Source organism: Mucilaginibacter sp. CAU 1740 (assembly GCF_039839285.1).
Taxonomy (GTDB): Bacteria; Bacteroidota; Bacteroidia; order Sphingobacteriales; family Sphingobacteriaceae; genus Mucilaginibacter.
This window is the reverse complement of the sequence record NZ_JBDOQS010000011.1, coordinates 1-57,671: the sequence shown is the minus strand read 5'-3', so window position 1 is coordinate 57,671 and position 57,671 is coordinate 1. Positions and strand designations below refer to the sequence as shown.

Here is a 57,671-nt window from a genome sequence, read left to right as displayed (position 1 = left end):
GTAAACCAACGTGTATTTACTGTTTGCCGTGAAAATAAAGGGGTGAGCGTGGTTAATATTAATACAGGTAAAGTAACCGCTACCCTACCGATAGGTGCAGGTGTCGATGCCGTTGTTTATGATGCCGAAACCAAACTGATCTTCTGCTCGTGCGGTGATGGCGTTACTACCATTATCAAACAAAAATCGGCCGATGAGTACGAAGTTATCCAATCGCTAAAAACTGCCGAGCGCGCCAAAACGATGGCTTTGGATGCTAAAACGCATAAAATTTACCTGAGCGTAGCACAATTTGAACCCGGGACACGTAAAACAATTCCAAATACTTTTAAAGTTTTGGTTTATAAACCAAATTAAATCGTATATAAAATCTACATGAAATGTTCGTGAAGATTCTGTGTATTCCTATTGTTACTAATTAAAATTTACAAAAAAATGAAGTTTTGTAGACGTTATTGGTATATTTAGCGTTTTAACCCTATATGATAAAAAAGACTGATTTTGTTTATTCCCAGGAGTCTGAACCTCATCGTATTCGTACAAAGAAGATTTTAAAGGAGTTTCCGCAACTGCGTAAGCTTATTGGTAAAAACCCAAAAACCATATGGGCCATTATAGGGCTTGTATCTTTCCAGGTAGTTTTAGCCTGGTTTGTACGCGACCAATCATGGTGGATAGTTTTCGGAGCGGCCTATCTTTTAGGTGCTTTTGCCGATCATGCTTTGTTTGTAATGATTCACGAATGCACCCACCAGCTACTGTTTAAAAACCGCAACGCCAACCGCTGGGCATCTATGTTTGCCAACTTACCGCAAATTTTGCCGAGCGCTATCTCGTTCGAAAAATACCACATTAAACACCACGCGTTTCAGGGTGTACATGAGTTGGATGCCGATTTGCCTAACAAATGGGAAGCAAAACTGATCAGCAATTCATTTTTTGGTAAAGCTTTGTGGTTACTGTTTTTCCCGGTATTCCAATTGTTCCGTTTATCACGTTTACGTGAGATTCATCCATTTGATAAATGGATTTTAACCAATTGGTTATTGCAAGCGGCATTCACTACAGCCATAGCTTACTTTATGGGCTGGCATGCGGTAGCATTCTTATTATTAAGCTTCTCGTTTTCGGTTGGCTTACACCCGCTTGGCGCACGTTGGATCCAGGAGCATTACCTTACCGTTACCGAAGAGCAGGAAACTTACAGCTACTACGGTAACTTTAACGTGGTAGCCTTCAACGTAGGCTTCCACAATGAGCACCATGATTTTCCTTCTATCCCATGGAATAAACTCCCCGAGATCAGGAAAACAGCGCCGGATTATTACGATACACTACACTATCATACCTCATGGACCAAACTGTTTTTCCAGTTTTTGTTTGATAGAGAGATCTCGCTGTTTAACCGTATAGTTCGCAGAGACCGCGGTAAAGTAGCATTAACCGATGTATCCAAACCAGATATTGACCTGGTAAAAGCAGAAGGTTCAAAACCTCAGCTTCAGGAAGTAGAAAAATAATATAAAAGAGGGCCTTGCAAAAAGGCCCTTTTTTGTTGATACAGACTTTCTTTGATATCCCCTATGTGATGGGTAGATACTGCCTGTCCCAAACCCGGGAAAGCAATCGCATACCCTATAGGCCTGTGATACTTCCGTGCAATAGCATCGTGCAATAAAAAGTTTAAAAAACGTTGTCATCCTGAGCGATAGCGAAGGATCTTCTTCAACAAGCATAGCCGCTATACAGGGCGAAGAAGATGCTTCGTACCTCAGCATGACAAAATAGGCGAATGTCATAATTCATTAAAAAAAAATCGCCTCGCGATGGCGTCTTTTTATTTTATACAGCTTGCATCCAAGCAAATAATTTACGTATTTTGCTAATAAAATTAGCAAAATGAATAACCTGAGCGTATCCGATCAATTGATAGTTCTTAGTCGCTATATAGGTCAACAAGTATTGATCAGCAGCAATTTAAATGACAAGATAAGCATTGGTACACTCACGGGAATAAAATCAGATGCTATAGCGGTTTCGATTGATGAAATAAACCGTTGGGTACCCTTGAACGATAGTTTCAAGCTTTGCGAGATCAGGTTACTGCTGAAACCATTAAGTAACCTACCCCATGATATCAAAACTATAGCCAACGGCTTACCTGTCCGCACTTTGATCACCCCTTATTATCAACAATTAGGTTACGATACACCTGTATATATAGCGCCAAACCATCCTGACAACGGCAGATACCTTAATGAACTTGACCTTGCCGATTATCGCACTGTCGCCGAAATTTACCAACAGAATACATTACTCTATGCTTTTAATTCAGCTTAATGGCAGTACTGGTATGAATATTGTTAACCAGTTAACGTTTTGTTATACAATTTTCATATTGAACAACAAAACCTAATAATTAATAACATCTTCATACTAAAAAACTTTATTTGCGTTATTATTCGCAATAGTTAAGATGAGCCGATCAAAAAAATTAAATATACTCGTTCCACTTGTTTCCCTACTTTTTATGGGGGCTTTTGCCAAACACCGTTTGCTTGATAAGCAGGACGTTGTTGGCACACTGAGCAGCAAGGAGATGGACGAAACATCGGGCATAGCCGCCTCGAGCATCAACCCGGATACTTATTACGTACATAATGATAGTGGTGACACCAGTCGCTTTTTTGCCATAACACCTGAAGGTAAGTTAAAAACCACCGTCTATTTTAAGGGCGATGCTAATCACCCGCTTGGTGTACAGGATTGTGAGGATATTGATGTTGGCCCTGGTCCGCAAAAAGGTAAAAGCTATGTTTATCTTGGTGATATAGGCGATAATGCAAGTAACCGCAAGTATATAACGGTTTATCGCTTTTTAGAAAACAAAGCATGGGCAACAGGTACGGAAGCAAATACCACCTCACCCACTGTAGCTGTGAACTTTAAATATCCTGATGGCCCTAAAGACGCTGAAGCCATGATGATAGATCCAATTGAGAAGCAATTACTCATTGTGAGCAAACGGGGCGACACGGTAGCCATGTATTCATCGCCATTAACTTATAAGGCTAACGATACTGTAACGCTTACCAAACGCGGTACACTGTTCTTCCCCGGCTTCAGGCCATTTAAATGGATCACGGCGGGAGATATTTCAAAGGATGGACAAAAAGTATTATTAAAAAGCTACGATAAAGTTTACTACTGGCACCGCCAAAACAACGAACCAATATGGGAAACCATGAGCCGTAAATTCCGCGAGCTGCCATATAAAGGTGAAAAACAGGGCGAGGCTATTGGTTTTACACCAGATGGCAAAGGATATTACACTACCAGCGAAGGTGTGTTTGCGCCGATTTATTATTATAAATCGCCGGAATAGTTTTCCAGAATGTAGAGACGTATTACATGCATCCTAAAGCTGGTGCACGCGTGTCGCGTGTACCTTCACCCTTCAAGATTTATAAAACCAAAACGGAACACGCGACACGCGTGCACCAGCACTTGATCTTTACAGAAGATTGGTATGATGCATCTCTACAATAAAAAAGCCATTCAGCATTAAAAACTGAATGGCTTTCTTATTAATAATCAAGGCCTATTTCTCCAACTTAACCAGCAATACGCCGTGCGGTGCTACCTTAGCGGTAAAAGTTTTGCCTGTACTTACAATAAACTTCTGCTGCCAAACGTCGCGGTATTTAGTGAAACCTTTTAAAACTTCACCTGCTTTGTCAAGATCAATAGTTTGGTATTTATCAGATACATTGAAAATGCCAATGGCTTTGCTGCCATCTTTCAGTTCTTTAACCCAGATCTGGTAACCGTCTTTCTTAACCTGTGGCATAGCACCTTTGCCCAAGGCATCCTGGTCAATTGCCAGTACCTCATCATTGGTTAACAAGCTTAATGTAAACCTATCCAAATGCCCCATATCGCAACCTATTAGCAACGGTGCTGATAGCAGGCTCCATAAGCTGATGTGTGTGTATTGCTCATCAAAGCTAAGGCGGGTATTGTGCAGGCTTGGCCCCCAGCCTACTTTGCCTACCACCAACATATCCGGATCATTAAAATGTCCCGGACCTGCATATGGCGAAGCAGCATCTTGCCTGAAGCCGATCTCGCTCATGCTTCTCCAGGTATCTTCAATATCACCGGTTGTGCGCCAGCTGTTACCACCTGTTTCGGCACCCCATTTCCATACATCACCCCAACCATATTGGCAAAAGCTATACATGATATCGCGGTTAACTTTATTAAGCGAGGCGCGCATAACTTCATAAGGTTTTTTCAACTCGGCCAAATCAGGTTTTGCAGGAGCAACTTCCGAGTAAGAGCACCAGTCGTATTTCAGGTAGTCGAAACCCCAATCGGCATAAGTTTTAGCGTCCTGGTCTTCGTGCTGCCAGCTTCCTAAAAATCCGCCGCAAGTACGTGGGCCAGGCGATGAGTAGATACCCGTATGCAGGCCCAAACCATGTACATAATCGGTAAGGCGTTTCATATCCGGGAATTTACTGTTGGTTACTATCGAGCCATCAGCAGCGCGGTTTTCGGCTTCCCAGCCATCGTCGATATTCACAAAATTCCAACCATAAGCGCTCAGTCTATCGGATATGGCTTTTGCCGAGATCTTTACTTTTTCTTCGTTAACACTCAATCCCCAGGCATTCCAGCTATTCCAGCCTAAGGCTGGGGTTAAGCCAATTTTATCGCCAATACTGATGGTAAACTCTTTTGATTTTGTGCCGAGGCTATTGGTTACTGTTAAGTTAACTTTATAATCACCAGCCTGGCTAACCGAACCGGTTATAATACCAGTAGCTGCATCCAGTTTTAAACCATCCGGCAAACCCGTAGCCTTGTAAGCAAGCGGCTTTTTGCCAGTGGCAGGGATCAGGTACAAGAAAGGGTTACCCTGCCTTGCACCATACACATCCGGACCATTTATTTTTGGTTTTGCTGATGGATAAGGCGTTAAGATATAAGGCGTAGTTTCGGTTTTAACAATATCCTTACCCGATTTTTCGTCATGAAAAGTATAGGCAATAGTGTATGATTTTTTAGCAAGCCTTGCTATCACAAACGAATAGGTAAATGGCTTGCCTGAAGTGAAACTTGCAGGGTTAGTTTTTTCGTAGATCACCGCACCGCTTTCAGGATCGGTAACCTTGAAGGCCAACTGTCCCTGGTATTGATACTTATTGGTAGTTTGCAGTTTGATGGCTTTGGCCAGGCTGTTATTTTCTTCAAAGCTGAAATCGCCGTCGGTATTAACATGCACGTTGTCCATCACATCGGCCATCGCCAACGTGAATTTTTCGCCATAGATGCCACCATCGCCACCTGTATCAAACACGCGGATAGCCAGCACGTTTTCTTTGTCCCATAAAATTGCCGGATCATTGGCCGCAATAGTATAGCTACGTGGACCATAGTGGCCATCTTTTATCGAGCCGCCCGTCCCGCCATATTTGGCTACAAGTTTACCATTCAGATAAACCTCATCATTATCATCAACACTGGCCAGATTTAGGCGCACACTGTCCTTCAAAAACGATTTTTCTTTAAGTGATGAAGGGATCACCACATGGATGCGGTACCAACCGAAACCATCATAACTTGGGTGTCCCTGACGCTCCCAGTTATGGTTTACATCAATATCCTGCCAGTTTTTATCATTAAAAGTTGGCGATGCCCATTGCGTTGAGTCACCCACTGAAAACTTCCAGCCTTTGTTAAGCTCAACTTCCTGTGCCGACACAGCAAGGCAGCCGCCAGCCAGCAAAAGCATGGTAAAGATCTTTTTTATCATTTATTGTGGTTTAAAAATTAATTTGATAGGTACAATGACCTGGTTAGTATCTGCATTTTAAAGGTACAATGATTTTGAAAAATAAGAAATGTATTGATAACATTTATTTTAGCAAATACTGGTACAATTTTATCCGGCACCTGCTAAAACTGTCGTAAAAAACCAGCCAAACTCACACTACCGTAATAATCTGTTTACAAAGCGTTTAATCTGCACCGCCAAGCACAGTATTTGTTTGCATAGGTAGCATAGGCAGCTACGCTAAACTTAATACACAGTTTACGTTTTAGTTTAATGCCCATTTTACATTTACTACCAGAAAAACAACACTATGAAAAAAGCTTTGTTAACATTAGCGCTTGTAACAACATGTATTGTAGCTTGCTTTGCAGCCATCACCAACTTTGCCGGCAAATGGGAAGGCAAACTGGAAACTGAAACCGGCGATGTTTACCCGCTGTTGTACAACTTCCAGGTTGATGGTGATAAACTTTCCGGCACAGCCAAAACGCCAAAAGGCGACATGCCTATTGAAGATGGTAAAATAACCGGCAACGATTTTAAATTTACCGTAAGTATCGAAGATATCCACATTGCCCACACTGGCAAGTTTTATGGCGATTCGGTTGGTGTTGATATTGAAGCTAACGGAACTAAAGCGCACACAACGCTGAAAAGAGCACAATAAGAACCATGATTTCCCTGATTAAGGATTAGCCGATGTAAATAAATATCAAGTAATCCCTTAATCTTATAAGTCAAGGTTCCTGATTAGCTGATGTAAATAAATATCAGGTAAGCCTTTCGTCCTATAAATCAAGGTTCTTATATTTATAACAACCAAAATCCACATTTCATGAAAAAGAAAATTTTTACTACTACCCTATTGGTAAGCTGCTTTATGATAGCCCTTGCCGCCATAGCCGATTTAAATGGTAAATGGGCCGGCAAGCTAACGATGAGCGATGGCCAGGAATACCCTTTGCTATATAACTTTAAAGTTGACGGCGATAAACTAACCGGCACAGCTTTAACCCCCGAAGGTGATGTTGACATTAAAGAAGGCAAAACCAATGGTACCGATTTTTCATTCACTGTATCAACCAGCGGTATAGTGATCCCTCACACCGGTAAATTCATGGGCGATTCGGTTAGTGTTGAGCTGGATATCAATGGCTCAAAATCGAGTTCGGTTTTGAAAAGGCCTAAGCAATAAATGTAATTAATTCATTTGTCATGCTGAGGCACGAAGCATCTTCTTCGCCTTGCATATTCACTGTGCAGGTTGCAGAAGATTCTTCGCTATCGCTCAGAATGACATGAGAAAAGATAAAAAAACCTTACCCAACCGGTAAGGTTTTTTATTTTTAATAAACTTAAAGGCAATAAAATTGTATATAGTTTAAATCATAGCAAATTGGTATCTGCTTAAACTATATCAACAATGAAAAAAGAATTCCTGATCATCGCAGCATTCATCGCAATTACGGCTTTCAGCTTTATTTCTATGGCCGATATTAACGGCAAATGGACAGGTGCGTTAAAGCTGGCGGGCGACGGTGATTTTCCGTTAAGCTATACTTTTAAAGTAGATAGCGGCAAGCTTACCGGCACTGCACACGCGCCGCAAGGCGATGTAGCTATTACCGATGGCATGATCAATGGTGATAATTTTTCATTCAGCATCCCGGTTCCTGGCGGCACCTCGCCGCATACCGGTAAGGTTTACCAGGATTCGTTAAGTATAAACCTGGTTTATAAAGGGCAGCATATGCATGCAACGCTTAAACGAGGCAATTAATAACTTCATTTATCATCTTTAGCTGTTTATTTCAATTTAAAAATTGCTTCATAAACGCACAGGCTTTACCTTTGCGCCATGCTGCAACGTATTACAGCCTATTTACTCATCTTTTCGCTGGTCACAGCAAACTTTTCGCGTTTTTTTGTTTACGCAGGGTTTGAAATGAACAGGAATTACATTGCCACCAAGCTTTGCGAAAACAGGGACAAGCCCTGGATGCATTGCGATGGTAAATGTTACTTCATGAAAAAGATAAAACAGGCAGAGGACAAGCAGGCCAGCGACGAAAGGCAGTCGCAAAAGAGCCTCTTTCAGGAGGTTTATGTCATCAGTTCAACTGATGTTAAATTCCACTCCAGCCTGTTGCAGGTTATTTCAACCCCTTACCTAAAAACCGTACCGGCAGATCGCCCGGCTACGATATTCCGCCCTCCGCAGTTAGGATAATCATTTCATTTTTTTATTGGTTTTTGATTGAATGGTGTAATAACTATGCCTGTTGCTTTGCACGCGCATAATTTACTCACCCGGTCTACGCTTCGCTGGACCACCCTCTCTCCTGCTACGCAGCACAGAGGGTTGGGAAAACGTTTATTTCGGTAACGATATAAAACAATCTACTATTCCCCTCTTTACGCGCAGCGTAGAGAGGGGTGACGAGCGCAGCGATGTCGGGTGAGTAGACTCATCGCCCTTCAATCAAATCCCCACACCCTACTCTACCCATTTTTACACCGGGAGGCAACTCCCGTAATACTATATAATGAAACGATATTTAATCCTACTTATAACTTTTATACTGCTCAAAACCCAGGCCCTCGGCCAAACTACTATACAAGGTACTGTTACTGATGCCATTACCCACGAGGCGATATCAGGTGCATCCATCTGCAAATCAGATGCAACCAATGGACAAAAATTAGCCATGACCAATGCTAAAGGCCACTTCAGCATTAAGGTTGATGGCGTAGCGCTGATCAAATTTGCCATGGTTGGTTATAACGTGCAGATCATCGATGTATCTACCATAAAAAACCAAAAACTTGATATCGCGCTGGAACCCTCAACTGTCGATCTGCAACCTGTGGTGGTAACTGCCAGTCGCGAGGGGCAGGCGCGTCAGGATGCGCCTATTGCCATCAGCAAAATAAACTCTACTCAAATTAAAGATACCAAGGCTACCGCGCTATACCAGTTATTAAACAAAGTAGCAGGTATGTATATGGTTAATTTGGGTAACGAGCAGCATACCATGGCTATCCGTCAGCCTATTACTTACAATGCTTTGTATTTATATATGGAAGATGGTTTGCCTATCCGCCCTACGGGGATCTTTAACCACAACTCGTTGTATGAGATCAACATGTCGGGCGTTAAGGATATTGAGGTGGTAAAAGGCCCTGCCTCGTCACTTTACGGCAGTAACTCTATAGGCGGCGCAGTTAACTTTATTACCCAGGGACCGCCTACAGGCTACGCAGGCAATGTATCGGTACAGGGTGATAACTACCACTACCGTCGTGTTGATGCCGATGGTGGTTTTACCCAAGGCAAATTCGGTTTATATGTTGGTGGATACCTGGCGCATCAAGGTGAAGGCTGGCAGGATTATTCGGCCTTTGATAAGTATTCGGGCAATTTCAAAACCACTTATGATTTTAGCGCGAAAACCAAGTTGACTACCGCTGCCGCCTACAACTACCTGAACACCCAAACCCCAGGCAGTTTGGATAGCGCTCATTTTTATGATCGCAGCTACGGCGCCAACCAACGTTTTACCTATCGCAAGGTAAAATCCTTCCGTGCCAGTACAAGGTTAGATCATCAGTGGGATGATAAGAACAGCACTTTTGTAACCTTATTTTACCGTCAAAACTCTACCGCACAGTTGCCGAGTTATTTTATTTCGGATGTACGGGACAACAATGGCGTATACCAAAGCAGCAACGGACAAGTGAATGATCAGCGCTTCCACAGTTTCGGCTTATTGGCGCAACACCGGGTTGACTTTGATTTTCTGCATTCCAGATTGATAGGTGGTGTTTATGTTGATGACAGCCCGAGTTCGTATTACGCGCAATATCTTGATGTTACCAAAGATGTAGCAAATAACTACTACACCGGCTTCACCAATACAGGCAGATACATTGATGATTACAAGATCAAGTTATTTAACACAGCAGCTTACGTTCAGTACGAGGTTAAACCTACTGAAGCCCTTCGGATTACCGGTGGTTTGCGTTATGATAGGGTTCATTATGATTTTACTAACGGCATCCCCGCAGGGCAAACCAAATACAAACAACAAGAAACCAACAATTTTAACATTGTTGCCCCTAAGCTGGGCCTAACTTACAATTTTGGTGCTAACAAGGGTATATATGCCAACTACAGCGTAGGTTTCCAACCTCCTGAAACCGGCGACCTGTACAGTTCCCGCCAATTAACCCCGCTTAAACAGGCTACTTTTGATAACTACGAAGCGGGCGGCTGGTTCGCGGCGTTTAACAAAATGTTGTATTTTGAGTTGAGCGTATTTGATATGGAAGGCCATAACGAGATCATCAGCCAGCTATTGCCGGACAATACTACTCAAAACCAAAATGCGGGTGCAACCCGTCATCGTGGTATTGAATACGCTTTAACAATTGCTCCGATTAAGGATCTAACCTTCAGGTTTAGCGGAACTAACGCCCGTCATACCTATGTTGAATACAGCGAGGTGCGTACTAACTACAGCACCGGTGCCAACACAGTTATCAGCTATAACGGCAACCGCATGAACAACGCACCAGCCTGGATAGCCAACTCCGAGCTTACCTATAAGCCACACTATCTGCCTGGCTTCAGGATAGCTACCGAGTGGCAGCACATTAACCACTACTTTACCGATGCGGCAAATACCAAAACCTACAGCGGTTATGATATTTATAACTTAAGGTTAGGTTACGACGTTAAAAGCGGTGCCTTAAAACGGGCGGGGATCTGGTTCAATGTACTTAACTTAACCAATAAGCTGTATGCAACTACGGTAACAAGTAACCAATACGGCGACACTTACAATGCAGCGCCACCACGTACTTATACTTTGGGCATCAGTTATTCAATTTCAAAATATTGATCATGGCATCAGCAGCAATAAAAAGCAAATTTTATAAATGGCACCGGGTACTGGGGTTAATATCCCTCGTCCCGGTAATATTCTGGACATTGAGCGGGTTATCACACCCGTTCATGTCTAACTGGTTCAGGCCATCAATAGCGCAGGAGGTTTTCAAACCTCTTGCGCAAAACCAAATGAAGCCGGCATTATCCCTGCAACAGGTGTTGGATAAAAACAACGTTAAAGCCATCCGCAACTTCGCGTTGATAAATTTTAAAGGGAATACTTTTTACCAGGTTTTAAGTCAGGATAGTGTTTACAATTACTATTCGGCCAATGATGGGATCTTACTGAAAGATGGCGACCGGCTTTACGCCACCTACCTCGCCCGCTATTTCACCCAAGACTCAACATCGAACATCAAAAAGATCGATTACCAAACCTCATTTGATGGAGTATATCAACCCATCAACCGTTTGCTACCTGTTTGGAAGATCAGCTTTGAAAGGCCCGACGGTATGGATGTGTACGTTGAGACTGGCCAAAGCCGCATGGGCACGTTCAATAATAATACCCGTAAAGCTTTTTTGTGGACGTTTGAACAGTTCCATACATGGCAGTTCCTGGCCGATATTGGTGGCGATACCTTCCGCAATGTGGTGTTACTTGTTATTATGATCGCGATGCTTTTTTCCCTGTTAAGCGGCATAATTGTTTATGGTTTATTCTGGAAAAAATTCAAATCCATCCGCCAAAATCAAAAAAACAAGGGAGTTGATGATAAGCGCTTTGTTCACCGTTTCCATAGGCAATTGGGGCTTATTGTTTCATTTGTGATGTTCACCTTTGTTATTAGCGGAGCGTTTCATCTTGCGGTCAAACTGCACAATACCGAACCGACCAAAGCCGATTATGGTATTGTAATAAACCGCAACGATCTTAGCATCTCCAATTTGCAATTGCCCCTGGCTGACAGCCTGATCGGCTATACCGGTTTAATTTCTTTTGCTGATAGCAGCTTTTACCAGGTAACGGACACCAAAAAGCAGATGCGTTATTTCAATACTTTAAGCGGAAAAGAATTGGCTAACGGAGATGAAGAGTATGCCCGCTGTTTGAGCACCTACTATCATAGCAGCAAAAAAAACATACAAAAGGTTTACGGCCGAATCAATGTAAAACCCATTAAGCAGTTTACTGAAGAGTACGGTTTCATTAACAAACGCCTGCCTGTGCAACAGGTAAGCTATCCCGGTAACGAAAACTGGTACATTGAAACCACCACTTCAAAACTGGCCACAAAAGTTGCAGGTATAGACCGTATAGAGGGCTTTTCTTTTATATTTTTACATAAGTATTTTGGCATGACCTGGGCGGGAAAAAACATCCGCGATATAGTGAGTATGCTGGCCGCCCTGGGCGTGCTGGTAGTATCATTATTCGGTTTTGCCTCATTCATTAAAAACAAATAAACCCGATATGAAAAAAAGCCTCATCCTTTTTGCACTGGCCACGCTGGCTTTAGGTGCCTGCAACAGTACCGTTAAAAACACCGATAAAGCCGACAGTAACGCCACCGCCAAAAAGAAAGGAAAATACACCTGCACTATGCACCCTGATCTGACATTCGATAAACCCGGCGATTGCCCTAAATGTGGTATGGCTTTGGTGGAGCGGGATACTACTGAGGATAAGAAGTAATTATTTGTCATCCTGAGTAACGAAGGATCTTCTTCGCCCTGTATAGCTGCTATGCAAATTGTAGAAGATGCTTCCTACCTCAGCATGACAACGTGTTTTTTAAAGTCGTCATTGCGAGGTACGAAGCAATCGCACGAAAGCAGGTCCGCCCTGTATAGTTCGCGATTGCTTCGTACCTCGCAATGACGTTTTTTATATTTAGTCGTTTCTAAAACCCCACCCTCCGTAACAAATAAATCACTAATTTTGGCCTAATGAAAAAGGTGGAAGTATTGAAATTGATTGACCTGGTTGACGAGATCAGGAAACTGGACGAACTGATCCAGCAGAGCCGTGCAAAAAAAACTTCCGACTTTGTGATCAATCAATACGAGGCTAAAAAGCTGAAACTGGTGGGCTCCATCATTACGGAGTTGGCCTCCGCTCCCATTCAATCAATTGAAAGCTACCTGCTTGCTCAAAAAATACTAAACAAATATTATCCTATTGAAGGCAATGACGAATTGCTAAAAGGTGATGATATCAGCAAAATAGCGGCCGCTATTTAAGCTGTATTATAACAGCATATCCAGAAAAGCGGTTTGCTCCAGGCCGCTCTCCCCTTTCCAGAAAGTTGTTTTTGGATGGAAATGTTTCCACGAATGCCAGTACTCCTGGTAAGCTTGTACTTTGGTTAAGCGCTCGCCTTTTTGCGGGCCGGAGATGCAAAGGCCATCCCAATCCCATACAGATGATGTTTCATCGTCGGTAAGCATGCCGTTGGTATCCAATTTAAAATGAAGAGCTTTACCTTTTACCATGGTATTCCAGGCATGATAGCTCAGGCTGTCTTTTTCGATGCCTATTAGTAATGGGGTGTGGTTAACCTCGTCGTTCAGCACCCGTTTAATGTGCATATGCCGCCAGTTGTAAGCTTTGGCTTGCCCGTTAACGATCACTCCTATAACCCAACTTTTACGGATTAGCGAGTCTTTGTTTTTTTGTGTGCTATCTTTATCGATGGCCTGTACGCGGTCGTAATTTTTCAGATCGGCATAATCTGCAGTGTATAGTTTATCCGGTTGCAGGATCAGGGTTTCGGGGTGTTTTTGTAACCACGATGCAAGGGTAAGCTGTTCATAAGGCAGCTCGCTTAAATGCTGTCCTTTAAGCTGACCAACAGCGGCATTGCCGGTAGCCTGGTACCACCAGGTTTTGGTACTTTCATCTTCAATAATAGCATTATAATGCCTTGCCCCTACCAAGCGGAAATTTTGCCTTACACCGTTAATAACCGGGCTGTAAACCCTGCCGGTGCGGCACATGGTACAATAGGTAATAAGTACTGGTTTATTGCCTACTTCATCCTGTACTTTATGGTGATAGCCTAAATATATCAGCGGATACGCCTTAGCAACGCCATTATTCACTACGCCAATAACCAAATAGTTTAAAGGCACATGATTGGATAATCCTGTGGCAAAGCCGGGTTTCGCGGTCTCTTTAAACATGGTTTCGGCCTTGTACATATAATCAGTGATGTAAAAGCTGCCTACACAAAGTACAAAAACCGAAGCTTTGGTCACTTTCTGTTTAAAAGTGTTTTTGGCGTAGTATTTAAACAGGTACCAAACAATAAACAGCAAACCGATAAGTCGCAGCGGCATGATCACCTTTTCGAGATAATAGCAAACGGTAATGGCGTTCAGATCCTGGCTACCTGGGAAAGGCATTAACAGGTAAGCATGCACCAAACCCGGCACAACAAGCAATACAATGCCTATCCAAAATACTTTAGCGCTATTCCACTTCATTTTTGTTGGGTAACCCCGCCTGTGCCTAAGCCGGTGTTTCAATAATTTTATAATCGGTTTATAATTCCCTAATTTATAAAATTTTACAAATACCAAATAGCATTGGCAATAAATAGTTGTAACTAAATTTTACTTTGCCCTTACGGTGATGAGCAGCCCAATATATAAATTTGTTTAAACACTAAAAACTGAATTATGAAGGTAGAGATCTGGTCGGACGTGATGTGTCCGTTTTGTTATATAGGTAAACGCAGATTTGAACAGGCACTGGCCGGCTTTGAGCATAAAGACCAGATAGAAATAGAGTGGAAAAGCTTCCAGCTCAACCCCGATCTGAAAACCAATCCTGATATCAACATTAACCAATACCTTGCCGATATTAAAGGTTTCTCGCTCGATCATGCCGAGCAGTTAAATAACCATGTTACCCAAATGGCAGCCAAAGAAGGCCTTACCTACAACTTTGACAAAGCCGTTGTAGCCAACAGTTTTAACGCGCACCGTTTTGCCCACCTGGCCAAACAACATGGTTTAGGCGATGCCGCCGAAGAAGCCCTTTTTAAAGCCTACTTTACCGAAGGCCGCAATATTGACGATATAGCTACTTTAACAGAATTAGGTATAAGTTTGGGTTTGCCAACAGAAGCGGTTAAACAAACATTAGAAAGTGACCGCTATGCCGACGATGTTAAACATGACATTGCCGAGGCGCAACACCTTGGAGTAACGGGAGTACCATTTTTTGTACTTAACCGTAAATACGCAGTATCTGGCGCCCAGGAACTTTCTGTTTTTAACGATACATTAAACAAAGCATTTACAGGTTGGCAACAGGAAAACCCGAAACCCGAGCTTGATATTGTTGAAGGTGAATCGTGTGGACCAGATGGTGATTGTGGTTAACGGACGGTTAATTTTTTTTAGAGCAATATTGTATCATTTTTTTTCACATTACGTACAAGGGCTATAAATTGCTTATATTTAATCACTTAAAAACTATCGCAATTAGCCCTCTATATGAAAAAAATTTACCTGAAGGCATTCACGTTTTTGCTGGCTGCAAGCGCTTTAAACAGCTGCAAGCTTGACCCAATACTTCCGCCCGACAAAGAACTTAAAGCTGTAGACATTAAAAACGGAGACGGGACAAATACCGGAGGTGGAACTAATACAGGAGGAGGAACCAACACCGGCGGTGGAGGCACTAACACAGGTGGTGATATAGCTATCGGAGCCACGGGCACAATAATATACCAGATTGACGGCAACAGCAAAGTTACTCTAACTTCGCTCGCCAGCTTTGGATATATTACGGCAACGCAAAGCCAGGGACTATATCCAAATGGTGCTACCACAGTAAGTGCATTCGATATGTCAAGAGGACTCCAGTTTTCATTGGTTTTTGAGGGCAAAACTACAGGTAGCTATAAAATAACGCTATTGGGTGCAGGGACATCAAGCTCCGGTATTGTTGGGGTAGACGTAGGTACAGTAAATGTTACTACCTACACTTCGAATAATGTACAAGGTACTTTTAGCGCCACTGATGTAACTGATCCGAGCACTGGCGATAACCATACAATCAAAGGATCGTTCAACGTAAAAAATTAAATCTTCTTTCATAAAAAAGCGGTATCGGTTTTAATGAATACGATACCGCTTTTTTATATATCCCATCATAAAGTAAAAAACGATTTAGCTTTATCAACTTAAACTCAATTGCATTATCTTTGTGACAAATCAAAATGGTGTCATTTTGACACTTTGATACTATTTTAACACAATGTTCAACTCTGCTACACCCAACTCGTCAGTAAATAAATTAGCACTCCGCATTGCCGTGGGGGCCATGTTTTTTATGGCGGGCTTAAGTTTTTCGAGCTGGGCATCACGCATTGCAACAGTTCAGCAAACTTTGGGTTTATCTGATGCCGGTTTGGGTGCAGTATTATTTGCCCTGCCGGTTGGGTTGATGTGCTCACTCCCGTTTTCGGGTTGGATAATCACAAAAATAGGCAGCAAAAAACTGGTTATCTCGGCGTTAATTGTTTATGCGTTGGCCCTTGTTACCCTTGGTTTAGCACAAAACGCTTTTCAATTAATTATCTGTTTAATATGCTTTGGCTTTTCCAGCAACGCGGTTAACATAGCGGTGAATACTCAAGCCGTAGCTACCGAGCAGCTTTACCAGCGCCCTATAATGGCTTTTTTTCATGGCTTATGGAGTTTGGCCGGCTTTACCGGGGCGGGCATTGGTGCGTTTATGATAGCCAACGGTATTATACCACTGCACCATTTTATGGGGATGCTGATAGTTATTGCCCTTGGGGTTTTAGTAGCAGCACGCTACCTTAAAGATGATAAAGTTACCGATGCAGGGCCTGTTTTTGTAATGCCCGATAAATCACTCATTAAATTAGGTATCATCGCCTTTTGCTCAATGATATGCGAGGGAGCCATGTTTGATTGGAGCGTGATCTACTTTAAAAAAGTAGTACTGGCCCCTACCGCGTTGGTTGGCGTGGGCTTTACCACCTTCATGTTCACCATGGCCGGAGGTCGTTTTGTGGCCGATTGGTTTGCTCACCGCTTTGGTTTAAAACGCACGTTACAAGTTAGTGGTACGCTAACCGCAACCGGCTTAGCCATTGCAGTAATATTTCCGTATGTGCCTACCGCATTATTCGGCTTTTTACTGGTAGGTGCAGGCGTATCATCGGTTGTGCCTATGGTTTACAGCGCAGCCGGTAAATCAAAAACTATGGCACCGGGCGTGGCATTGGCAGCGGTTTCAACAATCGGATTTTTAGGCTTTTTGGTTGGCCCGCCGGTAATTGGGTTTATAGCAGGAATAGCCACCCTAAGGGCTTCATTCGTTCTGATAGCTTGTATGGGGATCTCGGTGGTGGTAGTATCCACCAAAGCCAAACTTGATCAGGATGATAAAACAGAAAACATTACCGAAGAAACACCGATAGATTTTAGCCCTCCCGTGTCAGATCTTCAGCAGCGGGATTAAGCAGGTACTCAAACTGCTCGTGCCCGTTGTGGAAAACGAATTTCAACCTCTGCTTTTGTTCGTTAATATCCAACGCCATTAAACCGAGCGTTTCCGGTAAATTATCCCTGATCAGTTTCAGATCGGTAACATTGGGCATCTCTACAAAAATATCCTCCCCCTGCGGTTTGATATCCCAGTTGTGCAGGTTGGCATTTTTTAACGTGTCGATCCATTTTTGCTGATAGGTATTCATAGTAGCTTATTTAATGATAAAATACATTTAAAGCGACTTTTGTTTTAGGATAAACAGGATAGATCATACCATCAGCACCATCATATTTTGTATTTTAGCAAGTGATGAAACAAGCCTACCCCATTGATAAGATCGCCCGGCCGGTAAGCAGGTTCATTCAGCAGGAACACACCAGTGGCATTGTGCTGTTTGCCGCGGTTATTGTGGCCATTGTTTGGGTAAATTCTCCATTACAACATTTTTACCATGAGCTTTGGGACATCAAAATAACCGTCGGCTTTGGTAAATATGTCCTCGACCATCCACTGCACCTTTGGATCAACGATGGGTTGATGGCCATCTTCTTTTTTGTAATTGGCATTGAACTTAAACGGGAGTTTATGGCAGGCGAACTTTCGTCGATTAAAAAAGCATCAATGCCCATGTTCGCGGCATTAGGCGGCATGCTGGTGCCTGCACTTATTTATTTCCTCATCAATCGTGGCTCTGCTTCAGCTAACGGATGGGGCATCCCTATGGCTACAGATATCGCCTTCGCGCTGGCATTATTATCTATCGCCGGGAAACACATTCCTTCATCGGTAAAAGTATTCTTATCCGCCCTGGCCGTAGCCGATGACCTTGGCGCGGTGCTGGTGATTGCCATATTTTACAGTACCAGCATTAATATAATGCCGTTAACTATTGGCATGTGGTTATTGGTAGTACTGCTCATCGGCAATAAAATGGGAATCAGGAGTGTGCTGTTTTACCTGGTGATAGGCTTTGCAGTTTGGGTAGCATTTTTACTATCAGGCATTCATGCTACCATAGCAGGTGTACTGGTAGCTTTTACTATTCCAGCCCGCACGCGAATCAGTGAAAACATTTATGCCGAAAGTGTGAGAAAATACCTGACCGATTTTGAGAACGAGATCCCCAATAACAGCTCACTCACCACTCCCGAACAGCATCATATTATCGAAAAAATAAAAAAGATCAGCCTTGATGCCGAAACGCCTTTACAAAAAATTGAGCACGCGCTTCACCCTTGGGTAGCCTTTATCATTATGCCGCTGTTCGCGCTGGCCAATGCCGGGATCGTGATCAATGGCAACTTCTTCTCGTCGCTGATTAATCCGGTGAGCATGGGTGTAGCAATAGGCTTGCTGGCAGGCAAATTTACCGGTGTAATGTTATTTACCTGGCTAATGGTAAAATGGGGTGGGGCTTTACCCTCTGGTTCCAACTGGAAACAGATGAGCGGCGTGGCATTGCTGGCCGGAGTGGGTTTCACCATGTCGTTATTTATATCGGGGCTGGCGTTTAACAACCCCGATATGATAGAGCAAGCCAAATATGGAATCTTACTGGCATCGCTACTGGCGGGCATATCAGGAGTTATCGTTTTAAAGGCTATAGCGCCCAAAAGTGCATAAATATTTATTTAAAGACCGCCATTCGGATGCCCGTAAATTCCCAACGGCGTTATCCTGTTTTGAAAAATAACATTCGGGTTATTAAAAAACCTAACAAAATCGAGGGCGCTTTGCTGGCCGGGAAAAGGCACATAGTAATGATGCTCGTTGCCGTTTCTCCAAGCCATCACATAGCTTACTTTATGCTTTTTTAGGGCTGATAGCAGGATATCAGTCCACCAGTTATCCATTGGGATACCTTCGTATCCGGTTTCGGGAAGGCAGCTTAGTTTATGATGTTCTTTGGCGATAGCATCAACAATGCCAAGCCGCTTGTCCAAGTTGCTTTGGTAATTAGCTACACTGGTAGTACAATAATTATCAAAGCCGATAAAATCCACATAATCATCGCCGGGATAGCGCTCCAGAAACTCCTCTTCCGATTCAAAATCGGCTGCCGAATAAACGATAAGCAGGTTATGGAGTTTCTTTTTATCGCGAAGGTAACTGATGGTAAACTGCCAAAAAGATTTAAACTCATCGGGCGTACAGGTGTTTTTACACCACCAAAACCAGGTACCGGTAAGCTCATGAAAGGGGCGAAATAAAATAGGGATAGGTTCGCCCTCCTCCCCTTTCATATCGGCGATGTAATTGGCAGCTTTATCGAGATATGCTTTGTATGCATCATGGTTAGCTCCGCCGGGGATGAGTTCTTTAACAGTTTGCATGGTGGTATCCCAGGCAGTTTTGCTGTTGGCCGGGTTATCCATATGCCAGCAGAAGGTATTGATACCGCCGCGCTCGTAAACCGTTTTTACAAATTGTTGCTGTTGTTTAAAGTCGATGCCGTTGATATCCCTAATGCTATCATGTTCTATCTTCGCCAAATCCCAGCCGTACATGGCCGGGTATGACCCGGTCACGCTTTTTACGTCCGATCGATCCTCGTCGCCCCGCCAGCCAACGCCATAAGCCAGATCATCATGATGGCCGAATATCACACCAGCATCAACCAAACGCTGCATACTGTAAAATAGCTGCCGGGTTTGTGTAGTGGCTTTTTTATCAGATGGTTCGAACAATTGGGACATAGCAGTTCGGGGACTGATGAATAACAGTAAAATAACCAATCCTTTTAAATTCTTCATTATCGTAATCTAACTGTTTTCGTACAGATATATTTCCTGCCCTATTTATGGTTTGAAGATAGGATTATTCAACCAAAGAAGATTGTCATTTCGAACGAGCTTGCGCAGGGAAAAGCGGGGCGCGAGGAGAAATCTTGTACGCCCTGCATATTCGCTTTGCGTAGCGTACAAGATTTCTCCTCACCCCCAGCACGCAATTCCCACCCGGTTCGTTCGAAATGACAAAATTTTCAAACTAATATTGGCTTACTTTTTATCCGCCAACAAAAACACCACACCCCTTGCCGGTACGCTCACCTTGATCCCTCCACTGGTCGCGCTTACGCTTGCCGAGATATTTTTATAATTGGCAGGGCCGCCAAAATCACCTGTCGGGCCGTTGCCATTTACAAGCACCTTGCCCGAAAACTCACCATTATCTGTACCGCCTTTAAGCGTGTAATAATAGTAGTTGCTGCCGGTGTAATAGTTTTTAAAGTTGATATTCACTACCTGGTCGGCTGTGCTTTTATTTACGAGCACAACGCCTGCCTCGCCCGAGTTAAAGGATGAGGCATAACTTACCACATCCGTACTGCCACTAACCGATGAACTGATCATCCTATCGCCAAAATACTTTTGAAAATAATACATGTAGTAAAACGCCGGACGAGGAGTAAAATCAGTTAACCCTGTTTGCCCTATACTGAACAGTCCATGATCATCGCCGGGATGATTGGTATCCCAACTATTAGCCAGATCCCACCTGCTGGCCTGGCCATATTGGTCTTTGATCAACTCCCCTAAAACCATCACAGCATGTACGCCGGCTATATTTGAGATCTGCTGCTTTGAACCCGACGAAAAAATATTCCACTCGGTTAAAGCGATTGGTTTTTGAGCCGAACCTGCCGTTTGCAACGCGCCTTTCAGATAATCTATTGTTGATTTGGATGATGCTTCGGCGGTATTGAGTATGGTGATAGCGTTTGAGTTTTCGTTGTAGTTGGTATAGTAATTATGCCCAATGTAAAAATCGGCCTTATCACCAATCTGACCCAATACACCCGGATTCCAACCGGCAACTATTGTTGGGTTGCCGTTATCTGCAGTTTCGTGTAATACTGCGCCTATTTTGATAGTCGCCCCTACATCTGCAGCGGCTTTACGCATCGAATCGGCAAATACTTTAAAATGCTTTCCGTACAATTCGCCGGTGATGATGGCGGGCTGACCGTCTTTATTTTTACTTTGGTCAATGCGGTAGCAAGCCTCCCAGTTACCGTAACATTCGTTACCTACTTCCCAGTATTTGGTACGGCCGTTATCAAACCTTACCCATTGTGCGGCAAGGTGAGCAGCTGTTGCTACGGGATCATCACTGGTGCCGTATCGGGCGTAGGCATAATTTACGGTGATAATACCTGTAGTATTTGTTTTTTGCAGCAAACTGTAATAATTGCTTAAACTTAAACTCCAGCTATCATTCACATTACCGCTCCAGTAACCACTGCCGGCATCAACTGAGCCATCTGGTTTTAAAAGATGCTCCGGCGCATCAGCAGGTTTGCCATAAGCGGCCATATCCCAAAAGTAAACGTCAGACAAACTGCCGCCCGGCGCCCTGATAATATTGGGCGAAAGGTTAGTGATATTATTAACCGTAGCGGCATCGGTGTACTGCCCTGTAAAGGGGTTGATATTATTTCCGAACAGGTATTTAGATACTTTGGATACTACCTGCGCAAAATCGGCAGTGACATTAATGGATGTGCTTGCTGTTGGTTTTGCTGCCGCGATAGTTGCCGGTTTGGCGAAAGTTTTGCCCTGCCAATCGTCAAGGAAAAAGCCTTGTGATGCCGCCACCGATGGATCTGTTGGCGCGGTGATCGGGCCGGTTGCCCCACCGTTTCCTGGATCAACAACTTGGGTTGGATCTGGGTTGGGTTTACTTCCCTTTTTACAACTCAACAGCACAGCAAGGGCCACAACCGAAGCCATTAGCACGATTTTAATATTTTTCATTTTGATATGTTTATCCGTTTAATAATTTCCAAACAAGCGCGGCTGTTATGGTATGGACATTTCCAAAGGCCAGCCTTGTCTTCGCCGGGCATAATGCTGCCATCGGCTTTAATCCCCCAAAACCATTCACCGTTTTGTTTATCCAGTATTTTATTTTTCACAAAGGCCCAGTTGGCTATGGCCTGTTCGAGATATTTTTTGTCGCTGCTCACCTGCCATGCGTTATAAAAACCAACCATGGCTTCAGCTTGCACCCACCAATGTTTTTCTTTGATGAGATGATTGCCGTTCGGCTCGTACTCGTACCATAAGCCTCCGTCGACATCCAATCCTTCGGTTGTTGCTCCCGCTATCGAAATGCAGATTTCTCTTGCTTTCAGTATTAAATCGTGATTACCAATAACCTCCGCAGCTTCCAGTAAAAGCCAGGTTGCCTCAATATCGTGACCGAAGGATACAGTGTCGGAGCGGCGGTTCCAATCCTCGTCAAAAAACAGCACGAGGTGATTGGTAGCGGGATCAATAAAATGATCGAAGAAGTTATTGAGCAGCGTTTCTATCTGTTTCTTTAACTCTTTATCCGGCCAGATCCGGTACAAATTGGTATAAGCCTCCAACACGTGAAGATGCGTGTTCATGGTCTTTTTCTCGTTGGCATCTTTAGCGCTCAGGCGCAGATCATCAATAGGTTGCCACTCCCGGGTAAAGGCTTCGAAGTAGCCGGTTTTATTGACGTCGTAGCTTTTATCAATAAGTAGGTTGAACAAATCGATGGCCTCTGTTTTAGCGTCCTCTTTTCCCGATGCTATATAGTATTCACTCAGGGCATAAATAACAAAGGCATTAGCGTAAACCTGTTTTTTGGTATCCAGCTTTTGCCCCCTGTAATCAACCGACCAGTACACGCCGCCAAGTTCATCATCAACAAAATATGCCTTGATGTACTCATAAGCTCTATGGGCTAATTGCAGGTAGGCCTCATCCGGATTTTGATTATATGCCGCCGAAACACTCCACAGGATACGGGCATTCAACACCGAACCTTTGGGGGCATCGGCGGTAATCATATTATCATTATCTATTTTGCCCCAAAAGCCACCATTAACATCATCAACTGTATTACTGATCCAATAACTCAAGATGTTGCTCAACTCCTCGCTTAGTTCGGATTGAAGAGTTGTTAACACATCAAGCTGCTGTTTTTTTATGCTCTGTGGTTGATTGAATGTATTGTTAGTCATAGTTTTTTGGCAAAATAGTTTCCTGTCCCTCTTTTTTTTGAGGGGAGTAACGCCGGATGTTTTAGGCGTTAAAAGTGTATAATTTAATGTTATTCTACCGCAGGTTCATGCGCCTACGCTTGAACCATAACGAATACGAGCGTCCACGCTCGCGCAAACCGAACTAAAATGTAAGCGTGGACGCTTACCCTACCTATAGTTCAAGCGTGGACGCTTGAACTTGCGGAGATTTAAACCCGATTGTCATTTCGACGAACGGCGGAGGGTTCCGGGTGAGCGGGTGAGGAGAAATCTTGTACGCCCTGCTTCCCTCCCATGCATGGCCGCTTTGCATGGCGTACAAGATTTCTCTTTCGCCCCGGCGCTCGCTCCCCCTCCGCTCTATCGAATGACATTTTTCGTTTAACAGACGGTCTTACGCCTCCTGCAGCTTACCCGAATCCTTATTCTTATCAATAATGCCATAAACCACCTCAACCGATGATGCCGAACGGAAACCATCTGCCGGGGTGTTCATTACATAATCTACCAGTTTATCAACCGTAGTCGTTGCCACGTGCATGCGGGTATCTGATGAAGCATAATAGATATACACCGAGCCATCTTCATCAGCTATCCAGCCATTACAGAATACTACGTTTGATACATCACCTACCCGTTCTTCTCCCTCCGGTGCAAGGAAATAACCGGCTGGTTGGTAAAGTACTTTGGTAAGATCAGCCAGATCAGTCATGAACATGTACAGCACATAACGCAAGCCTGCGGCGGTGTTGCGTACGCCATGCGCCAGGTGCAGCCAGCCTTTTTGTGTTTTTATGGGCGCGGGACCTTGTCCGTTTTTGGCTTCGTAAACCGTGTGATAGTTTTTATTATGGATGATGGTTTCGGTATCGATTACGGCATTTTCCATGCTATCGCATAAACCAAATCCTATCCCGCCACCGGTACCGGCGCTGATAAAACCATCCTGCGGGCGAGTGTACAACGCGTATTTACCATCCACAAACTCTGCGTGCAAAACCACATTACGCTGCTGCGGCGAATTGGTTTTCAGATCGGGCAGGCGCTCCCATTTTACAAGATCTTTAGTGCGGGCTATGCCACAGGCCGCTATTGCCATCGATTGATCATGCGACGGAGCTTCCGGGTCACGGCGTTCGGTGCAGAATAATCCGTAGATCCAGCCGTCCTCATGTTGCGTAAGGCGCATATCGTAAACGTTGGTATCAGGCTCATCAGTTTCAGGGAGTTCTACCGGGTAATCCCAGAATTTAAAATTATTAACACCATCAGCACTTTCGGCTATGGCGAAAAATGATTTACGATCGGCACCTTCAACACGGGCTACCATCAGGTATTTACCGTTGTGTTTTATAGCTCCGGCATTAAAAACCGCGTTGATACCAAAGCGTTCCATTAAATAGGGGTTTCGTTGCTCATCCAAATCGTAACGCCAAGCCAGCGGCGTATGCGCGGCGGTGAGCACCGGCAATTTAAAACGGCTGAACACACCATTACCCGTATCGGCTACCTCGTTTTGCTTGTTGATCAACTGCGCGTGTTCGGCCTGTAAATGGGCCAACCGTTGCTTAAATTGCTGCGTCATATATAAATTTTATCAATAGTCGTTTAGTTTATTCCACCAGGTGCGTTTCAGTATTAAAATGGTCACAGCGAGTATAGCTACAGTTACCATTAGTGATGTTTTTTGCGCCAGGATCAGATACATGGGCAGTATGGTAAGGCATGATTGCGTAATAGTGCCTATCACCACATTAAACATGTTCAGTTTGAAATTTCTATTTGGTACAAAAGTTGGGTCAGCCTCCATTGCTATCTTTTTAACAGGCTCCCAAAAGCCCCAGGGCCTAACGGTTGTATAAAACGATTTCAGCACGGCCATATCCGCTGGAGGGGCAACATATGAGCCTATCAACGAGCCTGCCAATGATATAGCGAACAAAACCGGCACCCAATACAGTAAATCAACCGCTGGAATCACCACCGAAAACACCATGGCACATACAATCCCAGCCAGCATACCGAAGAAAAAGCCGTTTGCATTAAAGCGCCACCAATGCCATTTAAGCACGTTTGATACAATATAACCGGCGTACAAGGCAGATACTATCCACTGCAAAACCGAGTTAACATCTTTTACAAAAAAACCCAGTATCACCCCTACAGCTACAACAAATACCCCTACCAGGTAATTGGCTGTAATTATTTTTTTGGTTGAGGCTTTGGGGTTGATGTATTTGATATAGATATCATTTACAATGTAGGCTTGCGCCGCGTTCATGGTACCGCTAAAGGTGCTCATGAATGCCCCCAGTAAACCTGCCAATAACAAGCCAACCAAGCCAACAGGTAAAAAGCTGTTGATCACCGCGGGCAGGATCCGTTCAAAATCGATAGCGCCTTTAGCATCTTTTAAATCCATTTGGTGATAAAAAAGCAGGCCCAGTATGGTTAAACTTACAATGAGCGAGTAACGGATGGGCAGCAGAATGATATTAACAAAGCCACTCATTTTGCTGGCCTCTTCGGGCGAGCGGGTAGAGAGGATCTTTTGCATATCATAATTTGGCGCCGGACCAGCTACCGCTGCGAAAACGCCTTTAAAAGTCATCATCATAAAAAACAAGCCAAATAGCGAGTAACCATCCGCCTTGATCTTATCGTTTACCTCGTTGATGATGCCTGTCCAGCTTAAGCCAAGGTTTTTACCAAAAAACGGACTGTACCAGCCTTCAGGTACATTAAGGTGATTGCCCTGTAACCTGGCAGCAGCGATGAAGCCTATCCAGATACAGGCCACCGTCATGATGGCGTATTTTAACATATCGCCCAACACGATGCTGTGCATACCTCCTATAATGGAGTAAAACATGGCAAACAGCGTAAATACAATACCGTAAACATGCGGCACATATTGAGGGGCTACGTTAAACGGCACATAGGCGCTAACCACATCCCATGGAATAAAAATTTCAATGAACTTACCCAAGCCTATAAAACCATAGGCCAAATACCCAAAGCAGCTTAATAGTGCGAAGGCTATCACTACTATATTAGAGCCTGTTACTCCTGCTCCCGTCCGGCCGAAACGTGTGCCCAGCCATTCGGCACCGGTAGCAGCGTTTGATCTGCGCAACCAGCGCGACAGGTACATCATTAAAAACACCTGGTTAAATACCGGCCAAAGCCAGGGGATCCAGATACTTTTCATCCCGTACACAAAGCAGAGGCTCACCATCCACATGGTGCCGCTGATATCAAACATATCCGAAGCATCGCTCAGTCCCAGTTTGTACCAGGGTAGTGATTTACCACCAAGCATGTAGCTCTCCTTATTTTCGCGGGCCTTTTTACGGTACCAAAGGCCAATAACAATGGTGCTAAACAGGTACAGAACTATAATGGCAACATCAACTAAGTGTAGTTTCATTGAATATCTTTTGGTCTAAATCGGAATTTATTGAATCAGATCTCCCCACGTCATTGCGAGGTACGAAGCAATCCCCTATTTACAGGGCGGACTTGCATAGCCCCTCTGCCTATTGGGGATTGCTTCGTACCTCGCAATGACGGCTTCAATATGTTTTGCAAAACTTATTTATGCAAGCTTTCTGCCCATTCAATTAATTCCAAAAATTCCGGTCCAGACGATAATTGGCCTTAATCAAAAATGAATTTATTATCGGCAATTTTATAATACTATTTTAACCTTCTTTTTAACATTATACACCGGGTAATATATTTTCAACATCTAATTACCAAATGCAATAAGGCTAAATAAACACCCGGTTCCCGGTGTAAGTCTCCCTGAACTCTTTGGGGATACACATCTTTTTACGCTTGAAGATCCTGTTGAAATTGGAGATATTGTTAAAGCCGCATTTATAAGCTATCTCGGCCACGGTGATTGTCGAGTCAATCAACATCCTGGAGGCATGCCCTAACCTGATCTCGTTCAAACTATCAATGAACGTTTTACCGGTACGCTTTTTAATAAACCTACTAAACGACGCCTCGGGCATATTGGCTATTTTGGCTACTTCGGCAAGGGTTATCTGCTTGTTATAGTTGATGTTCATATGCTCAAACACCTTTTCTATCCTACGACTATTATAGTAAAACTTCTCGTTGGTAAAGCTTGGATCCGATAACATTTTCATATTGCGCGAGATGGAAAGATCGTGCAGGATTGACAGCAATTCGAGCACCGAATCGAAACCTGTTTTTTTATCCAACTGCATGATCCTGTCTTTCAACGCGTAAATAGTTTCGGCCGAGAAGGCTATGCCCCGTTGCGAGCGCTCCAGCATGCTCTTTACAAAACTTAACTGGTTGCGTTTCAAAAACTTTTCATCAAACAGATCTTTATGAAACTGAATAGTAACCTCGGTAATTTCCTCGCTGTGGCATTGATGTGTAAACCAGGCATGATACAGGTTTGGCCCCACCAGTGCCAGTTCCACCTCTTCAATCACCTCGATATGGCCACCCACTACCCTTTTTGCACCTTTGGCATTAATGATCAGGTTTAACTCATACTCATCATGATAATGAAGCGGAAAATCAAACTTCTTTTTCACCCTCGAAAAAATGGTAAAACAATCGCTCGGTGTTAGCGGCGTTATCTCCCGCATTACATTACTTGTAGTCATAATCCAGCACTATAAAAGGTTATCAAATTGATGATACTAATTTAACCATTTTATATCATCTAAATAACACAAATCTATTTTATTCTCAATTTTTCGTAACCGCATCGGCAGTTATCACTTTCACAGCAACATCATCAATTAAAAATGTACCGGTGGCATAGCCCATGGCCAAAAGCAGCTTCAGCTTTACTGCTCCTGCCGGTACCAATACCTCTTTAACAGCCTGCTCCCAGGTATGGTCGCCGGTTAGTGTAGCCACGTCGGTACCCTCACCTACTTTTTTATCGGCCTTATCCAAAAACTCAACGCTAAAAACAGCGCCGTTCCACTCGTCTTTACCTTTTACTACGTTGATAGTTTTTAACCAGGCGCTTACTTCAAGCTTAGCAGCCTTTTTGGGGATGCTTACCTGCTGATCTATCCCCATCCAGTTAGAAGCATCGGTGGCGATAATGGCGCAACTGACTTTGCCGCTTTTCAAATCCCACGGTGTGATTTTAGCCACTGCGGCATTCCAGCCATAAGTATCATCTTCAAAACCGCCGTTTTCAACAAGGTTTTTTTGAGCCTGGGCATAAAAACCAAAAGCGGCAAACACAAGGATCAATACTATTTTAAGGCTTTTCATATATCATCAATCATTTAAAAACCATCACCGGCCTTTGGTTGCCCGGTACCGGTGACGGGGTATTTAAATCAACATATATCTATTGGATCACACCAACATCATCCAGATAAAACAGGGTAGCGGTACCGCTAAATTCCTGGAAAACGATGGAGTTGATGGTTTTTGGAGCAGTTGCCCCGGTGTTAACAAAGGCCGTCATCGGGATATTGAAGTTTGTCCACGCACCTTCTTTCAACACAATGGCTACCGGGTTATTGAAGTTGTAATCAAGCGCGATGTGGATCACCTTATTATCAGAACCCTTGCCACCATAAACAGACATTTTGAAGCTTTTGGCAGCGATATTACCTGGTGCCTGGATAACGTAGCCATCATAACCGCCGGCATACTGCACTTTGATAGACGAAGTACCGCGCACCGTAGGCGAAGAATTGTCGCCTACAGGCGAGTTACTCCAGCCATATTGTGACCAGCCGTTTTCAAAGCCATCTTCATAAATAGCCTGCGAAAAACCAAACGGATACAGCCCGAACGTAGCGCTGTTATTATTAGGAATGCTCAGGTTAATACCATTTGATGCCAAAGGGCCTTTGGCAGTACCGCCGCCTAAGGTTGCACTTGTAGTGATAGACAGATCGCCCGGACCGGTTAAGCCTGCCGGTACTTTGGCAACTATTTTGGTTGATGTTTTTAAAACGATCTCAGCATTGGTCGTGCCAATTTTCACCGCGCTTAAACCATCAAAAGTAGTACCGGTTATGGTGATCAGGTCGCCGGCATTGCCCGCCATGTGGTCAACATCGGTTATACCGGGAAACGGCTGCTCCACCACAAAATCATAATTGATCTGTCCGTAGCTGGTAACCAGTTTCAGTTTATTGCTTGTGGTCGATCCGCTAAAGGGTACGTTTTCGGGGATACTGAAAATGATGGTATTATCGGTAGCCAGCGCTATGTTAAAATAGATCTCGACATCATTAATATAAATATGCTTTGTACTGCCCAGGTTTTTACCAATGATGGCATACAGCGTATAAATTTTACCCGAATTAGTGGTCGAATCAAATGGCATTGGCCTTACTTCGGGATAAGTTAACGACGAATCGAGGTTGATAGGGTGATTGATCAACACACTATCGTTTTTGGTAAGCGTACGCACCTTGGTTATAACCGGCGCGCCGGTGCCGTAGTTTTTATCTTTTTTACAGGCGTTAAAACCCATCATCACCAATACGGCTAAGGCGAAGCAAAGATTTAAAGGTTTAAATATCTTTTTCATTTTACTGATCGGTTTAAATTATTTGAATTTATATGGCACCGGCGGATCCAAAAGTTTAGGATCGGTAGCGGTTTCCACCTGCGGAATAGGGAAGTTAAAAAACTCATCCTTAGCTGTTTTTTTATCGCTATACACCTGCGGCGGGGTATCGTTGCTGTAAGTTCCGCGCTCCTGGTTGGCAATAACGGCAAGCGCTTTGGGGTGCTTAACTGTTAAAATTCCTTGCCAGCCGTCCATACGTTCCAGGTCGAACCAGTAATCGCCCTCGATAGCCAACTCAATACGGCGCTCATGAAACATATTAGTTTTGGTGAACGAGGTTACCGGTGCCAGACCTGCACGGTTGCGTACCATGTTATAATATTTTAAAGCGGTTACATCGTTGGTACTGTTGTTTGCGCCCAAAATAGCTTCGGCTGCAATTAAAAGCACCTCGGCATAACGCATCATATAGGTACAATTGGCTGCAGATTGCGCCGCGCCTATTCCGCCGTTATCGGCTGGCGTGCCCACAACATACTTTTTGATCCCGGCTTTTGTATTTTGCGCGTTAACGCTGGCCGGCACGGTAAAGCCGCCTGCTGCCTGGTTTATCTCCGGATAAAAATCGCCCGCTTTCATGATGGTGCCATGCAGGCGGGTATCACCCGGTTCATAAGCGTTTTGCAGATCGATAGTCGGACCTAAAACCGAGTAACCATCACCGGTACCCGTAACACCGGCAATAGCAAACGAAGCCTGCTGCGGGTTACCATGTCCGTAAGCCGCGCCGCCTGCCCATTGCAAAGCAATAACCGATTCTTCGTTGTTATTATTTACAGTTTTAAACAGGTCGTTATAGTTTTTACCGTCGATAAGGCCTGTGTAGCCGTATTGAGCAATCTGATCATTAGTGATATTACCGCGATAAAGTTTAAACTCACCGCTGTTGATCACCTTTTCGGCTTCGGCACGGGCGTTGGTATAATCGTCCATGTACAAATAAACTTTAGCTAACAGCGCAGATGCCGATCCGCTTGAAACGTGGCCTTGCGCGATAGATGCGCCTGCCCTGATTTTAGGGGTACAGTTGGCTTCGGCAAATTTCAAATCGTTAATGATAAACTTGTAGATATCAGTAACCGGGTTTGTATTTACCTGGAAGTTGCCTACAAAATCAACACTATTTTCGATGATGGGCACATTGCCCCAAATGCGTACAATATGAAAGTATGCCAGCGCGCGCATCAGGTGGGCCTCGCCCAAAGCGTTGTTCAGCACAGCCTTATCAACCGAGGCTGAAACTTTCACCGGCAGGTTATTGATGAGCGCGTTTGATTGAGCAACTACAGTAAACAACGAGTTCCAGGCATCGGCAATACGGGGGTTGATATCCGTAAGCGAAAAGTTGAACAAACTGATCACATCGTCCGAATAAGTACGACCGTTACCACCTGCCAGCTCAGTTATAGCCCAGCCCGATTTACCTACCCAGTTAAACCATGGCGAATTGTAAAGCGCATTGGTGCTGGCAATTACCTGATCGTTAGTCTGATAAAAATTATCAACGGTGATGGCATCTTCGGGCGGGCGGTTAAAGAAATCTTTTTTGCAGCCGGTTGTGGCAACCAAACTTACCGCTGCAAAGCACATTAAATGTTTTATATATTTTTTCATAATGATCTTCTCCTTTTATATCAGTTAAAATTCGGCGTTTATACCAAAGGTTATTGTTCGTGGCGACGGGTAGCGGCCAAAATCAATATTGGTTAAAAACACATTCTGATTCATGGAACCTATTTCGGGGTCAAGCCCTTTGTATTTGGTAAACGTGTACAGGTTTTGTCCGCTGGCATATACCTTAAGCCTGGTTAGCTTAATTTTATGCAGCCACGATGGTGGCAGGTTCCAGCCGAGGCTCACATTTTGAACACGGAGGTATGATCCGCTTTCCAAAAATCTATCTGAGGTGAACAGGTTCGGGTTATCCAAACCGCCACGTGGCGCAGGTATTTTTGAAGTTGGATTGGCCGGTGTCCAGTAGTTTGCCGCCGAAGCCAACTGATTAACATACAATCCCGAAAGCCCCGAGATGGTATAATTAAGTGCGTTCATGATCTTGGCACCATACGATCCATTCAGGAAGATATTGAGGTCGATAGATTTGTAAGAGAAAGTGTTATTGATACCGTATGTAAACTTAGGGTTAGGATTGCCCAGGTAAGTTTGATCTTTTTGGTCGATAACGCCATCGTTGTTCAGATCCTTATAGCGGATATCGCCATACCATGTGCCTGATTTTGCCACATCGTTTCCAAACTGCGGTTTAGAATTACGTAACTCGGCTTCGGTAGTGAACAAACCATCGGTAACATAACCATAAAACTCACCTACCGAATGGCCAACCTCGGTACGGGTAATACCCCTTGTAAGGAAGCCATTGGTGATATTGCCAGAGATAAACGGAGTTCCGTTTGCCAGTGACAGCACTTTGTTTTTATAGTGCGAGAAAATCAACGTGGTATTCCACCTGAAATTAGTGGTGGTGATATTATGGCTGTTGATGGTAAACTCAAAACCTTTATTGCTTAGCTTACCGCCATTAATATATGGCGGATTAACACCACCAAGGTATGAACCTGCCGCGCCCTCGCCCACCAAAAACGCCGGTAATGCTGCCTGGAACAGGAATTTTTCTGATTTTTTGTCGAAGTAATCGAACGTGGCATCAATGCGGTTATTAAACAAGCTAAAGTCCACACCGGCATTGCTTTGAATGGCGGTTTCCCAGGTTAAGTTAGGATTAGCGATCTTATCAACCAAAAAGCCTGTACCGAAACCTGTAACCGATGGCTTTAAAGCCGAGCCGTAAAGATAATTAGGGATGCCCTGGTTACCTACCTGTCCGTAACCTATCCTGATCTTAATATTATCAGCAACCGATTTAATGCCTGCCATAAAAGGCTCTTCGGATAAGCGCCATGATACGGCAGCCGATGGAAAGTAACCGGTTTGTTTCCCTGTTACAAATTTTGAGGATTGATCTGAACGGAAAGTTACTGTTAAGCTATACCTGTTATTGTATGTGTAGTTAACACGAGAGATAAACGATTGCAAAGCCTGGCTACCCAGATATTCATCCACACGGGCCGATTTGGCGTCGCCGAGGTTAAGGGTTTTCAAGTCGTTGCTATAAAAATTCTGCACGTAATCGGTAATACCGTTCCACATGGCGTAGTTTAGCTCGTAACCTACAGTGGCATTGATCACATGTTTTTTGGCAATGGTACGGTTAAATGAAACCACCTCTTTCCAGGTCCAGTAGTGCGAATTGCTCCAGTACTCGGTTAAGTTGGCTGTTTTATTTTCATAATCACCATACTTAAAGGTTGGGTTAAACTGAAGCGCTTTCGACCAATCAAAACCGCCGTTAATTTCCGAGCGGAAGGTGATATCGCGGGTAATGCGCAGATCGGCATAAATACTACCGTTCACATTGCTGCGGATCAGGTTATTGGTAAGCAATGATGCCTGTGCAACCGCGTTTGGCGTGCCGCCGTAACCGTTAGCATTAGGACCAGTGCTGATAGCACCGGCAAATGAACCATCGGGGTTACGCACCGCGATATCCGGCGCGCTTAACAAGGCGGTGTAAATGATACCATTGTTATCGCTCAGTCCGCGGTCTTCCTCGTTACGGGTACCGCCGATAGACATACCATATTTTAAAAAGCTTTTTACCTGCGAGTTTACATTTGAGCGGATGGAGTAGCGTTTAAAACGGCTACCAATGATGGTACCATCTTGTTTATAGTAACCATTAGAGATGTAATAATCTGTCCCTTCTTTTCCGCCGGAGATGGAAACCTGGTGACTTTGCATCGGCGCGGTTCTGAAAACTTCCTTTTGCCAGTTGGTGCCTTCGCCCAACAGATCAGGATTGGCAAAATCAGCCCGACGGGCAACCTGCACATTATCGGCCAATTCGTTTTGCAGCTTGGCGTATTGCGGCAGGTTCATCATTTTTAACAATTTGCCCTGGGTTTGGATACCGTAATAACCATCGTAGCCAACGCGCGCACTTCCGTTTTTACCACGTTTTGTGGTGATAATGATTACACCGTTTGATGCCCTTGAACCATAAATGGCTGTAGCCGATGCATCTTTCAACACATCTATCGATTCAATATCACTCGGGTTGATCAATGACAGCGGACTAACGCCCACTTCATCGTTGCTACCCAAAGCCACCGAGCGGCCGCTGGTGCTGCGGTTCAAAGCATCGCCTGATATAGCTACCCCATCAATAACATATAACGGCTCGTTCGATCCTGAAAGTGAAGTGATACCGCGGATATGCACGGAAGTCTGGCTGCCTGGGGCGCCGGAATTTTGGGTAATGGTTACACCCGAAACACGACCTTGCAACATCTGATCGATACTGGCCTGCGGAACGTTGGCGATATCGGCGGCTTTTACCGATGATATAGCACCGTTAACATCCTGACGTCTTTGCGATCCGTAACCGATAGCTACCACATTGATATCAGATAACGCGGTGGTTGATGATTTTAGGGTAATAGTAAAAGTTGTTTTGTTACCGATAACAACTTCTTGTTTTTCGGCACCTATAAAGGTAAAAACAAGAATTTTGGCATTGGCCGGTAAGGTTAACCGGAACTTACCACCTATATCGGTAACTACAGCTGTTTTGCTATCCTTAACAGCAACTGTAACGCCCGGCAGGGTAACGCCCTTCTCGTCGGCAACCGTACCCTGTACCACTGTTCCCTGGTTCTGCGCCGTCCCCCGGAGGCACATCAACACAAAGGAAAACAGCAAGGCTATTCGTAGAAATTTTCCCATAATTGATTATTTGGTTTGTATTGGTTTATTGTGATTTTAAGTTTATACTATTATTACAGACCGGATATTCCCCCACCTACCCTTGCCGGTTTTGCGCGCAAACCGGTAAAAAAGATCAATACATTGCCACTAAGCAGCGTCGCCATTTAAGGCCGTGTATTAAAGGTTATCCTGTACGATTAATTGGTTTGTTATTTTTTTAGGCTTATATCAACCAATGCTTTTGCATATGGACGTGGTTAATATTTATTATAACGATGGTAAAATTATATGCAATGAAAAGCCCGGTTGTGGATAAATGGGGGCACAAATGTCAACCTTATTTTAAATATTGATTATCAGATACTTAATAACATTAATTGCCGTAAAAAGGATTAAATAGTTACAAATGTGCACCTGTTTTGGTAGGATGCTCAGGAGTTTTGGTGCGATAATAGTATTACCTGGTAAGTTTTATTGAGGTTAAGAGATTGTTGTTTTAGAATAGGATTTATAAATCCCCCATCGCACGTTCAAGCGTCCTTCGCTTGAATGATTCGAGGCAGGAGCGTCCACGCTCCCGGCTCATGCCGTATGGTAAGCGTGGACGCTTACCTCTAAAATGGTTCAAGCGTGGACGCTTAAACCTGCGAGATAAGCATATTTGAGAATGGGGGCTAAAGTTGAAAACTTTAGCCATTGTACACCACGGGTTACGCTATCGCTAAACCCGCGGCAGATGGAGGAAAAACAACTGCAAATAATGGAATCAAATCCTATTAATCCTTTAATCCGCCCAAATCCCGGTTCAGAAAAATCAGCGAAATCAAAAAACGGTCAAAAATCGGTGTAATCAAAAAATCAATCGGTGTAATCCCAGAAAAAATCATGGTTCAGATTCCGCCACATACTTAGAGGGAATACTATTAAACTCCGCCTTAAAAGTCCGCACAAAATACTTTTGGCTTTTAAAACCCACCTTATGGCAAATTTGAGAAATGGTAAGGTGACCGGTTTCTAACAGCTGCGCAGCCCGCTTAAGCCGCATAGAGCGCACCAGTTCATTAGGCGTTTTACCTGTCATCTGCAGAATCTTTTTGTAGAGGGTATATCGGCTTACAAACATATCGCTGCTCAGTTCCTCTACCGAGAAGTTGGGGTTTGAGATATTGGCATCAATCAACAGCAAAACCTTTTTAATGAAAGCCTCCTCCGGCGAATCAACCTGTAGCTCGGTTGGTGTTACGTCAACCTGCTTTTGGTAGGTTTTGCGCATTTTTTCCTGCTGATTGAGAATGTTCTTTATTTTGGAATGCAGGATCTCGAAGTTAAAAGGCTTGGTCATGTAATCGGTAGCACCGGTTTCAAGGCCTTTAATTTGCTGTTCCTCGCCGGTTTGGGCGGTTAGCAATATAACCGGGATGTGCGAGGTACGGGCATCACTCTTGATCTTGCGGCACAGGTCGATGCCGTTCATTTCGGGCATGCTGATATCGCTTACCACCAAGTTTGGGTGTTGGGCGAGGGCTTTTTGCCAGCCTTTTTTACCGTTCTCGGCTTCGATAATATTGAAGGCGTCTTTAAGGTTATCTTTTATGTAAAACCTGAAATCTTCATTGTCTTCAACCAATAAGACCGTCGGCTTTTTGCTATCGCGATTTTCTTTAGGCTGACTGGCTTTAGGACTCTCCGGTTCAACCAAAAACTCAATTTGATGGTGCAGCAGGTTGCCGGTATCGGTAAACAACTTTTCATCAAGCTGCTGTAGTGGTAGTAACACAGTAAAGCAGCTTCCCTGCCCGTTTTCGCTTTCTACAGAAATTTCACCGTTGTGCAGCCTTACAAACTCTTTGGTGATAGATAGACCTATTCCGCTACCCTGATTTAACATAGAGCCAGGGATATCGTGCTGAAAAAAGGGATCGAAGATTCTGCTTTGCTTATCTGCCGGGATTCCGATGCCTGTATCTATCACCCTGATCTCTAATTGGTGCTCAACTTTTTCTTCACCGTCTCGAAGACTTAGCAATACACTTACCTGCCCGCCCTCGTGTGTAAACTTATAGGCGTTGGATAGCAGGTTAAACAGTATCCGCTCTATTTTATCATGATCAAAACTGGTTATAAAACTATCCGTATCGGTGTCAAATACAAACTTAATATGCTTTTGCTCCGCGATATCAGTAAACGACCATGAGAGATCTTTAATAAAGCTAATAATATCGCCGCTCCGCGTATAAAGCTTCAGCTCCTGGTATTCCATTTTCCTGAAATCCATCAGCTGGTTAACCAGGTTTAGCAGGCGCTTGGCATTGCGGGTGATCATTACCAGTTGGCGACGGGTATCCGTATCGCTTATCTGTTTCAAAATTTTGTCAACAGGGGCCATGATCAGGGCCAGCGGCGTACGAAACTCGTGGCTAACGTTGGTGAAGAATTTGATCTTCATTAAATCAAGTTCGTGCATGCGCTGGGCTTCTTCACGTTCTTTTTCTATCGAGAATTGCTCCCTTATTTTCCGGATGCCACGCTGGCGGAAGTAAAACAATACACCAATAAAGATCAGTCCATAGACAGCATAAGCCCAACCAGTTTTCCAAAACGGCGGCAACACCCGGATATGAAGCGCTATTTGGCCGCCTTTCCAAAATTCGTTACCCGCTGCCCGCACTTTAAAAGTATAATCGCCGGGTTCGAGGTTATAGGTGGCCTTGCGCAGTTTATTATCAACGGTGATCCAGCCATCATAAAAACCATCCATGGCGTATTGCAGCTTTACCTTATCGGGGTTGAAATAAGTAAGCGCGGCAAACTCTATCGAAAATACGTTTTGGTTGTAATTAAGGGTTATTTCCTTAAGTTGAGAGATGGATTGCGGCAGTATCACCCGGCCGTTTATCTTCTCCCCCACCTCCAGGCTTTTATCAAACAACTGAAAATCGGTAAAAAGCAAGTTCGAAAGACTTTTATCGAATTTTAGGGCTGATGGTTTAAAAATATTAAAACCATTACCTCCACCAAATATTAATTCACCCTCACGGGTTTTGCCCGATGAGTTTTCAGAAAACTCACGCCCTTGCAAGCCATCCAGTTCATTATAATTTATGAAATGGAATTTAAGCGCGGGACTGCTCCTATCTACCACAATGTTGGATAACCCGTTAGGCGTGCTCACCCAAATGTTATGGCTTTCATCTTCCCGCAAATCAATGGTGGTATTATCGGGCAAACCATCTTGTTTAGTTAACGAAATAAACTTTTTTGTATCGGGATCATAAACGTTGAGGCCCTCGCGGGTACTGATCCAGATTAAGCCCTTACTATCCTCCAGTATATTGTTGGTATTGTTGTTAACCAGGCTATTGGCATCTTTATCACTTTGCAGATGATGCACAAATTGGTTGGTGCCGTTCATCAGCAAATCAACACCATAGGCCGTAACTATCCAGATGTTGTTGCGCCTATCCTGCATCAGGGCGCTTATGTAATTGGAGTGAATGCTGTTTTTATTAATATCGCCATCAAACTTATAATTGACCACCACCTCTCGCCGGGCGTTCAGTTTATTTAAACCTGCCGAGAGCGTACCAACCCAAAGGTTGCCTGTCCTATCTTCCATCAATGAGCAAACCCGGTTTTCTGAAATGCTATTAGCTACGCCATCCTGGTGGCGGTAGTGTTTAAAGGTTTTGCCATCGTAACAATCCAACCCGCCATAGTAAGTACCAATCCATAGCTTACCTTCCTGGTCAAGGAGCATGGTTACAATTACGTTATTGGTGAGGCTATTATCATCCGCCGCATTATGTAGATATTGCTTAAAACTGCCTGTTTTACGGTTCCAATAAATAAGGCCACCACCGTTAGTACCTATCCAAATATTGCTCTGTTTATCTTCGGCAAAATTATTTACGTCGCTAAAAGGCAGACTGTTCGGATCGCTTAAATGATGGGTGTAAGTGGCAAACTTTATAATGTTTGGATGATAGTAGCTCACCCCACGTTTATAAGTGCCGCACCAAACTATGCCTGTGTTATCTTTATAAACACAGGTAACGCTGTTTTGGCCAACGGTTTTATTATCGTCTTCGCGGTTAAGCAGGTAAGTGATGCTGAAATCATTCTTGCTCAACAGGTTGATGCCGCCATGGTCTGTTGAGATCCACATCCGGTTGTTATCATCCTGCACCACGTCCGATACCACATCAGTATTTAAACCTACACCTGCCGCGCCCTTGCCCAAATGCTTAAATACGCCTTTCTGCATATCGAGGTAAAACACCCCCGATGAATAACTCGGCACAAAAGCCCAGATATCATCCTGCTTATCGATATAAATTTTGTACGATGAACTTAAGCCCTGTGGCAGCTTACCCAAGTCTCTTCGGTAATTTACTTTATAAGTACGCGGATCAAGTCGTTCCAGCACACCGCTATTGGATATCACCCAGATATTCCCCCTCGAATCGACAGAGAGATCGGTAACCATATCCGACGAGATCGAACTATCGTTGTTATCTTTATGGGTTAGGTTTATGAGTTTAGTGGAAACCGGATCATATTTAAAAATCCCCCGCCCCTTGTTACGGTGCAAAAACCAGAATTTATCAAACCTATCATGCTTTATGGCGGCGATGTAGGGGTCGTAAAGTTTTATTTTGTACAGGAAATCTTTGGTGTTCCGGCTAAACTTTTCAGTGGTGGGATCATAAATATTAAAACCTGTGCGTGTTTCTATCCATAGTTTATTTTCCGGGCCGGGAGTTATGCTTACTACATAATCATCATCCAGAGTTGTGGTATCGTTAACAGCGTGTTTATAGGTTTTAAAAGTATAGCCGTCGTATTTATTAAGCCCAGAGAGGGTGCCAAACCACATAAAACCCTTGTTATCTTTATAGATACAATTCACCTGGTTATGAGATAAGCCATTAGTAATATCCAGCCGCGAAAACCTGAAAGCGTTTGATTGCGCCATCAATAACGCCGGGCAAAGCAGCATTACAAGGTAAGCAATCAAAATTTTACACTTCATTAACTATAATTTTAGAGCGATGCTACGCTATTAAAATTTTAAACTTTTAGGTTTGCAGGCAAATTGAGTTTTAACTTTTAACCCAAACGGTCAAAGTTTATTTAGCTGTAATTTAACCTGCCGGTAATACTGTATTTGATAATTTGCCCGCTTGTTATTCAAGCCTTTTGCAGGCTTTAATTAGTAGCAATGGTTTATAATTGGCTTAATATCAAATGTAAATTAATACACAGGTAAGATATAATACTTTTTTTACATTATTTGATTTTAAATTAACCAAAACATCGGCAAAACGCACACAAAATCAACAAAATACGGCAATCACCAATGATACTTTTCTTTCAATTTTATAATTAAGTCGAGTGTTATTAAATAGCTTTAAAAAGTCGCACACAGCTATACCTACAACCAAATAAAGGGGTAGGCAAACAAAGCTTAGCTATTTTTTGTAGATTAACCATAAACGCAAAACAGCAGTACATTTTTTAATGGACAACACGCAAAGCATAACCAAGGGAACACCAAAAAGCATATCAAAGCTTAAACAAAGCTTTATGGACTTTTTTTTATCCCTTTACAATATCAACAAGTTCATACTTCGCTTTTTCAGGGAGGCTTTTGTACCACCGTTTGAACTGAAAGAAGTTATACGCCAGTGCTACGAAGTAGGCGTACGCTCATTTACACTCATATCGGTAACCGGTTTTATAGTAGGTGTGATATTCACCAAGCAATCCAGGCCATCGTTATCGCAATTTGGCGCCGAATCATGGCTACCATCACTGGTATCCATCGCTATTATGCGCGCGTTGGCACCTTTGGTTACCGCGCTGATCGCATCAGGTAAAGTAGGATCGAGCATCGGTGCCGAATTAGGCTCCATGCGCGTAACCGAGCAGATTGATGCCATGGAGGTATCGGGCACCAAACCTTTTAAATTTTTGGTTTGTACCCGCGTATTGGCTACCACACTTACCATCCCAATCCTGTCAACTTACACAGGCTTTGTGGCTTTGTTTGGCGGCTACTTAAACGTAACCCAAAACGAAGGCACCACCTGGACAACTTTTATACAAGAGGTATTTGAGCCATTAACCTTTACCGATTTTGTGGCATCGCTCATCAAATCAATCGTATTTGGGTTTACCATTGGTATTGTAGGTTGCTACCAGGGCTATAACTCGAGCAAGGGTACCGAAGGCGTAGGTAAAGCAGCTAACGGCGCGGTTATTACCGCTATGTTTTTAGTGTTTATTGAAGAGGTAATTATTGTACAGATAACCGGCTGGTTCCGCTAATATTTTAATTATGAAAAAGGCAGCAGTACAAGTAGATCATACCAACCCGGTTATCAGCATAAGGGGACTGAAAAAAGCGTTCCAGGATTATTCTGTGCTTCGCGGTATCGACCTTGACCTTTACCAGGGCGAAAACCTTGTTGTTCTTGGTCGCTCGGGCACAGGTAAATCGGTACTCATCAAAATCGTATCGGGCCTTTTGAAACCAGATGAAGGCCAGGTAGAAGTTTTAGGAAAAAATATAGCTACCATTACCGAAGATGAATTACAGGCTCTCCGCATCAGGATAGGATTTTCGTTTCAGAACAGTGCTTTATATGATAGTATGACGGTGCGAAAAAACCTTGAGTTTCCACTGGTGCGTAACCGCCGTAACCTTACCCGCGGCGAGATCGATACCAATGTTGAAACAGTGCTCGACGCTGTCGGTCTTTCGCAAACCATTAACCAGATGCCATCCGAGCTTTCGGGCGGGCAGCGTAAGCGTATCGGTATTGCCCGTACACTGATCCTCAATCCCGAAATTATGCTGTATGATGAGCCAACAGCGGGCCTGGATCCAATAACCTGTATCGAGATCAATGACCTCATAAACGAAGTTCAGCAACGCTATAATACATCATCTATCATTATTACGCATGATCTTACCTGCGCCAAACAAACCGGCGATAGGATAGCCATGCTGCTTGACGGACAGTTTCAACGCACCGGCACATTCGACGAAGTTTTCGCTACGGACGACGAGCGGGTGAAACCTTTTTACGATTACAACTTTATTAAATAACAATAGTTAACACGATATCACCATCATTCACATGGATAAGGCAGATAACAGAAAATCGATCATAGTAGGCATATTCCTGGCACTGGGCCTCGTATTGTTCATATTAGGCATATTCACCCTTGGCGGCCAGCAAAAAGCCTTTGTTAAAAACATAAAACTGAGTGCGATATTTACCGATGTTGCCGGCTTGAAAAAAGGTAACGCCGTTTGGTTTTCGGGCGTAAAAGTGGGTACCATCAGCAATATCAAATTCATCGGCCCATCAGAAGTACAGGTATTTTTAAATGTTGATGAAGCTACCCAGCAATACATCCGCAGCAATGCCATGGTAAAAATTGGCTCGGACGGATTGATCGGCAACAAGATCATTGTGATAGAAGGCGGCAGTCCGCAGGCCCCGGTAATTGAAGACGGCGCTACCTTAAAATCAGAAAAAATGCTTTCTACCGATGATATGCTGAAAACTCTGCAGGACAATAACCAGAACCTGCTTGCCATCACCACCGATTTTAAAGCGCTAAGCCATAACATACTGCAAGGCAAAGGTACCGTAGGTGCTTTGTTAGCTGATAGCACAATGGCTATACAGCTGCGTGCAGCTATGCGCAACCTGCAAGCTACAACCCAAAGCGCCTCGTTAATGGCGGTACAATTGGATCAGTTTAGCCGTAAAATGAACACTAAGGGCGGCCTTGCCGATAAAATGCTTACTGATACCGCAACCTTCGGCCAGATCAAGCAAGCGGCTGCACAATTACAGCAAACTGCTACCAACGCGGCAACGCTTACTGCAAACCTTACCAAGGCCAGCAATAAGCTCAATACTACCGATAATGCTTTAGGCGTGTTATTGAACGATCAAAAAGCCGCGGTACAAACCCAATCGGCCATTAATAACTTACAAGCAGCATCAATCAAACTAAACGACGATCTGGAAGCTGCACAACATAACTTTTTGCTGCGCGGATTTTTTAAGAAAAGGGATAAAGCTAAGGCAGATAGTTTGAAGGCTAAACAGTAACAATATTTTCAAAGCGACGAGTTGACTCACCCCGACTTCGCTTCGCTTGTCACCCCTCTCTGCTGCGCAAAGAGGGGATTTTTTTATATTTTTTCTTACCCTCTTTGCGGCGTAGCCAGAGAGAGGGTCGACCAGCGAAGCGCAGTCGGGGTGAGTAAATTCTACGGCATGCTAAACAAAAAACGCGTTCCGTATCTCAACTCCGGAACGCGGTCACGATAACATCTTAAAGCTATCGATCAACTAAATCGGGTTCAATCTCAACCCTTTATTTTAAATATCCTCACAACCATCTTAAACGGCGTTAATTTATCTGTTCAGATGATTTTATTTACTCCCGGCACTTTGGTAAGTAAATACGCAAGCAGAAAACTAAATGCTACAGCCAGCGGCGCTACTATCAATAATTTATAAGCAGGGTCCATAGGCCAGCCGATAGCCAGAACCGATAACGAGATCACCAGCAATGGATGGAAAATATACACCGCAAAAGCCGCCCTCGAACCCGCTTTCATCAATGTCGACTGGCGTGCCCACTTATGCTTGGCGATAATTATTAATGCTACCATAATAAAAATGCCGGTAAACTGCTCCCAACAGGCATACATTAATGATTGCCAATGGCCCTGGCCGTTAAAAGTCTCAACCTGGCTATGCGTAACCTCTTTCACAACAAATAATACCGGGAATATCACCACTACCATTATTACAGAAAGCCATGCAAAAAGCTTACCGGTTTTATATTCAAAGTCATTAAGCCAGTTGTTGCGGGATGTTGCAATACCTATCCAAAACATAGCTATGTATTGCGGAAAATGGCCTAATTGAAAACCGACTGGCTTTAGCACCCATCCTATCGGAAAAACAATTCTTACCAAATAGGTTACTGCTGATAAACCGGCTGCAAATAAAATGATCTTTAATGCTGTTGGTGATTTTTGAAGAGGAACAGTTTCTTTTGGGCCAGATAAGTTAATCAACACAAAAATCAAACTAAACAGCAACAAAGCAGCCACAAACCACAGCACCCCAAAATCGATCCATCCATCAAAACCGCTTAGGTATTGTAAGTAGGTAATATTGTGCTTATCCGTAAAGCGATAAACAATGTAACTCAATACCGGCGACAAAACGAACGAATAAAATATCAGCGGGATACCAAGCCGCTTTAACCTATCGGCAGTAAAACGTACCGCACCCTTTTTCTGCAGAGACGAAGCTGTAAAATAGGCTGAAATAAAAAAGAATAAGCCCATAAAAAACGACTGGTTGGTGGCAACAAATATGGTCATGGGGATAAGTGCTGCCGTATGTGTGGTTTTATCGGTAAAATACCAGCCACCCGGCGCGCCATAGGTAATAAATGTATGGTGCAATATCACCAGCACAGTAAGCGCTACTTTTAAATTATCAATATAAAACAGTTTTGCCGGAGATGGGGCATTAGTTATAATAGTAGAAAAAGCAGAAGTAGCAGAAGTAGCCGATGTTTGCATACACATTTTACACTTAAATACACCTATATGACACGGTTATTATTGCCTTGTTACAGCTATTTTATAAAACATGTATCTAAATAATTCAGGTTACGTACAACACTGTATTTTAACTAATTACAAAAACAACATACAACCAAACAGAGTACAAATTCTTTTTGCAAAAGTTGTATATTTAATATCTTTGATAGATTGTTTACTTTACACTAATTAATTGACCCCCAATTTGAATACGCAGTGGCAAACTTCGGACTCAATGAGCCAAAGCAAGTTATTAGCTGTCAGCACGTTGTACAACAACTATGCGGCTAAGCTTTTTGGCTATATTTTCGAAGTGGTAAAAAATCAGTCTGTTGCAGAACAGTATCTCGTAGCTGTTTTTAATGATGTGCCCAACGAGATAGATGATTTTTTGAAAACCGGCGTTAATGCCTTATGTCGCCTGCAAATGATGGCCCGCAAAAAGCTATCGCAGTTTTTTGAAACATTAGATAATGAAACCGACAGGCAAGCCTGGCAAAACATTCAACCATCGGTAAACAATAAATATGTTGCCATGATGGATCCTTTGCAACGCCAGGTATTTTACGCTGTCCATTATCAATGTAAAACTACGGTACAAGTAGCTACCGAACTGAGCAGGAGTAACGAGGAGATCAGAAGGATATTAAAAGAATGTTTTACCATTATCCGCAACGGGAGGGACAATGAAAGATTACATAGATAGTGGCGCACTGGAGGTGTTTGTGATGGGCTGCGCTACTGACGAAGAGGTGCAGGAACTCATGTACATGAAAGCCAAGTACCCCGAAGTAAACGAAGCGCTAAAACAACTGGAGATAGACATGGAAAAAATGGCGCAAAACGCGGCCATCATGCCTCCGCCTGGAACCTGGAACAAAATTGAAGATGAGATCAACGACCTCATTTTGCGTGAAGAACGACAAAACAAACCGGTACAGTTTCGCACTTCAGATAATGGCTACAACGGACAGCCAAAAGCGCCGGCCGCCGATCAATACATTGAAGTTGAAGGAGCATCAAGCCACATGCGCCTGCACAAAGCATGGCGTTATGTATTTGCTGCCATATTTGTATTAGGCAAGATATTTTTAGGCTTCGCGATATATTTTTATTTAGAAAACCGCCAGGCACAGGAACAGCTTAAAGAATTGAAGACTGAGGTGAAGGAATTGCGGAGATAGAGATTAGAAGTTATGTCTCTTTTAGATATTTATCAGGGCATCTTTTGGGATGCCTTTTTTATTTCGAATGACTTCCGCATAAGCTTATAAACACCAAAGGCACCCTCGCGGGTGCCTTTGTCATTGATCGGTTTAGGTTAAAAGCCTCGTCAATTATTTCAGTGTAGTTGGAAAACCAACCTCTGATAGTAGAAAATAAGGTTTAGGTATAAAGAACTCATTTTCTTTAGGCCGGAGATAGAACTGCTCTCCGGCCTCTTATCACTTAGATAAGGTTTAGGCATAAAGAACGTATTATCGTTGATCGGCTATTCCAGACTAATCTCTGGTCAACCAACCTCTAATCTCTCTCACAAAAGGTTTAGGATTTTGAAATTTCATGTACTCTTCCTTCAAAAATCTCTTATCACAAACCTTTACCATGATGCATAATTTGCAGGGATTTCATAACCTGCCTGCAAATTTTTATGCATCACTATTTTTCAATTATTCGCCTTTGGGGGCTGATTTGCTTTTGCCTTCATTTTCTATCTGAAGTTTTTTGAGCATTTCGGTACCTATCAATGCGTCGATCATGCCACCGCTTCCGCCATCTTTACCGCTCACCAATATTTCAGGCACTAACCTGATACCGGCGGCAGCTAAAGCTTCGGCCACACGTACTATGGCGTATTGCTCGGTACCCATGGCTTCGGTTTTTTGTTTGGTAACCTCAGCTTCTGATAAACCTATCGCTTTGATCTTAGCACCTTCGGCAATACCATTCACCTCGGTAGCGTTGGCATCGGCTTTGGCGTTCACTGTTTTGGCTTCGGCATCTGCTTTAGCTATCGTGATCCTTACCTCGGCATCGGCTTTGGCGTTGATGGTTTTAGCTTCGGCCTCACCTTTTGATGCAGCAACCCTTGAGGCAGCCATCTGGGTATTGATCTCAACCTGGCGGGTTGATTTTACTACCTCAGGCTGCATATCGGCACCGGCACGGGCACTTTCAAATTCCTTACGTTCAACCTGTGCATGGCGCTGAATTTCGTAAGTAACCTTTTCTTCTTCGGCCAGCTTACGGTCGGTTAAGGTTTTCATCAATGCGGCTGGTGGCACAATGTCGCCTATCAGGGTATCCACGCCAATTACGTTATAGGTGGTTAACACCGCACCAATGTGCTCACGGGCATCTGTTTGCCTTTGGATACGATTGGCTAAAAAGCCGATCACATCACTTTTTTGAGCCGAGTTACGGAAATAGTTGGCAATAGTAGGCTCCAACACTTGCGATACCAGGTTTTTCATTTTACCAAAACGGGCAATTACCTTTGGCGCTTCGTTACGTGGCACGTGAATGATCTGCGATACATCCAAATTGAATGTAAAACCATCGCTTGATCTCACTGTAATTGTACACAGGTTTTTATCCAGTTCGTGCGCTTCGGTACGGCTATCGGCCCAGTTCAGTACGATATTGGTTGTTGGCACAATTTCAACCGCATGGGTGTATATGTTAACCGGGTGCTTACCAGGGTCTAACGGTTCTTCCCAAACACCTTTTTGGTTCCGCTTAACTATATTACCGTGTTTAAAGTTATCGCCGCTGGTATCCAAACCTTCGGGGCCAACAAAGGAGTTAACCACACCTACATAACCAATAGGGATGTAAGTCATATCAACCTGCTCAACAATTACAAACCATGGGTTTAAGTAATAAGTACCGGCCAGTATTACATCCTCCTGCAAACCCTTGCGGCCGCCGGCGTTAATGAACGCGATAGGATCCTGGTAGTTTTTATGCCCGGCTACAGATTCGCCGGCTATCTCACCTTTTTCAAGCGGCTCACCATCCAGCGTGGTAACAATACCCACCTTATTTTCATGGATCTGGGTAATAGGCACCATCTCTATCTCGAACAAAAAAGTATTGATACGATAACTACCCGGCGTTAAAAACGCTGCCTGCGGGCCTTTTTGACCTTTATTATCCAAAAACGCTATAGCATCCTGAAACTTATCGCACTCAACCGGTTTACCCAGTACACGGCCGGTATCAAACGATGCCCCATCTTTAGCCTTGATCAGCCCAAGCTTACCTTGTTCAATAATGGTAAAAGGCTCCATATTAATGGTAAACTGCCATGGCCACATGCGCCAGTACAGGCCCGGGGCAAGTGCTTTGGCCTGCATACCGGCCTCGCCATTGGTGGCAATGATCCTGCCATCGGGTAGCCGGGTGTTGCCCGATAGGGTGAATTTTTTGATCACCAAACCGATACGGTTATCAGGCACGATCACCATACCGCAAAACACGCGCAAAACAAATTTGTACATCAGCACTAACACTATGACGGGTATAACCCACCACAGACTAACAATTAGATTGTCCATTTTTTTTAAAGATTGTTTTTGATTTTTTTATTAACGGAACCCTTAAGGTGCGGGCCCTCACAATACTTATAGCTTACCTGGAAGAGTACCTTGGCTATATAGTGTCATTAAGACACTTGCGCTATTGCTTTGTTACTAAAAAAGTTAAAAATATTTTAAACGGAAGGTCAAATCCATGTAATTAATTGATACACAGAAAGTAAATTTTAAGTAACTTTTATAGAAAACATTTTAATTGACGTAGAAGTTAGATAGATAGTACATTGTTTAATGCCCACTTAACATTACCGTTATGAGTATCGCGAAAAACACTCCGAAAGAGGGACAGGGAATTAACCATCCATCTGGCCCGAAAGCTAAAGAGCTTAAAACCGAAGGCCCGTTGAGCGAAAAGGATGAAGTGAAAAAGGCAGAGGAAAGGACGAATAAGATGCCTAAAAAATAAATAGACACGAATGCTTTTCTGGCTGTCTAAATTTAATCGAATTACACGAATTTTTGACGCTATAATTAGTTCGTTATTTAAAGAAGATGCCAACCCAAGCTCTACAACAAGATTTATGTAATTCGCTTAGATTTATCTCTACCTCCCCAAGTCATTCGTCTATTAATTTTTTTTATTTCCGGGGGTAATTATATAGCTTTAGGCATCAATTATCCTTACTATGATAAAACAAGGTTTTCTATTGCTTGCCGCTGTAGCATTGTTCCTTACATCTTGCGGACCAACAGTTTCGGTTACCACATTAACCGGTAAATGGAAATATGTGAAGCTGGAACATCCGCATGCCACCCCACCAGATACTATGAAACAGGCAGAACTGGATGCCAACGTACCTTATATACAGTTTACCCCCGAAATGAAATATGTTATTGTATGGGGAGGTAAATTTTTATCGCACGGTTCATTCACTTTAAACCATGCCAATCTCAATGTTACCGAAAAGCTGCCTGATGATAAAACACGCAATTTTGTGTTTACAGTTTCTGAGCTCACCGAAAGCAAAATTGTTTTTGAAAGCACCGGGCCTGATGGCGCACGGGTAACGGCTTTAAGAGCGCAGTAACATTTTGCAACGAAGGCTTAATCAGTCAGGAATTATTTTATTTTCATTTTTTTTTGAAAGTTTAAAAACATAACTATATTTGTGCATGGAATTGGCAGAGGCAAGGTTAAAGTTTATTGAAGCATGGGGCAAGCTGGGATCTGAATGGGGCATTAACCGCACCATGGCCCAGGTACATGCCTTGCTCATGATCTCGCCCGAAGCCCTGACCACCGAAGAGGTAATGAACGAACTCAGCATTTCGCGCGGTAACGCCAATATGACCCTGCGCGATCTGATTGACTGGGGCCTGGTTGAAAAGCAACACAAAACCGGCGAACGTAAAGAATATTTTTACGCCGAAAAAGATGTATGGATCATAGCCCGCCGCGTTGCCGAAGAACGCAAAAAGCGCGAGCTTACCCCTATCATTAAAATACTTGATCAGTTAAGTGAGGTAAAAGGCGATGAAAAGGATCCGGCTTTCAAAACATTTAAAACATCGGTAACAGATATTAACAAACTTGCCGGCAACGTAAATAAAACTTTAGATATGATGCTTAAGGCAGAAGAGAACTGGTTTTTTGGTTCGATATTAAAAGTGTTCAAATAATTTTTTTGATTTAAAATTTCATTTTTTACTGAAAATTCTAAATAGTTAATAATAAATAAAACCTCAACATCATTAATTACTTTATTTTAACCTATGTTGTTTACCTGCTGGCAAGTATAGCCTTAACCGTTTGGGTTGCCAAAGTGCTGTTTAAAAACGGGAGGATATTTTTGGTAGATATTTTTCACGGCAACCAGGAACTGGCCGATTCTGTAAATAAGCTACTGGTAGTAGGCTTTTACCTGGTAAATATAGGCTACATGAGCCTGGCCTTAAAAGAGTACGGAAATATAGCCAATATGCAAACTGTAGTTGAGGTATTGAGCTATAAAGTGGGGTGGATAATTTTAATATTAGGCGGTATGCATTTCCTAAACCTTATCATATTCTTTAAGCTGCGTAACCGCGCTAAAAGAGACCGCGCATTTAATATAAATGTTTAGTTTTTGATTTTTTTGTTTTGATTTGACAAGGCGGGGTAGCGAGTATCCTGCCTTGTTTTTTTATGATCAGGCGGCGTTGTTCAGTTGCCTGCTTATGCTGCCCAGCAAATCATCAATATCAAAAGGCTTGGCTATAAAATCGTTAGGAGCACCCTCCTGGCCAAGTTTGCCGGGATTATGACTGGCCGAAACTAAAATAACAGGTATAGCTTTAGTGTCGTTTCCTTCCTTCAGTTTGCGGCAAAGCTCACGCCCATCCAGATTACCCAACATAATATCCAATAAAATTAAATCTGGGGTATAATTTTTAACGTGGTCAAAGAGTTTGGCACCATCTGCCAATACATCTACTTCGTAACCCGACTCCTCCAAAATATATCGTATGATATCTAAAATATCCTTGTCATCATCCACCGCTAATATCCGTCTCATATGTATAAAATTAAAGTATCTGCAAAACAGGTTTGGTTATAAATAGGATAATGATTTTCCAATAACAACTATTAGTTTTACACAATTTTCATACCAATTATACCAAGGTTAAACGCCTTAAATAACACGAGGGTAATTATATTGAAAACGCCCTGATTTGGGTGTAACAAAGGAGCGCTCAACGCCACCTGTTTACTACATTGTATGGAAATAAGGTCGGGGATTCCAAAATATCAGAATAATAACCGGCAAAAGCAACGCTATGCTAATTATCATACCAGGCAAAGATTACAGAGTGGTTAATCTTTATTTATAAATACGTGAGCAGATTTTTTACATTTAGCGCAAAAATATTTTCTAACTGGTAAAAAAAACAAGATGTTTTTTACAAACCAGTTTCTTTTCATCTGGAAATGATAAGGGCTTCCACACTTCGGACAATAATATACCTTTCTTGGCTTTACTTCGTTTTCTATCACAGGATTTTATTACAAATGGAAAGCCAAAGTACAATATCTATACCATTAGAAAAGAAGAAAAAAAATAAAAGTGCGTATAAGTACGCGATATTATATTATTAAGAAAATTTTTTAATTTAACGTAATATATACCTTTTACGTTGGCACTTGTAACACATGTAACGTTTTAGCGGCAGGAAAAAGAGGAGATTTTTTACAAAAAAAGATCTTGGAACCCGATTGTCAAGTTCGGATTTACATTTGGGGCATACCGGGAGTTGCCTTTGTTCAGTTTTAGGATTTTCGTTTATCAACAGTACCATAATACAACCAGGGGTTATTGTATTTAACTTATTATTGCTCAACTAATAACACAAAGTTAAAACATTTAGGAATATTTTAACCATACAGCTTAATTATTGATAACAATGCTATTTAAGGCCTTATTTTCCAGCTTATTTATAAGTTAAACGGTTTTTAGACGCGTTTTTTATTTTTTTTGCAATCGGCAGCTCAAGCCATGGTAAAATAAAGCTTAAACCGGCTTATCAACGTAGATAATAAGAAACAAATAAATGAAGAGAAAGGTGACGGAAGACTAAAGAAGATTATTCACTTTATCAACCAGTTCGGACAGATCAAACGGCTTATTAATAATAGCGTCGCAACCATAGCTTATCAATTCGCTATCATTACTTACATAGGCCGAAAAGATGATGACCGGCGTGTTATTAAATTTAGGGTGAACTTTAATTGACTTGCAAATTTCGCCGCCGTTGGTTCCAGCTACGCGATAATCGAGAATCACAAGGTGCGGCTCAAAGCTTTCTATCAGGGGCAAGACTTCTGCGCTGATTGAAGTGCTTTTAACCTCAAATTGCTCGTAAGTGAGCGTTTCATGTACAATATCCAGTATATCCTGGTTGTCATCCAATACTAAAACACGCTTTAACATAAATGCTTCTTTAAAAAGGCCGAAAAGGTATAAAAGTATTGCGCTTGCTTAAAACAGTAAACTGTAATAAAAGTGTTAGGGCTTAAATATTCCTCGGATATAAGTGTACGCAAAAATAACATTTTTTTCAATATCAGTAACCACGTAACTAATATAATTAATCCATCAAGAAATAATTACCTTAATAAGATATTCGATTAGCGATAAATAACCAATAGTTAATAAAACAATCGTACTAAAACAAAATCCTGATTTTTTAAAGCATTGAGCAAGCCACATCTTAAACTCAATTTTTGTTATTACATTAGGCGGAACTGAAACAGGCACAAGGCCTTACCTATAACTGTAACCTGATGGCATTATTAACTATCTTTTTTTGTATCGTTCTGCTCGTTTTATTGGTTAGCTGGTTAAAAGTTAACCCATTTATAGCTTTCTTGCTGGTATCCATTGTGGCTGGTTTATTGTTAGGTATCCCGGTTAATAAAGTAACCGCCTCCGTTCAAAAAGGCATGGGCGATATTTTAGGCCAGCTGCTCATTATTATTTGCCTTGGGGCTATGTTAGGCAAACTGGTAGCCACCAGCGGTGCCGCCCAAAAAATTGCGGAAGTACTGGTTAATGCGGTGAGCAAAAAACAGATCAATACGGCTGAAAAACCAGGAGAAACTGCTGGTGAACAGCGCATCCAACTGGCATTGGTTGCAGCCGGTTTTATAATAGGCATTCCCTTGTTTTACGGCATCGGCTTTGTATTGATGGTGCCGCTTATATTTTCGGTAGTTTATAAGTACAAATTGCCCGCGGTTTATATCGGTTTACCTATGTTGGCTTCCTTATCGGTTACGCATGGTTTTTTGCCCCCTCACCCATCGCCATCTGCCTTAGTGGCTTTATTTCATGGCAATATGGCAACCACATTTATTTACGGATTGATGATTGCGATACCTGCAGTTATTCTGGCGGGGCCGGTTTTCGCACACTTTCTTAAAAAAATCCCATCCGAACCGCTGGCAACCTTCCGTGCCGAAGAGCTGCCCGAAGATAAACTGCCCGGCGCGGCCAACAGCTTTTTAACCGCTTTGTTGCCGGTTATTCTGCTAATGCTTACCGCAGCCTTCCCTTTCCTTCACGTTACAGATCCTAATGCCGCAAAGATCATTACCTTTCTTGGCGATCCATCAATAGTAATGTTAATAGCTTTAATGGTAGCCACTTATACCTTAGGTATTAAACAAGGTAAAACCATGGGCCAGCTTGCCGGTAATTTTACCGAAGCGGTTAAAGATGTTGCCCTTATCCTGCTTATTATAGCCGGCTCAGGTGCGTTTAAAGAAGTGCTGACCGCCAGCGGCGTAAGCACCCAAATTGCAGATCAGTTACAGGCCCTTAATTTACCGCCTCTGTTACTGGGTTGGGTTATTGCCGCCATCATCCGTATCAGCCTTGGTTCCGCAACGGTTGCGGGGTTAACGGCTGCAGGTATTGTAGCCCCCCTGGTTATTCAAAACCATGTTAACCCGAACCTGATGGTGCTATCGATAGGTGCTGGCAGCCTCGCGTTTTCACACGTTAATGATTCGGGCTTTTGGTTGTATAAAGAGTATTTTAACTTGAGTATAAAAGATACCATCAAATCATGGTCGATGATGGAAACACTTGTCTCAGTTATCGGGCTTATCGGGGTAACCATATTGAATTTGTTTGTTAAATAGTAAATCATCCAAAACATGAAAAAAATATTGGCTGGCGTAGTTTTATTGTTTTTTATGCTGATAACAGGCGGTAGGGCCTTTGCCCAGCAGGCACCATCGCCGGGTAATTTTTATACAGCCCCGGATAGTGTTAAAATTTATTATGAGGTTAAAGGCGAGGGCTTCCCGGTTATCCTTGTACACGGCTTTTCGGGCACGGGCGAAGGCTGGAAAAAAGGACAGCTTTACAATGATCTGCTCAGCGCAGGATACAAAGTGGTGATATTGGATCAGCGCGGCAATGGCCGATCGGACAAACCACATACCGATGCCGGTTACGCCAACGATGCCGAAGCAAAAGATATTATGGGCCTGGCCACAACACTTGGCCTTAAAAAGTATGACGTTGTTGGCTACTCGCGCGGATCCATAATTACCTCGCGGGTTTTTGTGTTGGACAAGCGTGTACAAAAAGCGGTAATGGGCGGCATGGCTGACGCTTACACCAATCCCGAATGGCCGCGCCGTATTCATGCATATAAAGCATTAATGGGCGATACCAGCTTTCATGATGTTGATGGCATGGTTAAATACATCCGCAGCAACCCTTTTGATGAGCTGGCTTTGGCTTATCAGCAAAAATGGCAACCATCAACCAGTGCAAAAGAATTAGCTAAGGTAAAGATACCCGTGTTGATCATTAACGGCACCGAAGACCATGACGGAGGAGATGAAGTATCTTTAAACAAGATGATTCCCAACTCCAAACTGGCCCATGTTCCAGGCGATCATAACGCGGCCAGCCGCACGCCCGAATTTGCCAAAGAGGTAATGGATTTTTTAAAATGACGTTTCATTAATTAAAAACGGCCTGCTATTTGTATAGGTGTTTTCAGTTAACACTTATTAAACACATACCGTTATGAAAAAGTTAATGATATATATGAGCCTGATGATGGGTTTGATGATCTCGATCAATACCAATGCAAGCGCTCAAACTAAAAAAGGAATTAGTAAGCAAGGCAAAGGCGCCATTATAGGTGGTGCCGGTGGCGCGGTTATAGGTGGCTTGGCCACACATAGCGCAGGCGGTGCGCTAATTGGCGGCGCGCTTGGTGCAGGTGGTGGTTACATTATAGGTAATGAAGCCCGTCGCCGTGAAGAGAAAAGAAAACGTGCGGCACGTATAGCCTGGCGTAGGGCACATCCTCACCATCATTACACCACTACTAAAACTACTGTAACCAAAACAACCACCTATCATTAAATAGGTTGATTGCAAAAATTTAAAAGCCTGCAAGCCTTACGTTTGCAGGCTTTTTATTGCGCCCATTGTAAAAAACAGGTTATAAAAACCGCCCAATTGAAGCGTTTTCACTATTTTAAGCGTAATTGTTAAAAATAGTTAACGTGTAAAACAGGCAGCTAATATTTCCCGTTTAATAAACAATGGTTAAAGCTCTATCGGTTTTTCTTTTATGTTTTATACCGATAGCGATGCAGGCTCAAAGCATTGCCGATACTACCGCGGGCTTTAAAAAAGATACCGTGCCGCAAAGAGATGTGATCGATATTTTTCGCTCACTTTTTAATATCAAGCCCCGGCAAACACCTGCGCAAAAAAAGACAGTCTATTTTTCCTTCTTCCCCACTACATCAAGCGATGGGCGTAGCGGCGGTAAAGCGCTCTTCACTTCAACCACCGCTGGCTTTTACCTCGGCGACCAGGAAACAACTAATATCTCCAGTTTAGTTTTTACTCCTTATTTCAATTTTAGGGGAAGATATGGTTTGCCCATCCGCTCAAACATCTGGCTGGCCAATAACGAATGGAATATCCAGGGCGATACCCGCCTGATGGTTTACCCGCAATACACCTGGGGGCTTGGCGGTAATCAAGGCCCGATGGATAGGTTCCTGGTAAACTACAATTACCTACGTTTTTACCAAAGCTTTTTGAAGCAGGTAAAACCCTACTTCTACGTCGGTTTGGGCTACAACCTGGATTATTATATGGACATAGAGAGTAACGGCGATCAAAACCTCCGCAAGTTTACGGGCTATCAGTATGGTACCGCTGCTGATCAGGATGCTTTTTCGTCGGGCGTTACCTTTAACCTGCTTTACGATTCGCGTAAAAACTCCATTAATCCCTTGCCGGGTGCTTATGCCAACGTTGTTTACCGGGTAAACAGCAAAGTATTCGGCAGCCATACCAACTGGCAGTCCCTTTATATCGATACCCGCAAATACATACAGCTAAGCCACGGTGGACAGAAAAATGTGCTGGCCTTATGGGCGTTTTACTGGACAACCCTCGGCCCACGTACCCCCTACCTCAACCTGCCAAGTTTAGGTTGGGAGCCTTACCAACGCTCGGGCAGGGGCTTTCCGCAAAGCCGTTATCGCGGCGACAGGCTGGTTTATTTCGAAACTGAATATCGACGGGATATTACCCGTAATGGTTTATTAGGTTTTGTATTATTTGCCAACGTTAATGCCGTAACCGAACCTCAGGATCATAGCTTTATGTACTGGCACCCAGCTGGTGGTACCGGGTTAAGGTTTAAGTTCAACAAAAAATCGGGAACCAATATCAGTCTCGATTACGGAGTAAGCCGCAACTTCTCGTCAATTAGTCTTAATTTAGGCGAGGCTTTTTAGGGTTAGTCTGTTGGAGATGATCAACAGATCCTAAATACCACTATCCAGCAACAATACCACCGTGGACCATCAACTATGGCCATAGATTCAAAACAAAACATGACCAAACAAAAATATTTCGTCCTGATCCTGATATTAGGATCACTTACCGCACTTGGGCCTTTTTCTATCGATATGTACCTGCCTGCTTTCGAGGCCATCGGTAAATACCTGCATGTTTCTACCGATGAGGTAACGCTATCCCTATCCAGCTATTTTATTGGTATTGGTGCAGGGCAGTTACTTTACGGCCCGCTGTTGGATAGGTTTGGCCGTAAACCACCGCTTTACTGGGGACTTGGGCTTTACATCGTAGCATCAATGGGATGCTTCTTTGCCACCTCGCTCGAAACATTAATTGTACTACGTTTTTTCCAGGCCGTGGGCAGTTGCGCAGCCAGCGTTGCCGCCATGACCATGGTACGCGACCTGTTCCCGGTTGAAGACATAGCCAAAGTTTTTTCGATGTTGATCCTGGTGCTTGGGGCATCCCCTATGCTGGCCCCTACCATCGGCAGTTATATCAGTACTCATTTCGAATGGCAAATCATCTTCCTAATACTGACTATAATCGCCGTATTGATACTATTAGCGGTGATATTCCTCCTGCCCGAAAGTTATCAACCCGATCCCACATATTCGTTAAAACCCGGCCCTATCATTGGCAACTTTTTAACAGTATTGAAAGACGCGCAATTTGTAACTTACGCCTTTGGCGGGGCCTTCGCCTTTGCAGGTTTATTTGCCTATGTATCAGCATCGCCTATTGTTTTTATTGATGGCTTTCATCTTACAAAAAATGAGTTTGGATGGCTGTTTGCAGGGTTATCAGTTGGCTTTATCGGTTCGAGCCAGTTGAATAGTTTATTGATCAAAAAATATAAAAGTGAAAAGATGATTAATGTTTCGGTTGTTTGTATGGTGATCATATCAACCGTGTTTTTCATCGGTTCCATTAACCATTGGTTTGGCATGGCCGCTACCATCGCTTTGATATTTGGGGTGCTATGTTGTGTGGGCATTTGCGCGCCTAATACTTCGGCACTATCGTTGGCTCCGTTTACGCAAAACGCCGGGGCGGCTTCGGCACTAATGGGTGCCGCACAAATGGCTGTAGGTGCAGGAGCTTCTATCGGGATCTCGGCTATTAAAATTCATAGCTCGTTGCCTATGTCGGTGGTGATGATCTCATCATCGGTGATAGCCCTGTTGATCGTATTTATTGGTAAGCGGTTTATAAAGCATAAGGTTGAAGCGAGCGGGGATGTGGTTGTGGGTCATTAGCAGAGACTACTCACCCCGACATCGCTGCGCTCGTCACCCCTCCTATGTTTGTTGTCAATTGATAAATTAGCAATCAAATAAAGTGAAAAGGGATGAGAGCAGATGGTCACCCCAACAACCATAAGGTATGTTCATAGAGAGATACTGCCTCATTT

48 protein-coding genes (1 of these 48 running past the window's edge) are annotated in these 57,671 nt (G+C 43.3%); 30 read left to right on the top strand and 18 right to left on the bottom strand.

Annotated features, from left to right (window positions below; all coding sequences use genetic code 11):
* The 4 genes from AAFN85_RS22105 to AAFN85_RS22090 all read left to right on the top strand — a co-directional run.
* Positions 1 to 357, top strand: partial view of a YncE family protein gene (locus tag AAFN85_RS22105; RefSeq protein WP_347529831.1) — the 3' portion only. It extends 645 nt beyond the left edge of the window; only the last 357 of its 1,002 coding nucleotides appear in the window; its start codon lies beyond the left edge, outside the window; it ends in the stop codon at positions 355 to 357.
* Positions 358 to 482: 125 nt separating this feature from the next.
* On the top strand, positions 483 to 1,520 hold the full coding sequence (locus AAFN85_RS22100; protein WP_347529830.1) for a fatty acid desaturase: 1,038 nt from the start codon (positions 483 to 485) through the stop codon (positions 1,518 to 1,520).
* Between the two features lie 379 nt (positions 1,521 to 1,899).
* Positions 1,900 to 2,340: a hypothetical protein gene (locus tag AAFN85_RS22095; RefSeq protein WP_347529829.1), complete on the top strand. Its 441-nt coding sequence runs from the start codon at positions 1,900 to 1,902 to the stop codon at positions 2,338 to 2,340.
* 190 nt (positions 2,341 to 2,530) lie between these two features.
* Positions 2,531 to 3,385, top strand: coding sequence for a hypothetical protein (locus AAFN85_RS22090; protein ID WP_347529828.1), 855 nt, complete (start codon positions 2,531 to 2,533; stop codon positions 3,383 to 3,385).
* Positions 3,386 to 3,601: 216 nt separating this feature from the next.
* Here AAFN85_RS22090 and AAFN85_RS22085 read toward each other — a convergent pair whose 3' ends face one another.
* Entirely contained in the window at positions 3,602 to 5,821 is a 2,220-nt protein-coding gene (locus AAFN85_RS22085; RefSeq protein ID WP_347529827.1) for a putative Ig domain-containing protein, read from the bottom strand.
* Positions 5,822 to 6,152: 331 nt separating this feature from the next.
* On the opposite strand from AAFN85_RS22085, the gene AAFN85_RS22080 reads away from it, so the two are divergent.
* The 8 genes from AAFN85_RS22080 (at position 6,153) to AAFN85_RS22045 (ending at position 12,977) form a co-directional block, all read left to right on the top strand.
* The gene (locus tag AAFN85_RS22080; protein WP_347529826.1) at positions 6,153 to 6,509 is read left to right on the top strand and encodes a hypothetical protein; all 357 of its coding nucleotides are present in this window, start codon (positions 6,153 to 6,155) and stop codon (positions 6,507 to 6,509) included.
* A 168-nt stretch (positions 6,510 to 6,677) separates the two neighbouring features.
* Entirely contained in the window at positions 6,678 to 7,037 is a 360-nt protein-coding gene (locus tag AAFN85_RS22075; RefSeq protein ID WP_347529825.1) for a hypothetical protein, read from the top strand.
* 228 nt (positions 7,038 to 7,265) lie between these two features.
* Positions 7,266 to 7,622 (top strand): hypothetical protein, encoded by a 357-nt coding sequence (locus AAFN85_RS22070; protein ID WP_347529824.1) that lies wholly within the window; start codon positions 7,266 to 7,268, stop codon positions 7,620 to 7,622.
* Positions 7,623 to 7,700: 78 nt separating this feature from the next.
* Complete coding sequence (locus AAFN85_RS22065; RefSeq protein ID WP_347529823.1) at positions 7,701 to 8,072, top strand: hypothetical protein; 372 nt, start codon at positions 7,701 to 7,703, stop codon at positions 8,070 to 8,072.
* A gap of 316 nt (positions 8,073 to 8,388) precedes the next feature.
* Complete coding sequence (locus AAFN85_RS22060) at positions 8,389 to 10,746, top strand: TonB-dependent receptor (protein ID WP_347529822.1); 2,358 nt, start codon at positions 8,389 to 8,391, stop codon at positions 10,744 to 10,746.
* 2 nt (positions 10,747 to 10,748) lie between these two features.
* On the top strand, positions 10,749 to 12,200 hold the full coding sequence (locus tag AAFN85_RS22055) for a PepSY-associated TM helix domain-containing protein (protein ID WP_347529821.1): 1,452 nt from the start codon (positions 10,749 to 10,751) through the stop codon (positions 12,198 to 12,200).
* Positions 12,201 to 12,207: 7 nt separating this feature from the next.
* Positions 12,208 to 12,429, top strand: coding sequence for a heavy metal-binding domain-containing protein (locus AAFN85_RS22050; RefSeq protein WP_347529820.1), 222 nt, complete (start codon positions 12,208 to 12,210; stop codon positions 12,427 to 12,429).
* 254 nt (positions 12,430 to 12,683) lie between these two features.
* Positions 12,684 to 12,977, top strand: a complete 294-nt coding sequence (locus tag AAFN85_RS22045; protein WP_347529819.1) for a hypothetical protein — start codon at positions 12,684 to 12,686, stop codon at positions 12,975 to 12,977.
* A 6-nt stretch (positions 12,978 to 12,983) separates the two neighbouring features.
* On the opposite strand, the gene AAFN85_RS22040 is transcribed toward AAFN85_RS22045, so the two are convergent.
* A complete protein-coding gene (locus tag AAFN85_RS22040) occupies positions 12,984 to 14,222 on the bottom strand; it encodes a DUF3179 domain-containing (seleno)protein (protein ID WP_347529818.1) in 1,239 nt (412 codons plus the stop codon).
* Between the two features lie 195 nt (positions 14,223 to 14,417).
* On the opposite strand from AAFN85_RS22040, the gene AAFN85_RS22035 reads away from it, so the two are divergent.
* The 3 genes from AAFN85_RS22035 to AAFN85_RS22025 all read left to right on the top strand — a co-directional run bounded on the left by AAFN85_RS22035 (position 14,418) and on the right by AAFN85_RS22025 (position 17,241).
* Positions 14,418 to 15,125 (top strand): DsbA family oxidoreductase, encoded by a 708-nt coding sequence (locus AAFN85_RS22035; RefSeq protein ID WP_347529817.1) that lies wholly within the window; start codon positions 14,418 to 14,420, stop codon positions 15,123 to 15,125.
* Between the two features lie 114 nt (positions 15,126 to 15,239).
* Positions 15,240 to 15,833: a hypothetical protein gene (locus AAFN85_RS22030; protein ID WP_347529816.1), complete on the top strand. Its 594-nt coding sequence runs from the start codon at positions 15,240 to 15,242 to the stop codon at positions 15,831 to 15,833.
* Between the two features lie 172 nt (positions 15,834 to 16,005).
* Positions 16,006 to 17,241 (top strand): MFS transporter, encoded by a 1,236-nt coding sequence (locus tag AAFN85_RS22025; protein WP_347529815.1) that lies wholly within the window; start codon positions 16,006 to 16,008, stop codon positions 17,239 to 17,241.
* Here the strand turns inward: AAFN85_RS22025 and AAFN85_RS22020 are convergent.
* Positions 17,204 to 17,476: a hypothetical protein gene (locus AAFN85_RS22020; protein ID WP_347529814.1), complete on the bottom strand. Its 273-nt coding sequence runs from the start codon at positions 17,474 to 17,476 to the stop codon at positions 17,204 to 17,206. The two genes, AAFN85_RS22025 and AAFN85_RS22020, sit on opposite strands and share 38 nt — an antisense overlap.
* Positions 17,477 to 17,580: 104 nt before the next feature.
* Here AAFN85_RS22020 and nhaA point away from each other — a divergent pair, with 104 nt between their 5' ends.
* Complete coding sequence (nhaA, locus tag AAFN85_RS22015) at positions 17,581 to 18,894, top strand: Na+/H+ antiporter NhaA (protein WP_347529813.1); 1,314 nt, start codon at positions 17,581 to 17,583, stop codon at positions 18,892 to 18,894.
* 8 nt (positions 18,895 to 18,902) lie between these two features.
* Here the strand turns inward: nhaA and AAFN85_RS22010 are convergent, their stop codons facing one another.
* From AAFN85_RS22010 to AAFN85_RS21960, 11 genes are all read right to left on the bottom strand, one after another.
* Positions 18,903 to 20,024: a glycosyl hydrolase gene (locus AAFN85_RS22010; protein ID WP_347529812.1), complete on the bottom strand. Its 1,122-nt coding sequence runs from the start codon at positions 20,022 to 20,024 to the stop codon at positions 18,903 to 18,905.
* A 246-nt stretch (positions 20,025 to 20,270) separates the two neighbouring features.
* Positions 20,271 to 22,028 (bottom strand): alpha-L-arabinofuranosidase, encoded by a 1,758-nt coding sequence (locus tag AAFN85_RS22005; RefSeq protein WP_347529811.1) that lies wholly within the window; start codon positions 22,026 to 22,028, stop codon positions 20,271 to 20,273.
* Positions 22,025 to 23,269, bottom strand: a complete 1,245-nt coding sequence (locus AAFN85_RS22000) for an AGE family epimerase/isomerase (RefSeq protein WP_347529810.1) — start codon at positions 23,267 to 23,269, stop codon at positions 22,025 to 22,027. Before AAFN85_RS22000 ends, AAFN85_RS22005 begins: the two co-directional genes overlap by 4 nt.
* Positions 23,270 to 23,684: 415 nt before the next feature.
* On the bottom strand, positions 23,685 to 24,875 hold the full coding sequence (locus tag AAFN85_RS21995; RefSeq protein WP_347529809.1) for a glycosidase: 1,191 nt from the start codon (positions 24,873 to 24,875) through the stop codon (positions 23,685 to 23,687).
* A 12-nt stretch (positions 24,876 to 24,887) separates the two neighbouring features.
* Positions 24,888 to 26,720, bottom strand: coding sequence for a sodium:solute symporter family protein (locus tag AAFN85_RS21990; RefSeq protein ID WP_347529808.1), 1,833 nt, complete (start codon positions 26,718 to 26,720; stop codon positions 24,888 to 24,890).
* Positions 26,721 to 27,063: 343 nt separating this feature from the next.
* The gene (locus AAFN85_RS21985) at positions 27,064 to 27,942 is read right to left on the bottom strand and encodes an AraC family transcriptional regulator (protein WP_347529807.1); all 879 of its coding nucleotides are present in this window, start codon (positions 27,940 to 27,942) and stop codon (positions 27,064 to 27,066) included.
* An 85-nt stretch (positions 27,943 to 28,027) separates the two neighbouring features.
* A complete protein-coding gene (locus tag AAFN85_RS21980) occupies positions 28,028 to 28,570 on the bottom strand; it encodes a hypothetical protein (RefSeq protein WP_347529806.1) in 543 nt (180 codons plus the stop codon).
* A 79-nt stretch (positions 28,571 to 28,649) separates the two neighbouring features.
* Positions 28,650 to 29,849, bottom strand: coding sequence for an IPT/TIG domain-containing protein (locus tag AAFN85_RS21975; RefSeq protein WP_347529805.1), 1,200 nt, complete (start codon positions 29,847 to 29,849; stop codon positions 28,650 to 28,652).
* Between the two features lie 18 nt (positions 29,850 to 29,867).
* Positions 29,868 to 31,505, bottom strand: coding sequence for a RagB/SusD family nutrient uptake outer membrane protein (locus AAFN85_RS21970; RefSeq protein ID WP_347529804.1), 1,638 nt, complete (start codon positions 31,503 to 31,505; stop codon positions 29,868 to 29,870).
* 24 nt (positions 31,506 to 31,529) lie between these two features.
* Complete coding sequence (locus tag AAFN85_RS21965; RefSeq protein WP_347529803.1) at positions 31,530 to 34,694, bottom strand: TonB-dependent receptor; 3,165 nt, start codon at positions 34,692 to 34,694, stop codon at positions 31,530 to 31,532.
* 865 nt (positions 34,695 to 35,559) lie between these two features.
* A complete protein-coding gene (locus AAFN85_RS21960) occupies positions 35,560 to 39,708 on the bottom strand; it encodes a two-component regulator propeller domain-containing protein (RefSeq protein WP_347529802.1) in 4,149 nt (1,382 codons plus the stop codon).
* Between the two features lie 554 nt (positions 39,709 to 40,262).
* On the opposite strand from AAFN85_RS21960, the gene AAFN85_RS21955 reads away from it, so the two are divergent.
* The 3 genes from AAFN85_RS21955 to AAFN85_RS21945 are packed head-to-tail and all read left to right on the top strand — an operon-like array spanning position 40,263 to position 42,811.
* A complete protein-coding gene (locus AAFN85_RS21955) occupies positions 40,263 to 41,006 on the top strand; it encodes an ABC transporter permease (protein ID WP_347530008.1) in 744 nt (247 codons plus the stop codon).
* Between the two features lie 10 nt (positions 41,007 to 41,016).
* Positions 41,017 to 41,790: an ATP-binding cassette domain-containing protein gene (locus AAFN85_RS21950; protein WP_347529801.1), complete on the top strand. Its 774-nt coding sequence runs from the start codon at positions 41,017 to 41,019 to the stop codon at positions 41,788 to 41,790.
* Positions 41,791 to 41,821: 31 nt separating this feature from the next.
* Positions 41,822 to 42,811 carry an MlaD family protein gene (locus AAFN85_RS21945; protein WP_347529800.1) on the top strand — a complete coding sequence of 330 codons (990 nt, stop codon included), beginning with the start codon at positions 41,822 to 41,824 and terminating at the stop codon, positions 42,809 to 42,811.
* Between the two features lie 317 nt (positions 42,812 to 43,128).
* Here AAFN85_RS21945 and AAFN85_RS21940 read toward each other — a convergent pair whose 3' ends face one another.
* Positions 43,129 to 44,307 carry an acyltransferase gene (locus tag AAFN85_RS21940; RefSeq protein WP_347529799.1) on the bottom strand — a complete coding sequence of 393 codons (1,179 nt, stop codon included), beginning with the start codon at positions 44,305 to 44,307 and terminating at the stop codon, positions 43,129 to 43,131.
* 256 nt (positions 44,308 to 44,563) lie between these two features.
* On the opposite strand from AAFN85_RS21940, the gene AAFN85_RS21935 reads away from it, so the two are divergent.
* Together AAFN85_RS21935 and AAFN85_RS21930 are read left to right on the top strand one after the other, a co-directional pair.
* Positions 44,564 to 45,034 (top strand): hypothetical protein, encoded by a 471-nt coding sequence (locus AAFN85_RS21935; protein WP_347529798.1) that lies wholly within the window; start codon positions 44,564 to 44,566, stop codon positions 45,032 to 45,034.
* Complete coding sequence (locus AAFN85_RS21930) at positions 45,015 to 45,512, top strand: hypothetical protein (RefSeq protein ID WP_347529797.1); 498 nt, start codon at positions 45,015 to 45,017, stop codon at positions 45,510 to 45,512. The genes AAFN85_RS21935 and AAFN85_RS21930 overlap by 20 nt, the downstream gene beginning before the upstream one ends.
* Before the next feature lie 486 nt (positions 45,513 to 45,998).
* Here AAFN85_RS21930 and AAFN85_RS21925 read toward each other — a convergent pair whose 3' ends face one another.
* A complete protein-coding gene (locus AAFN85_RS21925; protein ID WP_347529796.1) occupies positions 45,999 to 47,888 on the bottom strand; it encodes an SPFH domain-containing protein in 1,890 nt (629 codons plus the stop codon).
* A gap of 292 nt (positions 47,889 to 48,180) precedes the next feature.
* On the opposite strand from AAFN85_RS21925, the gene AAFN85_RS21920 reads away from it, so the two are divergent.
* From AAFN85_RS21920 to AAFN85_RS21905, 4 genes are all read left to right on the top strand, one after another.
* Positions 48,181 to 48,333, top strand: coding sequence for a hypothetical protein (locus tag AAFN85_RS21920; protein WP_347529795.1), 153 nt, complete (start codon positions 48,181 to 48,183; stop codon positions 48,331 to 48,333).
* A 220-nt stretch (positions 48,334 to 48,553) separates the two neighbouring features.
* Positions 48,554 to 48,955 carry a hypothetical protein gene (locus AAFN85_RS21915; RefSeq protein WP_347529794.1) on the top strand — a complete coding sequence of 134 codons (402 nt, stop codon included), beginning with the start codon at positions 48,554 to 48,556 and terminating at the stop codon, positions 48,953 to 48,955.
* Between the two features lie 85 nt (positions 48,956 to 49,040).
* Positions 49,041 to 49,547, top strand: a complete 507-nt coding sequence (locus AAFN85_RS21910; protein ID WP_347529793.1) for a MarR family transcriptional regulator — start codon at positions 49,041 to 49,043, stop codon at positions 49,545 to 49,547.
* Between the two features lie 170 nt (positions 49,548 to 49,717).
* On the top strand, positions 49,718 to 49,990 hold the full coding sequence (locus tag AAFN85_RS21905) for a hypothetical protein (protein WP_347529792.1): 273 nt from the start codon (positions 49,718 to 49,720) through the stop codon (positions 49,988 to 49,990).
* A gap of 66 nt (positions 49,991 to 50,056) precedes the next feature.
* Here AAFN85_RS21905 and AAFN85_RS21900 read toward each other — a convergent pair whose 3' ends face one another.
* Both AAFN85_RS21900 and AAFN85_RS21895 read right to left on the bottom strand, forming a co-directional pair.
* The gene (locus AAFN85_RS21900) at positions 50,057 to 50,422 is read right to left on the bottom strand and encodes a response regulator (RefSeq protein WP_347529791.1); all 366 of its coding nucleotides are present in this window, start codon (positions 50,420 to 50,422) and stop codon (positions 50,057 to 50,059) included.
* Between the two features lie 1,056 nt (positions 50,423 to 51,478).
* Positions 51,479 to 51,835, bottom strand: coding sequence for a response regulator (locus AAFN85_RS21895; RefSeq protein ID WP_347529790.1), 357 nt, complete (start codon positions 51,833 to 51,835; stop codon positions 51,479 to 51,481).
* Positions 51,836 to 52,188: 353 nt separating this feature from the next.
* Between AAFN85_RS21895 and AAFN85_RS21890 the strand changes: the two genes are divergently transcribed.
* The 5 genes from AAFN85_RS21890 to AAFN85_RS21870 all read left to right on the top strand — a co-directional run bounded on the left by AAFN85_RS21890 (position 52,189) and on the right by AAFN85_RS21870 (position 57,516).
* Positions 52,189 to 53,550, top strand: a complete 1,362-nt coding sequence (locus AAFN85_RS21890; protein ID WP_347529789.1) for a gluconate:H+ symporter — start codon at positions 52,189 to 52,191, stop codon at positions 53,548 to 53,550.
* Between the two features lie 15 nt (positions 53,551 to 53,565).
* Positions 53,566 to 54,378, top strand: coding sequence for an alpha/beta hydrolase (locus tag AAFN85_RS21885; RefSeq protein WP_347529788.1), 813 nt, complete (start codon positions 53,566 to 53,568; stop codon positions 54,376 to 54,378).
* A gap of 73 nt (positions 54,379 to 54,451) precedes the next feature.
* Positions 54,452 to 54,796 (top strand): glycine zipper domain-containing protein, encoded by a 345-nt coding sequence (locus AAFN85_RS21880; RefSeq protein WP_347529787.1) that lies wholly within the window; start codon positions 54,452 to 54,454, stop codon positions 54,794 to 54,796.
* 182 nt (positions 54,797 to 54,978) lie between these two features.
* A complete protein-coding gene (locus AAFN85_RS21875) occupies positions 54,979 to 56,193 on the top strand; it encodes a hypothetical protein (protein WP_347529786.1) in 1,215 nt (404 codons plus the stop codon).
* Positions 56,194 to 56,268: 75 nt separating this feature from the next.
* On the top strand, positions 56,269 to 57,516 hold the full coding sequence (locus AAFN85_RS21870) for a multidrug effflux MFS transporter (protein ID WP_347529785.1): 1,248 nt from the start codon (positions 56,269 to 56,271) through the stop codon (positions 57,514 to 57,516).
* Positions 57,517 to 57,671 lie beyond the last annotated feature (155 nt).

Coding starts and splice junctions, on each gene's coding strand:
- AAFN85_RS21965 (WP_347529803.1), bottom strand. CDS start 34,694: ATGGGAAAATTTCTACGAATAGCCTTGCTGTTTTCCTTTGTGTTGATG.
- AAFN85_RS22085 (WP_347529827.1), bottom strand. CDS start 5,821: ATGATAAAAAAGATCTTTACCATGCTTTTGCTGGCTGGCGGCTGCCTT.
- AAFN85_RS21870 (WP_347529785.1), top strand. CDS start 56,269: ATGGCCATAGATTCAAAACAAAACATGACCAAACAAAAATATTTCGTC.
- AAFN85_RS21945 (WP_347529800.1), top strand. CDS start 41,822: ATGGATAAGGCAGATAACAGAAAATCGATCATAGTAGGCATATTCCTG.
- AAFN85_RS22045 (WP_347529819.1), top strand. CDS start 12,684: ATGAAAAAGGTGGAAGTATTGAAATTGATTGACCTGGTTGACGAGATC.
- AAFN85_RS22035 (WP_347529817.1), top strand. CDS start 14,418: ATGAAGGTAGAGATCTGGTCGGACGTGATGTGTCCGTTTTGTTATATA.
- AAFN85_RS21880 (WP_347529787.1), top strand. CDS start 54,452: ATGAAAAAGTTAATGATATATATGAGCCTGATGATGGGTTTGATGATC.
- AAFN85_RS22075 (WP_347529825.1), top strand. CDS start 6,678: ATGAAAAAGAAAATTTTTACTACTACCCTATTGGTAAGCTGCTTTATG.
- AAFN85_RS21915 (WP_347529794.1), top strand. CDS start 48,554: ATGATAAAACAAGGTTTTCTATTGCTTGCCGCTGTAGCATTGTTCCTT.
- AAFN85_RS22040 (WP_347529818.1), bottom strand. CDS start 14,222: ATGAAGTGGAATAGCGCTAAAGTATTTTGGATAGGCATTGTATTGCTT.
- AAFN85_RS21920 (WP_347529795.1), top strand. CDS start 48,181: ATGAGTATCGCGAAAAACACTCCGAAAGAGGGACAGGGAATTAACCAT.
- AAFN85_RS21930 (WP_347529797.1), top strand. CDS start 45,015: ATGAAAGATTACATAGATAGTGGCGCACTGGAGGTGTTTGTGATGGGC.
- AAFN85_RS22100 (WP_347529830.1), top strand. CDS start 483: ATGATAAAAAAGACTGATTTTGTTTATTCCCAGGAGTCTGAACCTCAT.
- AAFN85_RS21960 (WP_347529802.1), bottom strand. CDS start 39,708: ATGAAGTGTAAAATTTTGATTGCTTACCTTGTAATGCTGCTTTGCCCG.
- AAFN85_RS22030 (WP_347529816.1), top strand. CDS start 15,240: ATGAAAAAAATTTACCTGAAGGCATTCACGTTTTTGCTGGCTGCAAGC.
- AAFN85_RS21980 (WP_347529806.1), bottom strand. CDS start 28,570: ATGAAAAGCCTTAAAATAGTATTGATCCTTGTGTTTGCCGCTTTTGGT.
- AAFN85_RS21985 (WP_347529807.1), bottom strand. CDS start 27,942: ATGACTACAAGTAATGTAATGCGGGAGATAACGCCGCTAACACCGAGC.
- AAFN85_RS21940 (WP_347529799.1), bottom strand. CDS start 44,307: ATGCAAACATCGGCTACTTCTGCTACTTCTGCTTTTTCTACTATTATA.
- AAFN85_RS21910 (WP_347529793.1), top strand. CDS start 49,041: ATGGAATTGGCAGAGGCAAGGTTAAAGTTTATTGAAGCATGGGGCAAG.
- AAFN85_RS21975 (WP_347529805.1), bottom strand. CDS start 29,849: ATGAAAAAGATATTTAAACCTTTAAATCTTTGCTTCGCCTTAGCCGTA.
- AAFN85_RS22020 (WP_347529814.1), bottom strand. CDS start 17,476: ATGAATACCTATCAGCAAAAATGGATCGACACGTTAAAAAATGCCAAC.
- AAFN85_RS22005 (WP_347529811.1), bottom strand. CDS start 22,028: ATGAAAAATATTAAAATCGTGCTAATGGCTTCGGTTGTGGCCCTTGCT.
- AAFN85_RS22090 (WP_347529828.1), top strand. CDS start 2,531: ATGGGGGCTTTTGCCAAACACCGTTTGCTTGATAAGCAGGACGTTGTT.
- AAFN85_RS21970 (WP_347529804.1), bottom strand. CDS start 31,505: ATGAAAAAATATATAAAACATTTAATGTGCTTTGCAGCGGTAAGTTTG.
- AAFN85_RS22070 (WP_347529824.1), top strand. CDS start 7,266: ATGAAAAAAGAATTCCTGATCATCGCAGCATTCATCGCAATTACGGCT.
- AAFN85_RS22000 (WP_347529810.1), bottom strand. CDS start 23,269: ATGACTAACAATACATTCAATCAACCACAGAGCATAAAAAAACAGCAG.
- AAFN85_RS21995 (WP_347529809.1), bottom strand. CDS start 24,875: ATGACGCAGCAATTTAAGCAACGGTTGGCCCATTTACAGGCCGAACAC.
- AAFN85_RS22095 (WP_347529829.1), top strand. CDS start 1,900: ATGAATAACCTGAGCGTATCCGATCAATTGATAGTTCTTAGTCGCTAT.
- AAFN85_RS21925 (WP_347529796.1), bottom strand. CDS start 47,888: ATGGACAATCTAATTGTTAGTCTGTGGTGGGTTATACCCGTCATAGTG.
- AAFN85_RS22055 (WP_347529821.1), top strand. CDS start 10,749: ATGGCATCAGCAGCAATAAAAAGCAAATTTTATAAATGGCACCGGGTA.
- AAFN85_RS22025 (WP_347529815.1), top strand. CDS start 16,006: ATGTTCAACTCTGCTACACCCAACTCGTCAGTAAATAAATTAGCACTC.
- AAFN85_RS21935 (WP_347529798.1), top strand. CDS start 44,564: ATGAGCCAAAGCAAGTTATTAGCTGTCAGCACGTTGTACAACAACTAT.
- nhaA (WP_347529813.1), top strand. CDS start 17,581: ATGAAACAAGCCTACCCCATTGATAAGATCGCCCGGCCGGTAAGCAGG.
- AAFN85_RS21900 (WP_347529791.1), bottom strand. CDS start 50,422: ATGAGACGGATATTAGCGGTGGATGATGACAAGGATATTTTAGATATC.
- AAFN85_RS21990 (WP_347529808.1), bottom strand. CDS start 26,720: ATGAAACTACACTTAGTTGATGTTGCCATTATAGTTCTGTACCTGTTT.
- AAFN85_RS22060 (WP_347529822.1), top strand. CDS start 8,389: ATGAAACGATATTTAATCCTACTTATAACTTTTATACTGCTCAAAACC.
- AAFN85_RS22065 (WP_347529823.1), top strand. CDS start 7,701: ATGCTGCAACGTATTACAGCCTATTTACTCATCTTTTCGCTGGTCACA.
- AAFN85_RS22050 (WP_347529820.1), top strand. CDS start 12,208: ATGAAAAAAAGCCTCATCCTTTTTGCACTGGCCACGCTGGCTTTAGGT.
- AAFN85_RS21885 (WP_347529788.1), top strand. CDS start 53,566: ATGAAAAAAATATTGGCTGGCGTAGTTTTATTGTTTTTTATGCTGATA.
- AAFN85_RS21890 (WP_347529789.1), top strand. CDS start 52,189: ATGGCATTATTAACTATCTTTTTTTGTATCGTTCTGCTCGTTTTATTG.
- AAFN85_RS22080 (WP_347529826.1), top strand. CDS start 6,153: ATGAAAAAAGCTTTGTTAACATTAGCGCTTGTAACAACATGTATTGTA.
- AAFN85_RS21875 (WP_347529786.1), top strand. CDS start 54,979: ATGGTTAAAGCTCTATCGGTTTTTCTTTTATGTTTTATACCGATAGCG.
- AAFN85_RS22010 (WP_347529812.1), bottom strand. CDS start 20,024: ATGAAGAATTTAAAAGGATTGGTTATTTTACTGTTATTCATCAGTCCC.
- AAFN85_RS21955 (WP_347530008.1), top strand. CDS start 40,263: ATGGACTTTTTTTTATCCCTTTACAATATCAACAAGTTCATACTTCGC.
- AAFN85_RS21895 (WP_347529790.1), bottom strand. CDS start 51,835: ATGTTAAAGCGTGTTTTAGTATTGGATGACAACCAGGATATACTGGAT.
- AAFN85_RS21950 (WP_347529801.1), top strand. CDS start 41,017: ATGAAAAAGGCAGCAGTACAAGTAGATCATACCAACCCGGTTATCAGC.